This window comes from Shewanella rhizosphaerae, assembly GCF_019457655.1.
Lineage (GTDB): Bacteria > Pseudomonadota > Gammaproteobacteria > Enterobacterales > Shewanellaceae > Shewanella > Shewanella loihica.
Genome location: NZ_CP080420.1, coordinates 57,672 through 113,409 on the forward strand (window position 1 = coordinate 57,672; position 55,738 = coordinate 113,409).

Annotated in this window: 58 protein-coding genes, 1 pseudogene and 1 riboswitch (2 of these 60 only partly in view); of the genes and pseudogenes, 43 read left to right on the forward strand and 16 right to left on the reverse strand. The window is 55.4% G+C overall.

From position 1 onward, the window contains the following. Positions 1-702: the 5' portion of a dihydromonapterin reductase gene (folM, locus tag K0I63_RS00230; RefSeq protein ID WP_220082183.1), read on the reverse strand. The gene continues 6 nt to the left of window position 1, outside the view; 702 of the gene's 708 nt are visible here — the first part of the coding sequence; the start codon lies at positions 700-702; its stop codon lies off the left edge, out of view. 380 nt (positions 703-1,082) lie between these two features. Here folM and K0I63_RS00235 point away from each other — a divergent pair, with 380 nt between their 5' ends. Then, positions 1,083-2,654, forward strand: coding sequence for a BCCT family transporter (locus K0I63_RS00235; RefSeq protein ID WP_220082184.1), 1,572 nt, complete (start codon positions 1,083-1,085; stop codon positions 2,652-2,654). 102 nt (positions 2,655-2,756) lie between these two features. On the opposite strand, the gene K0I63_RS00240 is transcribed toward K0I63_RS00235, so the two are convergent. The 4 genes from K0I63_RS00240 to K0I63_RS00255 all read right to left on the reverse strand — a co-directional run bounded on the left by K0I63_RS00240 (position 2,757) and on the right by K0I63_RS00255 (position 7,242). Further along, positions 2,757-3,476, reverse strand: coding sequence for a 3'-5' exonuclease (locus K0I63_RS00240; protein ID WP_220082185.1), 720 nt, complete (start codon positions 3,474-3,476; stop codon positions 2,757-2,759). 7 nt (positions 3,477-3,483) lie between these two features. After that, positions 3,484-5,373, reverse strand: coding sequence for a putative nucleotidyltransferase substrate binding domain-containing protein (locus tag K0I63_RS00245; RefSeq protein ID WP_220082186.1), 1,890 nt, complete (start codon positions 5,371-5,373; stop codon positions 3,484-3,486). A gap of 94 nt (positions 5,374-5,467) precedes the next feature. Next, a complete protein-coding gene (locus tag K0I63_RS00250; protein WP_220043831.1) occupies positions 5,468-6,373 on the reverse strand; it encodes a substrate-binding domain-containing protein in 906 nt (301 codons plus the stop codon). 23 nt (positions 6,374-6,396) lie between these two features. Continuing rightward, positions 6,397-7,242, reverse strand: coding sequence for a formate dehydrogenase accessory sulfurtransferase FdhD (locus K0I63_RS00255; RefSeq protein WP_220082187.1), 846 nt, complete (start codon positions 7,240-7,242; stop codon positions 6,397-6,399). A 295-nt stretch (positions 7,243-7,537) separates the two neighbouring features. Between K0I63_RS00255 and K0I63_RS00260 the strand changes: the two genes are divergently transcribed. From K0I63_RS00260 to K0I63_RS00320, 13 genes are all read left to right on the forward strand, one after another. Next, complete coding sequence (locus K0I63_RS00260) at positions 7,538-8,008, forward strand: DUF3305 domain-containing protein (protein WP_144202355.1); 471 nt, start codon at positions 7,538-7,540, stop codon at positions 8,006-8,008. Next, the gene (locus K0I63_RS00265) at positions 8,008-8,589 is read left to right on the forward strand and encodes a DUF3306 domain-containing protein (protein WP_220082188.1); all 582 of its coding nucleotides are present in this window, start codon (positions 8,008-8,010) and stop codon (positions 8,587-8,589) included. The genes K0I63_RS00260 and K0I63_RS00265 overlap by 1 nt, the downstream gene beginning before the upstream one ends. 187 nt (positions 8,590-8,776) lie before the next feature. Then, entirely contained in the window at positions 8,777-10,447 is a 1,671-nt protein-coding gene (locus K0I63_RS00270) for a 4Fe-4S binding protein (protein ID WP_220083345.1), read from the forward strand. A gap of 10 nt (positions 10,448-10,457) precedes the next feature. Further along, a complete protein-coding gene (locus tag K0I63_RS00275; RefSeq protein ID WP_011863867.1) occupies positions 10,458-11,123 on the forward strand; it encodes a TorD/DmsD family molecular chaperone in 666 nt (221 codons plus the stop codon). A gap of 166 nt (positions 11,124-11,289) precedes the next feature. After that, positions 11,290-11,490 carry a twin-arginine translocation pathway signal gene (locus K0I63_RS00280; RefSeq protein ID WP_011863868.1) on the forward strand — a complete coding sequence of 67 codons (201 nt, stop codon included), beginning with the start codon at positions 11,290-11,292 and terminating at the stop codon, positions 11,488-11,490. A gap of 51 nt (positions 11,491-11,541) precedes the next feature. Continuing rightward, the gene (locus tag K0I63_RS00285; RefSeq protein ID WP_220083346.1) at positions 11,542-14,391 is read left to right on the forward strand and encodes a formate dehydrogenase subunit alpha; all 2,850 of its coding nucleotides are present in this window, start codon (positions 11,542-11,544) and stop codon (positions 14,389-14,391) included. 27 nt (positions 14,392-14,418) lie between these two features. Further along, entirely contained in the window at positions 14,419-15,009 is a 591-nt protein-coding gene (gene fdh3B, locus K0I63_RS00290) for a formate dehydrogenase FDH3 subunit beta (RefSeq protein ID WP_011863870.1), read from the forward strand. Between the two features lie 50 nt (positions 15,010-15,059). Then, on the forward strand, positions 15,060-16,067 hold the full coding sequence (locus K0I63_RS00295) for a formate dehydrogenase subunit gamma (RefSeq protein WP_144202361.1): 1,008 nt from the start codon (positions 15,060-15,062) through the stop codon (positions 16,065-16,067). A 491-nt stretch (positions 16,068-16,558) separates the two neighbouring features. Beyond that, positions 16,559-16,756 (forward strand): twin-arginine translocation signal domain-containing protein, encoded by a 198-nt coding sequence (locus K0I63_RS00300; protein WP_011863872.1) that lies wholly within the window; start codon positions 16,559-16,561, stop codon positions 16,754-16,756. A gap of 17 nt (positions 16,757-16,773) precedes the next feature. Beyond that, positions 16,774-19,629, forward strand: a complete 2,856-nt coding sequence (locus K0I63_RS00305; RefSeq protein WP_220082189.1) for a molybdopterin-dependent oxidoreductase — start codon at positions 16,774-16,776, stop codon at positions 19,627-19,629. Positions 19,630-19,649: 20 nt separating this feature from the next. Next, positions 19,650-20,219, forward strand: a complete 570-nt coding sequence (fdh3B, locus tag K0I63_RS00310) for a formate dehydrogenase FDH3 subunit beta (RefSeq protein ID WP_011863874.1) — start codon at positions 19,650-19,652, stop codon at positions 20,217-20,219. A 68-nt stretch (positions 20,220-20,287) separates the two neighbouring features. Then, entirely contained in the window at positions 20,288-21,280 is a 993-nt protein-coding gene (locus K0I63_RS00315; protein WP_220082190.1) for a formate dehydrogenase subunit gamma, read from the forward strand. A gap of 275 nt (positions 21,281-21,555) precedes the next feature. Continuing rightward, on the forward strand, positions 21,556-21,921 hold the full coding sequence (locus K0I63_RS00320; RefSeq protein ID WP_220082191.1) for a hypothetical protein: 366 nt from the start codon (positions 21,556-21,558) through the stop codon (positions 21,919-21,921). 1 nt (position 21,922) lies between these two features. On the opposite strand, the gene K0I63_RS00325 is transcribed toward K0I63_RS00320, so the two are convergent. Then, complete coding sequence (locus K0I63_RS00325) at positions 21,923-22,420, reverse strand: type II secretion system protein (protein WP_220082192.1); 498 nt, start codon at positions 22,418-22,420, stop codon at positions 21,923-21,925. A 226-nt stretch (positions 22,421-22,646) separates the two neighbouring features. Between K0I63_RS00325 and K0I63_RS00330 the strand changes: the two genes are divergently transcribed. Continuing rightward, positions 22,647-24,026 (forward strand): class II fumarate hydratase, encoded by a 1,380-nt coding sequence (locus K0I63_RS00330; RefSeq protein WP_220082193.1) that lies wholly within the window; start codon positions 22,647-22,649, stop codon positions 24,024-24,026. 130 nt (positions 24,027-24,156) lie between these two features. Next, complete coding sequence (locus K0I63_RS00335) at positions 24,157-25,260, forward strand: hypothetical protein (RefSeq protein ID WP_220082194.1); 1,104 nt, start codon at positions 24,157-24,159, stop codon at positions 25,258-25,260. A 173-nt stretch (positions 25,261-25,433) separates the two neighbouring features. Here the strand turns inward: K0I63_RS00335 and K0I63_RS00340 are convergent, their stop codons facing one another. Then, complete coding sequence (locus K0I63_RS00340; protein ID WP_220082195.1) at positions 25,434-25,601, reverse strand: hypothetical protein; 168 nt, start codon at positions 25,599-25,601, stop codon at positions 25,434-25,436. 164 nt (positions 25,602-25,765) lie between these two features. On the opposite strand from K0I63_RS00340, the gene K0I63_RS00345 reads away from it, so the two are divergent. Beyond that, positions 25,766-26,146: a glutaredoxin domain-containing protein gene (locus tag K0I63_RS00345; RefSeq protein ID WP_220082196.1), complete on the forward strand. Its 381-nt coding sequence runs from the start codon at positions 25,766-25,768 to the stop codon at positions 26,144-26,146. 86 nt (positions 26,147-26,232) lie between these two features. Here the strand turns inward: K0I63_RS00345 and K0I63_RS00350 are convergent, their stop codons facing one another. After that, on the reverse strand, positions 26,233-27,396 hold the full coding sequence (locus tag K0I63_RS00350; protein ID WP_144202373.1) for an iron-containing alcohol dehydrogenase: 1,164 nt from the start codon (positions 27,394-27,396) through the stop codon (positions 26,233-26,235). A gap of 204 nt (positions 27,397-27,600) precedes the next feature. Between K0I63_RS00350 and K0I63_RS00355 the strand changes: the two genes are divergently transcribed. Further along, a complete protein-coding gene (locus K0I63_RS00355) occupies positions 27,601-28,467 on the forward strand; it encodes an AraC family transcriptional regulator (RefSeq protein WP_220082197.1) in 867 nt (288 codons plus the stop codon). A 6-nt stretch (positions 28,468-28,473) separates the two neighbouring features. Here K0I63_RS00355 and K0I63_RS00360 read toward each other — a convergent pair whose 3' ends face one another. Then, the gene (locus K0I63_RS00360; RefSeq protein WP_220059542.1) at positions 28,474-28,995 is read right to left on the reverse strand and encodes a hypothetical protein; all 522 of its coding nucleotides are present in this window, start codon (positions 28,993-28,995) and stop codon (positions 28,474-28,476) included. Between the two features lie 373 nt (positions 28,996-29,368). Between K0I63_RS00360 and K0I63_RS00365 the strand changes: the two genes are divergently transcribed. Both K0I63_RS00365 and K0I63_RS00370 read left to right on the forward strand, forming a co-directional pair. Then, entirely contained in the window at positions 29,369-30,712 is a 1,344-nt protein-coding gene (locus K0I63_RS00365) for a coproporphyrinogen III oxidase family protein (protein WP_011863883.1), read from the forward strand. A gap of 84 nt (positions 30,713-30,796) precedes the next feature. Further along, a complete protein-coding gene (locus tag K0I63_RS00370; RefSeq protein ID WP_220082198.1) occupies positions 30,797-31,420 on the forward strand; it encodes an HD domain-containing protein in 624 nt (207 codons plus the stop codon). Here K0I63_RS00370 and K0I63_RS00375 read toward each other — a convergent pair. Continuing rightward, positions 31,417-31,632 carry a hypothetical protein gene (locus K0I63_RS00375; RefSeq protein WP_011863884.1) on the reverse strand — a complete coding sequence of 72 codons (216 nt, stop codon included), beginning with the start codon at positions 31,630-31,632 and terminating at the stop codon, positions 31,417-31,419. The two genes, K0I63_RS00370 and K0I63_RS00375, sit on opposite strands and share 4 nt — an antisense overlap. A 292-nt stretch (positions 31,633-31,924) precedes the next feature. Between K0I63_RS00375 and K0I63_RS00380 the strand changes: the two genes are divergently transcribed. The 4 genes and pseudogenes from K0I63_RS00380 (at position 31,925) to K0I63_RS00395 (ending at position 34,184) form a co-directional block, all read left to right on the forward strand. Then, positions 31,925-32,212, forward strand: a complete 288-nt coding sequence (locus K0I63_RS00380) for a putative quinol monooxygenase (protein ID WP_144202384.1) — start codon at positions 31,925-31,927, stop codon at positions 32,210-32,212. A 21-nt stretch (positions 32,213-32,233) separates the two neighbouring features. After that, positions 32,234-32,758: pseudogene (locus tag K0I63_RS00385) on the forward strand (GNAT family N-acetyltransferase); the annotation flags it as partial. Between the two features lie 153 nt (positions 32,759-32,911). Beyond that, a complete protein-coding gene (locus K0I63_RS00390; RefSeq protein WP_258406226.1) occupies positions 32,912-33,187 on the forward strand; it encodes a GNAT family N-acetyltransferase in 276 nt (91 codons plus the stop codon). A gap of 136 nt (positions 33,188-33,323) precedes the next feature. Further along, positions 33,324-34,184, forward strand: a complete 861-nt coding sequence (locus K0I63_RS00395; protein ID WP_220043846.1) for a PfkB family carbohydrate kinase — start codon at positions 33,324-33,326, stop codon at positions 34,182-34,184. Positions 34,185-34,388: 204 nt separating this feature from the next. Here the strand turns inward: K0I63_RS00395 and K0I63_RS00400 are convergent, their stop codons facing one another. From K0I63_RS00400 to K0I63_RS00415, 4 genes are all read right to left on the reverse strand, one after another. Beyond that, the gene (locus K0I63_RS00400) at positions 34,389-35,846 is read right to left on the reverse strand and encodes an alpha/beta fold hydrolase (RefSeq protein WP_220082199.1); all 1,458 of its coding nucleotides are present in this window, start codon (positions 35,844-35,846) and stop codon (positions 34,389-34,391) included. Positions 35,847-36,110: 264 nt separating this feature from the next. Then, a complete protein-coding gene (locus K0I63_RS00405; protein WP_220082200.1) occupies positions 36,111-37,403 on the reverse strand; it encodes an ATP-binding protein in 1,293 nt (430 codons plus the stop codon). Between the two features lie 6 nt (positions 37,404-37,409). Further along, positions 37,410-38,144 (reverse strand): response regulator, encoded by a 735-nt coding sequence (locus tag K0I63_RS00410; protein WP_258406915.1) that lies wholly within the window; start codon positions 38,142-38,144, stop codon positions 37,410-37,412. 52 nt (positions 38,145-38,196) lie between these two features. Further along, positions 38,197-38,646, reverse strand: coding sequence for a CC0125/CC1285 family lipoprotein (locus K0I63_RS00415; protein WP_220082201.1), 450 nt, complete (start codon positions 38,644-38,646; stop codon positions 38,197-38,199). A 134-nt stretch (positions 38,647-38,780) separates the two neighbouring features. Between K0I63_RS00415 and K0I63_RS00420 the strand changes: the two genes are divergently transcribed. Further along, positions 38,781-39,473, forward strand: a complete 693-nt coding sequence (locus K0I63_RS00420; protein ID WP_220082202.1) for an MOSC domain-containing protein — start codon at positions 38,781-38,783, stop codon at positions 39,471-39,473. An 81-nt stretch (positions 39,474-39,554) separates the two neighbouring features. Continuing rightward, positions 39,555-39,875: a DUF4870 domain-containing protein gene (locus K0I63_RS00425; RefSeq protein ID WP_144202491.1), complete on the forward strand. Its 321-nt coding sequence runs from the start codon at positions 39,555-39,557 to the stop codon at positions 39,873-39,875. Positions 39,876-39,949: 74 nt separating this feature from the next. Here K0I63_RS00425 and K0I63_RS00430 read toward each other — a convergent pair whose 3' ends face one another. Both K0I63_RS00430 and K0I63_RS00435 read right to left on the reverse strand, forming a co-directional pair. Beyond that, positions 39,950-41,866: a methyl-accepting chemotaxis protein gene (locus K0I63_RS00430; RefSeq protein ID WP_220082203.1), complete on the reverse strand. Its 1,917-nt coding sequence runs from the start codon at positions 41,864-41,866 to the stop codon at positions 39,950-39,952. 260 nt (positions 41,867-42,126) lie between these two features. Continuing rightward, a complete protein-coding gene (locus K0I63_RS00435) occupies positions 42,127-43,776 on the reverse strand; it encodes an electron transfer flavoprotein-ubiquinone oxidoreductase (protein WP_220082204.1) in 1,650 nt (549 codons plus the stop codon). Between the two features lie 226 nt (positions 43,777-44,002). Further along, positions 44,003-44,137, forward strand: a riboswitch (molybdenum cofactor riboswitch). Between K0I63_RS00435 and moaA the strand changes: the two genes are divergently transcribed. From moaA to gltS, 17 genes are all read left to right on the forward strand, one after another. Continuing rightward, a complete protein-coding gene (gene moaA, locus K0I63_RS00440; RefSeq protein WP_220082205.1) occupies positions 44,125-45,105 on the forward strand; it encodes a GTP 3',8-cyclase MoaA in 981 nt (326 codons plus the stop codon). It overlaps the preceding riboswitch by 13 nt. A 111-nt stretch (positions 45,106-45,216) precedes the next feature. After that, positions 45,217-45,747 carry a molybdenum cofactor biosynthesis protein B gene (moaB, locus tag K0I63_RS00445; RefSeq protein WP_220043854.1) on the forward strand — a complete coding sequence of 177 codons (531 nt, stop codon included), beginning with the start codon at positions 45,217-45,219 and terminating at the stop codon, positions 45,745-45,747. After that, on the forward strand, positions 45,740-46,216 hold the full coding sequence (gene moaC, locus K0I63_RS00450; RefSeq protein WP_041509675.1) for a cyclic pyranopterin monophosphate synthase MoaC: 477 nt from the start codon (positions 45,740-45,742) through the stop codon (positions 46,214-46,216). Before moaB ends, moaC begins: the two co-directional genes overlap by 8 nt. 37 nt (positions 46,217-46,253) lie before the next feature. Beyond that, the gene (gene moaD / locus K0I63_RS00455; protein WP_011863899.1) at positions 46,254-46,505 is read left to right on the forward strand and encodes a molybdopterin synthase sulfur carrier subunit; all 252 of its coding nucleotides are present in this window, start codon (positions 46,254-46,256) and stop codon (positions 46,503-46,505) included. Between the two features lies 1 nt (position 46,506). Continuing rightward, entirely contained in the window at positions 46,507-46,974 is a 468-nt protein-coding gene (moaE, locus tag K0I63_RS00460) for a molybdopterin synthase catalytic subunit MoaE (RefSeq protein WP_220082206.1), read from the forward strand. 33 nt (positions 46,975-47,007) lie between these two features. Then, positions 47,008-47,832: a molybdate ABC transporter substrate-binding protein gene (gene modA / locus K0I63_RS00465; protein WP_220082207.1), complete on the forward strand. Its 825-nt coding sequence runs from the start codon at positions 47,008-47,010 to the stop codon at positions 47,830-47,832. Next, positions 47,832-48,512, forward strand: a complete 681-nt coding sequence (modB, locus tag K0I63_RS00470; protein ID WP_011863902.1) for a molybdate ABC transporter permease subunit — start codon at positions 47,832-47,834, stop codon at positions 48,510-48,512. The genes modA and modB overlap by 1 nt, the downstream gene beginning before the upstream one ends. Then, complete coding sequence (locus tag K0I63_RS00475) at positions 48,493-49,602, forward strand: ABC transporter ATP-binding protein (protein ID WP_011863903.1); 1,110 nt, start codon at positions 48,493-48,495, stop codon at positions 49,600-49,602. The genes modB and K0I63_RS00475 overlap by 20 nt, the downstream gene beginning before the upstream one ends. A gap of 103 nt (positions 49,603-49,705) precedes the next feature. Next, a complete protein-coding gene (locus tag K0I63_RS00480) occupies positions 49,706-50,065 on the forward strand; it encodes a NirD/YgiW/YdeI family stress tolerance protein (protein WP_011863904.1) in 360 nt (119 codons plus the stop codon). Positions 50,066-50,215: 150 nt separating this feature from the next. Continuing rightward, a complete protein-coding gene (locus K0I63_RS00485) occupies positions 50,216-50,752 on the forward strand; it encodes a PepSY domain-containing protein (protein ID WP_220082208.1) in 537 nt (178 codons plus the stop codon). A 3-nt stretch (positions 50,753-50,755) separates the two neighbouring features. Beyond that, on the forward strand, positions 50,756-51,433 hold the full coding sequence (locus K0I63_RS00490; protein ID WP_220082209.1) for a response regulator transcription factor: 678 nt from the start codon (positions 50,756-50,758) through the stop codon (positions 51,431-51,433). Positions 51,434-51,482: 49 nt separating this feature from the next. Further along, positions 51,483-52,742 (forward strand): sensor histidine kinase, encoded by a 1,260-nt coding sequence (locus K0I63_RS00495; RefSeq protein WP_011863907.1) that lies wholly within the window; start codon positions 51,483-51,485, stop codon positions 52,740-52,742. A 12-nt stretch (positions 52,743-52,754) separates the two neighbouring features. After that, positions 52,755-53,429 (forward strand): TIGR01621 family pseudouridine synthase, encoded by a 675-nt coding sequence (locus K0I63_RS00500; RefSeq protein ID WP_220082210.1) that lies wholly within the window; start codon positions 52,755-52,757, stop codon positions 53,427-53,429. Positions 53,430-53,450: 21 nt separating this feature from the next. Continuing rightward, positions 53,451-53,618, forward strand: a complete 168-nt coding sequence (locus tag K0I63_RS00505; RefSeq protein ID WP_011863909.1) for a YqaE/Pmp3 family membrane protein — start codon at positions 53,451-53,453, stop codon at positions 53,616-53,618. A 182-nt stretch (positions 53,619-53,800) separates the two neighbouring features. Next, positions 53,801-54,202, forward strand: coding sequence for a RidA family protein (locus K0I63_RS00510; protein WP_220082211.1), 402 nt, complete (start codon positions 53,801-53,803; stop codon positions 54,200-54,202). Between the two features lie 101 nt (positions 54,203-54,303). Then, complete coding sequence (locus K0I63_RS00515) at positions 54,304-54,459, forward strand: DUF2986 domain-containing protein (RefSeq protein ID WP_011863911.1); 156 nt, start codon at positions 54,304-54,306, stop codon at positions 54,457-54,459. A 206-nt stretch (positions 54,460-54,665) separates the two neighbouring features. Continuing rightward, a protein-coding gene (gene gltS / locus K0I63_RS00520; protein WP_011863912.1) for a sodium/glutamate symporter crosses the window boundary here: on the forward strand, positions 54,666-55,738 show its 5' portion. It continues 151 nt past the right edge of the window; the window shows 1,073 of its 1,224 coding nt (coding positions 1-1,073); its start codon is at positions 54,666-54,668; its stop codon lies off the right edge, out of view.

A 55,738-nucleotide genomic window follows, 5' to 3' on the forward strand; every position in this document is an offset into this window, starting at 1 on the left:
CAGCTGCCGGCCACCATCCAATGCCAGGGAACGCCCCGTCACATACTGGCTCTGCATCAGGTAGTCTATCGCCTGCAGCACTTCGACTTCGCCGCCCTCTCTGGCTAATACCGACTTGGCCCTGGCCTTCTCGCGATAGGCGGCATCGTCATGCTCGTTGAAACAGATCAGCGCCGGAGCGATGGCGTTGACCTTCACCTTTGGGGCCAACTTGGCGGCGAAGGAGAGGGTTATGTTTTCCTGCGCGGCCTTGCTGGCGGCGTAGGCGATATGCTTCTTGCTGCCCTTTTGCGCCACATAGTCGGTGAGGTGGATGATGTCTGTCATGGCCTGCTGGTTTTGCAGTAGCGGCGCTAGGGCAAGGTTGAGCTGGTAGGGCGCATAGACGTGTACCTGCATCATCTGGGCGATCACCTGATCGGCGCCCGCTGGATCATTGTCATCTAGCCAGAGCGAGGCGTTGTGGATCACCGCATCCAGCTGACGATAGTTCTGCTTCAGCGTCTGGATAAGCTCTTCGAGCTGGCTTTGAACGGTGAAGTCACAGGGGTAGAGGTCGGCGCCCAGTTCAGTGAGGGCATCTATGCTGGGATAGTGGCTACGATAGGTGCCTATCACCTTGTGTCCGCGGGCGAGAAAGGCCTCGGCCAGATAGAGGCCGATACGCTTACCTACGCCTGTGATGAGTATGGTTTTTTGCATCCTGATGCACTCTTTGATTCCCGATATTGCAGCCGATAGTAGCTTTCGCGGCTCGCCGGATTCAAGTGTTTTTAGGGAACATGAGTCCTATCCTCGGCCTGATATATGTAAACAGTCGTAAGTTTAATCTCGATCCATAATTGCTTTTATTGTTTGTATTCAAATTATGTTGTCGTTCATCCATATAAAGTATAAATGGGGTTTTTAGCGCATGAATTGGATCTAAATGGTCGAAAATTGGCTGTAATTTGGAATAAAAGCGCTAAGGCGTTACAATAGTGCCGAATATTCCTATTACATTGCTATGAGTTCAAATCATTTTAATCAAATCTAAATGATGGCCTGGTGGCGATTCTTTGAGGTCTTAACGGAGAGAATCGATGACGAAAGGTATTGATAAATACAGCATTGAAAGCACCGACTATACGATCGGCCAGGACAATGTGCAGAAGTGGGGGTTCGATGTGCATAACCCCGTGTTTGGGGTGAGTGCCGGGCTAATTGCCGCCTTCTTGCTGGCGACCCTGTTGACCGATGCCGAGACGGCCAAGTCTGTGCTCGATGGCATCAAGTGGAAGATTATCGGCGCCTTCGACTGGCTGTTTATCTGGTCGGGGAATATTTTCGTGATCTTCTGCCTGGGCCTGATCCTCTCGCCCTACGGCAAGATACGTCTCGGCGGTAACGAAGCCACCGCGGACTACTCCTTCCTCTCCTGGTTATCCATGTTATTTGCCGCCGGTATGGGGATAGGTCTGATGTTCTGGAGTGTGGCCGAGCCCGTGGCCTACTTTACCGGTTGGTATGAGACGCCACTGGGGGTCGAGCCCAACACGCCGGAGGCGGCCAAGTTGGCGCTGGGGGCCACCATGTTCCACTGGGGCCTGCATCCCTGGGCCATCTATGGTGTGGTCGCCCTGTCGTTGGCCTTCTTCACCTATAACAAGGGGATGCCCCTCTCTATCCGCTCCATCTTCTACCCACTGCTGGGTGACAGAGCCTGGGGCTGGGCGGGACATATTGTCGATATCCTGGCCGTGCTGGCCACCCTATTTGGTCTGGCGACCTCGCTAGGCTTAGGTGCCCAACAGGCCGCCAGCGGTATTCACCATGTGTTTGGCATAGATGCCGGCCTTGGGCTACAGATGATAGTGATCGTCGCCGTAACCCTGTTGGCCGTAGTCTCTGTGGTGCGTGGGATCGACGGCGGCGTTAAGGTGATCAGTAATATCAATATGATAGTTGCCTTTGCGCTGCTGATCCTGGTGGCTATGATCGGCTACGCCGTCAGCCTGGGCAGCATTCCTACCACCCTGATGGCCTATGTGGAGAACATCATTCCCCTGAGTAATCCACACGGGCGTACCGATGAGGCCTGGTTCCAGGGCTGGACAGTATTCTACTGGGCCTGGTGGATCTCCTGGTCACCATTCGTGGGCATGTTTATCGCCAGGGTCTCTAAGGGGCGTACCGTGCGTGAGTTCATCACCGCCGTGCTGCTGGTGCCGACCGGCGTGACTCTTATCTGGATGTCGGTATTTGGTGGCATGGCGATCGATCAGGTGGTCAACAAGGTGGGTGAGCTGGGGGCCAAGGGGCTGACCGACGTGCCTCTGGCCATGTTTGAGATGTTCGATGTGCTGCCGTTCGGCACTCTGCTCTCTATTATCGCCGTGGTGCTGGTATTGGTGTTCTTTATCACCTCGTCGGATTCTGGCTCTCTGGTGATCGACAGCATCACCGCCGGCGGCAAAATAGACGCGCCTGTGCCACAGCGGGTGTTCTGGGCGCTGCTCGAGGGTGCGATAGCCATGGCGCTGCTGTGGATCGGTGGTACAGAGGCGATTCAGGCCCTGCAGGCCGGCGCCATCTCGACCGCGCTGCCCTTTACCGTGATACTGCTGCTGATGTGTGTCAGCCTGCTGAAGGGGATGCGCACCGAGCGCTTCTAACGCGGGAATCGTGGAAAATAGAGGAGGCCGTTGGCCTCCTTTTTTATTGCCAGCGCCTATGTCTGAGTCAATGCGAGCGCTATCATCAGAACTATACAAGCGCTAGCGCCAGAACTCTTTGATGGGACGGCTGGGGTCGAAGTGATGGGCGATCTGCGCTTGCAGCAGCTCGGCGGTGGCGATGGCGTCGGTCAGGGCGTTGTGGGGCGGATAGCTGGGCAGGCCGTATCTGGAGCGGCTTTGACCCAATCGCACCGAGCCCGGCTTGTCGCCCTTGAGGCGCTGTAGCAGGCCGCCATGCTGGCGCTTCTGTATCTCTGATTCCAGCGCCATAGTATCTATCAGGGGAAACTCTATCCCCTGATGGATGCGGCGGATCAGCGCCCGCTCCAGGAATAACCTCTCTATCGCCTGATAGTGCACCACCATGATTTTGCCCGCCATCTGCTCCAGCACCTGTTCGAAGATGGCGGAGAGATCCGGCGCGTCCAGTATGTCGCTGTGGGTGATGCCGTGGATGATCACCGACTCCTCGGCCAGCCGTTCTCTGGGCCTGACGGTCCAGTGCTGGGCTCGATTGAGAAAGATCCGTCGAAGTGTAAAGGGCACTGTGCCTATGCTGACGATATCGTCCTTATCGACGTTCAGGCCCGTGGTCTCGAAGTCCATCGCCAGCAGCTCGACCTGTGATAGCGGCGTGTCGGGATCCGGCAGGCCGCCCAGATAATACTGGCGTAACCCCTGATGTTCCGTGGTCTTGAGCCGCTGCTCAAACTTTCCCGGCCAGTCGATGCTCGGCGGTGACAATAGCTTCTTCAGCATCTTAGGCTCACTTAAACTGGTTGCTGGCGTTGTAGCGGAACTTGAGGAAGTTCTGGGCGTTACTCAAGATCTGAAACGCATCCTTGAGGTTACGCCGCTCGAAATCCGATAGGTGCTCAGGCTCTATGTTGTTGTCGGGATCGATTCCTTGTTCAACGTCTAAGGCCTGATGGCGGATGCGCACCATGGATATGAACTCCATGGCGTCCCGCAGATCCTCGCCGCGCCCCTTGGGCAAGATGTTGGCGTCTATGATGTCGTCCAGGCGCTCGAAGGAGTTGCGGGCGCGGGAGCCCACCGCCAGGGCGTGTACCCGGATGAGATCCGCCAGCGGCGCCGTGCCGCGGCGCTTGAGGTTGATGGAGTTGTTGTGGCGACCATCTTTCTCCATCACGAAGTCTTTGAAGAAGCCCAGCGGCGGGGTGCGATTCAGGGCGTTGCGGGCGAGGCAGGCCAGGAAGCGGTTGTTCTTGCGTGCCCGGCGTACGATGAAGCCGTTGAGCTGCTCGGCCCACTTGAGGCGGCCATAGACGCCGTCGAGATCGAAGAAGATGGAGGCATTCAGTAGCGCCTTAGGGTTTGGATCGTCGATCCAGTCGGCGAAACAGGCCTCCCATTCTTTGCGCGTCATGCGCCACATGAGGTTGGTGGCCATGATATCCCCGGTGCAATAGCTGTAGCCGCAGCTATCCAGTCCATCGCAGACGAAGTTGGCCAGCTGGCTGAAGTAGTCGTCGTGCTTCGCCTTGTCGAAGTCGTCGTCGAGTATGATGGCGTTGTCTTGATCGGTGACGATCAGCTGCTCGTCGCGGCCCATGGAGCCTAGAGCCAGGAAGCAGTAAGGGATGGGGGGAGGCCCCAGCTTCTCTTCGGCCAGCTCGAGTATCCGTTGCTTGAAGCTGCGGCCGATCACCGACATGGCGCTGCCCACCATGTGGGAGTTGGCGTCTTCGTTCACCAGTCGCACGAAGCTGTCTTTGACCTGGGTGGCGAGGGCGGCCAGCTCCTCCAGACTCTGTTGCTGGAAGATGCTGCTGACCAGCAGCAGGGAGTTTTGCGACTCGTATCTGACGATATCCGTGGCTTCGATTATGCCTATGGGTTTGCGTCCCTTGCACACCGGCAGATGATGCACGTTGTAACGCAGCATGGTGAGCATGGCCTCATAGACATAGGCGTTATGGTCTAAGGTGATCACTTCTGTGCTCACCACGCTGGCCAGCTCGGTGGCCGGGTCTATCCCCTCGGCCACGACTCGGGTGCAGAGATCCCTGTCTGTGATGATCCCCAGCAGAGGGCTGGTGTCGCCGTCTTCATCCTCCAGGGCATCTGGGTCGATCACCAGGAGGGCGGAGACATTCTCCTGGGCCATCATGATGGCGGCCTGCTGTATGCTTTCGCCCTTGTGGATCACAGGGGCGTCGCGGGTGAGCAGTGTCTTCACCTTAGAGGTGGTCAGGTCGTTCTGTTCGCTGGTGTTAGATACCGTTTGGCGTAGGCGGGCACTGTCCTCGACCTCGACGAAGTCGGCGAAGGTGTCGTACTGATCGTACAGCTGCTGGAAGATCGCCTCAGGGATGCAATAGACCAGGGTGTCCTCGATCGCCTTGACCGGGAAACGTACCTTGTTGTTGGTCAGCAGGCCCATCTGGCCGAAGAGATCGCCGCTGTCCAGGCGGTTATAGAGTTCGCCCTTGCGGCGATAGACCTCCACCACGCCGCTGCGCACCATGTAGAGGTCATGGATCTGATCGCCGAAGTGGATGATGGGGGTGTCTTGGCGGTAGTAGGCGATCTCCACATGGTGGCTCACCATGGCGACCACCTCGTCGGGCAGGGCGTTAAACGGGGGATATTGGCTTAAGAAGTTTTGGATCTCGTTTAACTCTGCTTCCATAGATCTGCCTGTGGCTGATGTTCTCCTGTCATGACTAACATACTACCCCATAGACCAGGCTATGTGTGGCGCCTGGCCTAAAAAGATCCCTAGCTTAGTGGGCCGTCCACAACATCTGGCCACATTGGCTGAGATCGTAGCCGCCCAGCTGAGCCGCCAGCTGGCGGGTCTGGGTGCTGCCGAGCATCTCGAACAGGGCCTGGAGCTGACGACGGAAGTAGATCCCCTGGGGCATCACGAAGTCGAAGGACTCGGTCACCAGAGGCACGAAGCTCAGGCCGCTCTCCAGCGCCACCGACTGACAGCCGAAGCCGATATCGGCCTCGTTGCGGGCGATGAAGCCCGCCAGCTCACGCTCGCTATAGGCGGTGATCTGCGGATTGAGCTGCTCTATGCTGGCCCCCTGCTTGATCAGCCAGTGTTCCAGATGTTGCTGACTACCTGCGCCAGCCTGGCGGCCGACCCATCGCCAGGGCAGGCCGATCACTTTCTCCTCTTCCTGGCATCTGTGGTGCATCTCGCTGCGCATCATCAGCCCCTGCTGGCGGGTGTAGCCGTGTACCATCACCCACTGCTGGTGGTTGGGGTAACCCTTGAGCAATGCCGGGTGACGTATGTTGCGCTCCTCCACATTGCCCCAGTGCAGGGTACAGACGTCGGCGTAGCCGCGCGACAGGAGATCCAGCCCCATGCGGGAGCCGGTTGAGCTGTAGCTAATCAAGTCGCTCTTGCCTATCTTTGACATGAGACGGGCCACCAACATGGAGAGCAGGGGATCGTCGCTTCCGGTGATATGCATGCGATCAGACAGCATGCCGCTATGGCAGGAGTCCATGACCCAACGGTCGATCAAAATCTTGGGGAACAGCCACTTACCCGTCACTTTAGTGGCCGGCAATATGCGGTCGTTGGCCATGGAGTAGACCTTCTTCTCGTTCAGGTCGAGATATTCGGCGACCTGTTTGGCGCTCATGTAGACCAGTTCGCTGGGTTCAGTCATGGGTAATCCTTTAACCTTCGCCGTTAACCTAGGTTACGTTTCGGCGGTGTGGCATCAAATTCGATATTTTCCGCACCATGATAGACGAGGAAGTGGCGCCCCTTGGCACGGGCGATCATGGTGATCCCCAGCTTCTGGGCCAGTTCCAGCCCCATCTGGGTGGCACCGCTGCGCGACAGCAGGACGGGAATACCCATCTTGGCCACCTTGATCACCATCTCTGAGGTGAGTCGCCCCGTGGTGTAAAACAGCTTGTTGCCACCGCCCTGCTGCTTGAGCCACATCTCGCCAGCTAGGGTGTCGACCGCGTTGTGACGGCCGACATCTTCGACGAAGCCGATGATCTGATCGCCCTCGCACAGGCCACAGCCGTGTACGGCACCGGCATTCTTATAGGTCTCGTTGTAGGCGCTAATGTTGTTAAGCAGGCTGTAGAGCATGCTCTGTTTCAGTTGCGGTGTGGGCAGGCGAATATCTTCGACGCCATCCATGAAGCCGCCATAGACAGTGCCTTGGCCGCAACCTGTGGTGACCGTCTTCTCCGCCAGTTTTTCCTCCAGGTGCGCCGTCGACTCCCTGGTGATCACCGCCGCCGAGTTGACCTCCCAATCCACAATCACAGACTCGAGCTGATGGACGTCGCTGATGAAGCCCTGGTTCTTCAAATAGCCCAGTGCCAGCGCCTCAGGACGGGCACCCAGTGTCATCAGGGTCACTATGGGGCGCCAGTTCAGGTAGAGGGTGAGGGGGCGCTCGCAGGCGATATATTTGTCGACCACTTCGCCCTGCTCGTTGATGGCTTTCACCGCCATGGTGAGTGGGGCATCGGCTTGGGTCTTGACCAGTGTGGGGTGATTGAAACTTGTCATTGCTCTCATCTTGTTGCATTGGGGGCGCACTGAGCATAGCAAGTATCGTTCCCACGCAAGGATTTCGAGTGTAAATGCGTGATCCAGGCGTCGACTTTGTGCGATGTCGCCCTTTTCTGTCCCGGCCAAAATGGCTTTTAGGACAAATTGTCCTACGCTTGTTAGGGATTTGATGATCCAGTTCAAACTATTCCCCTTCTAGCGGTGGCATGTAAATTGCTTTGTTAGGTCTATCGCTAACCCAATGCCCGGCGAATCAGCAATACGCCGGCCTGCTAGGCAAAACGGAGACGCAATGCAACATACCGAAAGTCAATGGCCCATGTATGTCTCACTGAAAAAGGTGGAGAAACAGATGGGGCGCTGGACCGCTGAAAGTTGGGAATTGGATCAGATAGTTCCCGCCACCCAGCCCGCACCAGCCGGGGCCCACATAGTGATGCTTGAACTCTACAAAGATGAGCGCGGCAGCTATCGCATCAACCTGGATATGGACAATGCCATGCTCTACGTGGTGTGCGACGAGCTGGAAGATGGCACCTGGGTGCCCGCCTATATCTCGGCCGACCAAAATGTCGCAGCCGGTTGCCTCGAGGGCGACACCCCAGTGCTGAACTTCCCCATGCCCAAGGCAATCGCCTGCTGGATAGAGGCCTTTATCACCCGCCACGGCGAGGTGGAGATCTGCGCCCATAGGCGCAAGCATGTCAATCGCCGTAAGAACGAGGGGCCGAGTACCAATCCGGATAGGGGGCTAGTGTCCTGATGAGTGATAAGCCAAGCGGACTCTTCGCACGCTGGACCCAGCGTCGCCAACAGGTGCAGGCCGAGGAAGAGGCGGCGCGTCTGGGCGAACAGGCCCTGGAAACGCCGGTCGAGCCATCGGTTGAGGCCGAAGGCACGGACGGTGTCGAAGCTAGCGACCAAGTCGCTCCCGAAGAGAAGAAGATACTGACCGCCGAGGACCTGCCGGATCCCGAGAAGATAGAGGTGGGCGGCAGCTTCGCCAGTTTCATGGCCGACAACGTCGATCCTGATGCCAAGACGGCGGCCCTGAGGGCCCTGTGGAAGCAGCCACACTATCACGAGATCGATGGCCTGCTGGAATATGCCCTGGACTACACAGATCAGCCCAAGCTGACCGCCGAGGTATCGGCCGAGTTAGCTAAGAAGGTCTTCAGGCATCTGACCAAGGATGACGAGGCGGCTACCGAGATGGCGGAAACCCAGCTGGCACAGCAGGAAAACGCTGGGACGCAGGTCGAGGACAATTTGGACAGGGCATCCGACGGGGTGTCCCAAAATGAACCAGAAATACAGGCCTCAACCAAGCCTCCTGTTGTTTAAGGTAAGTTTAGAGTGCTTTTAAATCCATAAATTTGGTACGTGAATTGCTGTATTAACGACAATTAACAACGAGTTAGATAATCGTTGAACTCAGGGTGAAGCTGGCGCAACAAGCGCATGCCGTCAGAGCACAACAGCCACCCGGCTGATACAGCAGCCAAATACTGCTTAGGAACGCAATGTGAGCATGCATTTAGAGACGAGCGACAATTTGGCCCACCTGAAACAGGTGCGTCAGCAAGTGTTGGGACAGACACAAATTCTGCAAAACCTGATCCCACCTACAGTGAGTTACACCACAGAGGGCAATGTGTTGATCATTGGCCCGGAAGACTTGGCACGCCTGGCGGCCGATAAACTGGCCAACATGGGTCAGCGCGCCATTCTGGCCAACGAGTCGATCACCAGTCAGGATGAAGACCACCTGGAGAAGGTGATGAACGCCGCCGAAGATGTCGAGAGCTATTACAACAAGCTCGTCGAGATCAAAGGCTTCCTGGGTCAGTTCCAGGTCAAGGTTGAGCATGACAATGGCACCGCCGATCTCAGCCTGGTGGCCATTCGTAAGGCCCATTTCGATCTTATCCTCGACCTTAGCCAAGCACCCTGCATCAACCTCGAGATGCTGCCGCCGGGTTACTTCTACGTGGGGCAGGATGAGGCCAAGTTGACGGATGCCATCGCCCAGCTGCCCGAGCTGATCGGTGAGTTCGACAAGCCGCGCTACGTCAAGGTGAACAGCGATATCTGTGCCCACCACAGAAACGGTATCGATGGCTGTAATCGCTGCCTCAACTTCTGTCCCGCCGATGCCATCGCCAGCGTGGACCATAAGATAGAGATCGACCCTTACCTCTGCCACGGTGCGGGCAGCTGTACCAATGCCTGCCCGACCGGCGCCATCAGCTATGACCTGCCGACGCCACAGGCGCTGCACTCCTACCTGAACAAGTTGGTGACACGTTTTCGCAGTGCGGCGCAGACCGCTCCTGTTATTTTATTCCACGATGCCAGCCTGGGTGCCACGCTGATCGGCGATGAGCTGCCCGGTGCCATCTTGCCGGTGGAGCTGGAGGAGATCACGGTCGCCAGCATGGATCACTGGATGGCGGCCCTGGCCTGGGGCGCACGTCAGATCTTGGTGCTCAACACAGAGGCCACGGCGCCAACCCTGACCCAGATGCTCAACGGTGAGCTCAAGCTGGCCAACGAGATCCTCGACGAGATGGGGCAACCGCAGCGTGTCAGCGTGATCGAGGCAAAGCAGATTGCCGACCTGGCCACTCTGATCGAGCCGAGCGCCAGCTGGCCCATGATAGTGCCGGGCGAATTTGCCGCCACCACTAAGCGCGAGACCCTCTACGCGGCGATCGATCATCTCAACAGCCAGGCGGCCTCTACCGATGCCTGCCTGAGCAAGAGCAATATTCCTTACGGCAAGGTGAGCGTTAATACCGATAACTGCACCCTGTGTCTCTCCTGTGTGTCGACCTGTCCGACTCAGGCGCTGACCGACGGCGGCGAGAAGCCGGCGCTCTATTTTGTCGAGCAAGCCTGTGTGCAGTGCGGCCTGTGTGAGTCGGCCTGTCCGGAGAAGGTGATCAGCCTGACACCACAAATTAATTTCGATGCGACTGCTCGTCAGAGCCGTCAAACCCTGAATGAGGAGGCCCCGTTCGAATGTATTCGTTGTGGTACCCCATTCGCCACCCAATCCATGGTGCAACGGATGCTGGATGTAGTCGGCGGACACAGTGCCTTCAGTGCCAATACCGAGCGTCTGAAGATGTGTAGCGACTGCCGGGTAAAAGACATGTTTGAAGACATACTTCAAGATCCTGAAAAGCAACTGCGATAAGAGTTTAGCCATGACCGAATTAGTAAGAGAAGTTTCAGAAAACGATCAGTTAAGAGCCGATATCTACCAGCTTTTGGCGGCGCTTTTACGCAAGCAGCCAAGTGCTGAACTTTTGCAGTTCCTTTCCACCCTGGAGATAGATGCCGACGATGACAGCGACATGACCAAGGCCTGGTTGGCGCTGAAATTAGCGGCGGAGCAGTTTACCCCTGAGCAGCTGGAAGATGAGTACTTCAACATCTTCCTCGGCGTGGGTAGCGGTGAGATCTTGCCCTATGGCAGCTGGTTCATGACGGGCTCGCTGATGGACAAGCCGCTGGCCCTGCTCAGACAGGATCTGGCTCAGTTGGGGTTTGAGCGCAGCGAAGAGGTGAAGGAGCCGGAAGATCATGTGGCCGCCCTGTGTGAGGTGATGGGCACCCTGATCCTCGAGGCGCCTGGCTTCCGCCAGTTGGCGTTTTACCAACGCCACATCGGCAGCTGGATCGAGCGCTTCTGTGACCACCTGGGACGGGCGCCGAGCGCGGCCTTCTATGCCACCGTGGCCCAGCTGGCGAAGGCGTTTTTCGTTATCGAAGCCAACGAATTTGAACAACTTAAGTTAGATATTCCGGTGAACTGTCCTGGCAGCGAAGCGGAGAAGATTGAACCGACAGCCAGCGAACTCGCGTCCTAGGTTGTGGTTTAGCTTAGTGGTCGGCGCCAGCGCGCCGACATATTGAAACCGAGGGGCAACCCTCACCAAGCGTCGGGTTCTGGTCTTAGTGTCGATAGGCTGCAAAGCCAAATCGACCGAGATGATGAGACTAGAGCCTAAATTGAGTCAACATCAAGGAGACACTATGAAGAAGCAAGCTTCTGATATGGGTCGTCGTCAATTGCTAAAAGCATTAGCCCTGGGCAGTGCAGCGGGTGCCGTGGCAACCGTGAGCGGCCAGGCCGCGGCGGCAACGCCTGCACCTCAAAAAGATGCAGCGCACGGCGATGGTTACCACGAGACAGATCATATTCGTAGTTATTACGCGTCGTTACGTACCAAGTAAGCCTTGGACGAATAATTACGCAGTAATTCAATAACATTAGGAGAGTGTGTGATGCGATTAACCCGCAAAACAGACCAGGCAGAAGTCGCTAAAAAGCCTGCCCTGGGTCTAAGTCGTCGTCAGTTCCTTCAGTCTGCAGGTCTTGCTACTGGTGGTATTGCCGCGGCCTCTATGCTTGGCGCTGGAATGATGCGCAAAGCCGAAGCGAAAGAAGTGCCACATGATGCGCCAACCGAAGTGAAGCGTACCATCTGTTCTCACTGTTCAGTGGGCTGTGGTATCTATGCCGAAGTACAAAATGGTGTGTGGACAGGCCAAGAGCCAGCTTTCGACCATCCATTTAATGCCGGCGGCCACTGTGCCAAGGGTGCGTCTCTGCGTGAGCACGGCCATGGTGAGAAGCGTCTCAAGTACCCCATGAAGCTAGAAGGCGGTAAGTGGAAGCGTATCTCTTGGGAGCAGGCTATCGAGGAAGTAGGCCAGAAGGCGCTGGATATTCGTAAGGAATCGGGCCCGGATTCAATCTTCTTCATGGGTAGTGCTAAGTTCTCTAACGAGCAGGCTTACCTCTACCGTAAATTTGCTGCCATGTGGGGCACCAACAACGTCGACCACTCGGCACGTATTTGTCACTCTACCACTGTAGCCGGTGTTGCCAACACCTGGGGCTATGGTGCGCAAACCAACTCGTTCAACGATATCCGCAACGCCAAGGCGATGATGTTTATCGGTTCTAACCCTTCAGAAGCTCACCCGGTTGCCATGCAGCACATTCTGGAAGGTAAAGAGCGCGGCGCGAAGATTATCGTTGTCGATCCTCGTTTCACCCGTACTGCGGCTAAGGCCGACGAGTACGTGCATATTCGCCCAGGTACCGATATTCCTTATATCTACGGTCTGCTGTGGCATATCTTCGAAAACAAGTGGGAAGACCAGACCTTCATCGATCAGCGTGTCTACGGCATGGAGCGTATCCGCGAAGCTGCCGCTAAATGGAACCCTGAAGAAGTTGAAAACGTGGTCGGTGTACCGAAAGAGCAGATGTACCGTGTGGCCAAGACACTGGCCGAGACTAAGCCTGGCACCATAGTCTGGTGTATGGGTGGTACTCAGCACCACATAGGTAATGCCAACACCCGTGCTTACTGTATCCTGCAGTTGGCCTTGGGTAACATGGGCGTCTCTGGTGGCGGTACTAACATCTTCCGTGGTCACGATAACGTACAGGGCGCAACCGACTTCGGTCTGCTGTTCGACACCCTGCCTGGTTACTATGGCCTTAAGACAGGTTCTTGGAAGCACTGGTGTAACGTATGGGATCTGGACTATGAATGGGTGAAGGCTCGCTTCGATCAGGAACAGCGTCTGGGTCAGGATCCTATGACCTCTACCGGTATTCCTTGTTCTCGTTGGCACGACGGCGTGCTGGAAGACAAGTCTAAGATCGCTCAGAAAGACAACATCCGTATGTCATTCTTCTGGGGTCAGTCGGTTAACACAGAAACCCGTGGCCGTGAGGTGCGTGAAGCACTGAACAAGATGGACACAGTAGTGGTTGTGGATCCATTCCCAACCATGGCGGGTGTGATGCATACCCGTAAAGATGGCGTCTATCTGCTGCCGGCGGCGACTCAGTTCGAGACCTATGGTTCGGTATCTGCCTCTAACCGCTCACTGCAGTGGCGTTCACAGGTGATCGAGCCGCTGTTCGAATCTAAGCCTGACCACGTCATCATGTACAAGTTGGCGAAGAAGTGGGGCATAGAGAAAGAATTGTGTAAGCATATCCAGGTGAACGGCGACGAGCCGTTGATCGAAGATATTGTCCGTGAATACAACAAGGGTATGTGGACCATCGGTTACACAGGTCAGAGCCCAGAGCGTCTCAAGATGCACCAGGAAAACTGGGGCACCTTCGACATCAAGAGCCTGGAAGCACCGGGTGGCCCAGCTAAGGGCGAAACCTATGGTCTGCCTTGGCCATGTTGGGGCACACCTGAGATGAAACACCCAGGTACCCAGATCCTCTACCGTACCGACCGTGAAGTCCGCTTCGGTGGTGGTAACTTCCGTGCCCGTTACGGTGTTGAGCACGAGGGTAACAACATCCTGGCCGAAGGCTCTTACTCTAAGGGCAGTGAGATCAAGGACGGTTACCCAGAGTTTACCGACAAGATGCTCAAGCAACTTGGCTGGTGGGACGACCTGACCGCAGAAGAGAAAGCGGCTGCCGAAGGTAAGAACTGGAAGACAGATATCTCTGGTGGTATCCAGCGTGTCGCCATCAAGCACGGTTGTATTCCATTTGGTAACGCTAAGGCCCGTTGTATCGTTTGGAACTTCCCTGATGATATTCCGGTTCACCGTGAGCCTCTGTATACACCTCGTCGTGATCTTGTGTCTAAGTATCCAACTTACGATGACCGTATGGTTGCGCGTCTTCCTACCCTGTACAAGTCAATTCAGGATCAGGACTTCGCCAAAGAGTTCCCACTCGCCTTGACCTCTGGTCGTCTGGTTGAGTACGAGGGCGGTGGTGAAGAGACTCGTTCTAACCCTTGGTTGGCAGAGCTTCAGCAAGAGATGTTTATCGAAATCAACCCTGCTGATGCGGCGGATCGTGGTCTACGTGATGGCGATGTCGTATGGGTTCACAGCCCAGAAGGCGCCAAGATCAAGGTGCAGGCAATGGTGACACCGCGTGTGATTGAAGGCGAGTGTTTCATGCCGTACCACTTCGCGGGTATGTTCGAAGGCGAGAGCCTGGAGAAGAGCTACCCAGAAGGTACAGTGCCTTACATCATTGGTGAGTCGGCCAACACCGTATTGACCTATGGCTATGACGTGGTGACCCAGATGCAAGAGACTAAGTCTAGCTTGTGTCAGATCACTAAAGCCTAACGGAACTTGATGAGGAGATAAGCCATTATGGCAGTCATGAAATTTCTATGTGACACCAAACGCTGCATCGAGTGTAACGGTTGCGTCACAGCATGTAAGAACGAAAACGATTCCGCTCTCGAGTGGGGTATCCAACGCCGTCGCGTCGTGACCATCAACGATGGTCAACCCGGTGAAGCCTCGATCTCTGTGGCTTGTATGCACTGTACCGACGCCCCTTGTCAGGCCGTTTGCCCAGCAAACTGCTTCTACAAAACGGAAGATGGCCTAACACTACACAACAAAGATACCTGTATCGGTTGTGGTTACTGCCTATACGCCTGCCCATTCGGTGCGCCTCAGTTCCCTAAGAAGAGCACCTTTGGCAGCCGCGGCAAGATGGACAAGTGTACTTTCTGTGCCGGTGGCCCAGAAGAGACCTTCTCCGAAGCCGAGCGTAAGAAGTACGGCGCTAACCGTCTGGCCGAGGGTAAGTTACCTATGTGTGCCGAGCTTTGTTCGACCAAGGCACTGCTCGCCGGTGATGCGGAAGTGGTTTCCAACATCTACCGTGAGCGTATTGCGGCCCGTGGTAATCCTAATGCGATCTGGGGCTACACCCCTAAGACTGGCGTTTAAAGTGAATAGTACCGTAAGCCTTCGGGCTTACGGTCTGTAAAGGAGTGACTATGTTATTAAAATCACTGCGCAGCCTATTCACTGTGTTGTTATTGCCATTGGTCTTGGCAATGGGCTTAGGCTTGACGACGTCAGCCTATGCCGTTGACGAACAGACCAGTCAACAGATGGCAAATACCAACGATGCTGAGCTATGGCGAGCCGTGAAGTCAGGAGACAAGGGATACACCACAGCCAAAGGCGCTGAGGGTGGGGTCATGATTAACGTGTCGGCTATCGAAGGCACTAACGTTAAGAACGACTATCTTACCCCTGTGATGGCGCTGGCCGTTTGCGGTGTGTTCGGTGCTTTCTTGATCTTCTATCTGGTGAATGGCCCTTCAAAGCTAAGTCATGGTTTCTCTGGCAAGATGGTATTGCGCTGGAGCAAGGCCGATCTTTGGATTCACTGGGTGATGGCGCTTTCCTGCCTGGCGTTGATCTTTACCGGTCTTAACATCATGTTGGGTAAGCATGTGCTACAACCCTATGTGGGCACAGGCATTTGGGGCTCGCTGATCTACGGCAGCAAGACGATCCACGATTACGCGGGTCCCTTGTTCATCGTGGCCTGGGCTATCTGTGTGGTTAAATGGATGCCGTTGCAGACATTTAAGCTGTATGACCTTAAGTGGTTCCTGGTGGTTGGTGGCTACATCAACTTCGGACCCTTCAAGGGCAAGCACCCAGACAGTGGCTTCGCCAACGCCGGTGAGAAGATGTGGTTCTGGACGCTAACCCTGTTCGGTCTGTTTATCGCGGTATCCGGTATCATGCTGGTGATGCCTGGCCTGGAACTGCCACGTGAAGCCTCTATGGCGGCACTGCTGGTTCACGGCCTCAGCGCCATCATCATCATCGCCTTTACCATAGTCCACATCTGGATGGCGACGGTACTGAGTGAAGGTGGTATGGAGTGCATGAAGTCGGGTTACTGTGATGAGAACTGGGCAGTACAGCACCACAACCTTTGGTACGATGAGATCAAAGATAACGGTACCCTGACTTATAGGGACTAGACCTACAGCGACTAGACTCAAAACGCAGACGCGTTATTGAATAAAAGCGCATAGATGAAGCACCCCACCTAGGTATTAGGCGGGGTGTTTTTTTATGGTTAAAGGTTGAGGATTTTAGCGGATCCAGATCACCTTTGGCTGTTTTTTGAACGCGCTTTTTATTTTCAATAACAACAACTTCATTACATCTACTGGATCCCGGTTTTAGCTATTTTTAGGGATTGTCTGCAAAGTGTATTGGCTAAAGTATGACTGGCTTAACACTTTGGCCATTTATTCATTTTTTCCGCTTATTGACCCCTGTTTAGATCAATATCTCTGCCTCGCTTCTTACCTATATTGCAACGGCAATTAATCGGATGTTTTTAAAAAACATAGCATTTTTACTAAACCGCCACCTGTGAATAACATTGCCTTAACCAAGGTGCCGATGGCGGTTTTGAATAAATCATCCCTACCAATCGAAACTTCCTAATCCACTAGGAGCAAGAATGAAGAAGCAACAGCCCGATCTGAATCGCAGATCTTTGCTGAAAGCACTCACCATAGGTGGTACGGCCGGTGTGGCCATCGCCGCGAGTGGTGTGAGTGTTGCCAATGCAACCGAAAGTAAATCTCAAGAAAAACATGCCGATGGCTACCATGAAACTGCACATATCCGCAGTTATTACAATAGCTTGCGTAGCTAATTAGGAGAATTTGAGCGATGAAGTTAACGCGCAAAACAAATGAGGCAGTCGCAACGGCTAAGCCAAGCTTAGGCATCAGCCGTCGTCAATTCATGAAGCATGCGGGTATCACAACCGGTGGTATCGCAGCAGCCTCTCTTCTCGGTACCGGCATGATGCGCCGCGCCGAAGCGAAAGATATTCCACACGATGCCCCAATCGAGATTAAGCGTACCGTATGTAGCGCCTGTGCCGTGGGCTGTGGTCTGTATGCAGAAGTCCAAAACGGTGTCTGGACGGGTCAGGAACCAGCATTCGATCACCCATTCAATGCCGGTGGTCACTGTGCCAAAGGTGCTGCGCTGCGTGAACATGGTCACGGCGAGAAGCGTCTTAAGTACCCAATGAAGCTGGTCGACGGTAAGTGGAAGAAACTCTCTTGGGAGCAGGCCTTCAACGAAGTCGGCGACAAGATGCAGAGCATCCGTCAAGAGTCGGGTCCAGATTCACTCTACTTCATGGGTAGCGCTAAGTTCTCTAACGAAGGCTGCTACATGTACCGTAAATTTGCGGCCATGTGGGGTACCAACAACGTCGACCACTCGGCACGTATCTGTCACTCTACCACTGTAGCCGGTGTTGCTAACACCTGGGGTTATGGTGCGCAAACCAACTCTTTCAACGACATTCAGAATGCGAACGCGATCTTCTTCATCGGTTCAAACCCTGCCGAGGCACACCCTGTTGCCATGCAGCATATTCTGATCGCCAAAGAGAAGAACAACGCCAAGATCATCGTGGTTGACCCACGTTTCTCTCGCACCGCGGCTCACTCAGATCTGCACTGTGCACTGCGTCCTGGTACCGATATTCCGTTCATCTACGGTATGTTGTGGCACATCTTCGAAAATGGCTGGGAAGACAAGACCTTCATCCAGCAGCGCGTGTTCGAGATGGACACCATCCGCGAAGAGGTGAAGAAGTTCCCACCACAAGAAGTGGCTAACATCACAGGCGTGAGCGAAGAGCAGGTTTACCAAGCGGCTAAGCTGATGGCTGAAAACCGTCCAGGTACTGTGGTTTGGTGTATGGGTGGTACCCAGCACCACGTTGGTAACGCCAACACTCGTGCCTACTGTATCCTGCAGCTGGCTCTGGGCAACATGGGCGTATCTGGCGGCGGTACTAACATCTTCCGTGGTCACGATAACGTACAGGGCGCAACCGACTTAGGCCTGCTATTCGACACCCTGCCTGGCTACTATGGCCTCAAGACAGGTTCTTGGAAGCACTGGTCACACGTTTGGGATCTGGATTTCGACTGGGTTAAGGGTCGCTTCGACCAGAACGAATACCTGGGTCGCATCCCAATGAACACTCCTGGTATTCCATGTTCTCGTTGGCACGATGGCGTATTAGAGACGCCAGAGAAATTAGCGCAGAAAGATCGCGTGCGCATGGCCTTCTTCTGGGGTCAATCTGTTAACACAGAAACCCGTCAGCGCGAGGTGCGTGACGCCCTGGATAAGATGGACACAGTCGTGGTTGTGGATCCATTCCCAACGATGGCGGGTGTCATGCACCGTCGTAAGAATGGTGTCTACCTACTACCTGCGGCGACTCAGTTCGAGACTGAAGGTTCGGTATCAAACTCTGGCCGTAGCCAGCAGTGGCGTGAGAAGGTGATCGAGCCACTATTCGAATCTAAGACAGATATCGAGATCATGTATCGCCTGTCGCAGAAACTCGGTTTCGACAAGGAATACACTAAGCGCATCGCTAAAGATGCCAAAGACATGCTAGTGATCGAAGACATCACCCGCGAGATCAACCGCGGTATGTGGACTATCGGTATGTCTGGCCAGAGCCCTGAGCGTCTGAAGCTGCACACCCAAAACTGGGGTACCTTCAGCAACAAGACGCTTGAAGCAGAAGGCGGCCCAGCCAAGGGCGAAACCTATGGTCTGCCATGGCCATGTTGGGGCACACCAGAGCAGAAGCACCCTGGTACCCAGATCCTCTACAACACAAGCAAACACGTGCTGCAGGGCGGTGGTAACTTCCGTGCCCGTTATGGCGTCGAATACCAAGGCAAGAACCTGCTGGCCGAAGGCAGCTTCTCTAAGGGCAGCGAGATCCAAGACGGTTACCCAGAGTTCAGCGACAAGCTGCTCAAGCAACTGGGCTGGTGGGACGATCTGACCGCCGAAGAGAAGGCAGAAGCCGAAGGCAAGAACTGGAAGACCGACCTGTCTGGCGGTATCCAGCGTGTGGCCATGAAGCACGGCTGTATCCCATTTGGTAACGCCAAGGCCCGCTGTATCGTGTGGACCTTCCCGGATCAAGTGCCTGTGCACCGTGAGCCGCTGTACACACCACGTCGCGATCTCGTGTCTAAGTACCCAACTTATGACGACATGCAGGTACATCGTCTACCGACGCTGTATAAGTCTATCCAAGAGAAAGACACGGCAACCAAGTACCCACTGGGCCTGACCTCTGGTCGTCTGGTTGAGTACGAGGGTGGTGGTGAAGAGTCTCGCTCTAACCCATGGTTGGCCGAGCTACAACAAGAGATGTTTGTTGAGATCCACCCAGGCGATGCCGCCGACCGTGGTATCCGCAACGGCGATACCGTATGGCTGGAAGGCGCCGAAGGTGGCCGCATCAAGATCAAGGCCATGGTTACCCCTCGCGTTAAGCAAGGTGTTACCTGGATGCCATACCACTTCGCCGGTGTGATGCACGGTGAGAGCCTAGAGAATAACTATCCAGAAGGTACTGTGCCTTATGTGATTGGTGAGTCTGCGAACACGGCATTGACCTATGGTTATGACCCTGTCACGCAGATGCAAGAGACCAAAGCGTCGCTTTGTCAGATCACTAAAGCTTAAGTATCGGGAGATTTGCCATTATGGCTACAATGAAATTTTTATGTGATACCAAGCGTTGCATCGAATGTAACGGCTGTGTCACGGCATGTAAGAACGAAAACGACTCTGCGCTGGAGTGGGGTATTCAACGTCGCCGCGTGGTGACCATCAACGACGGTCAGCCAGGCGAAGCCTCTATCTCTGTGGCGTGTATGCACTGTACCGACGCCCCTTGTCAGGCGGTTTGTCCGGCAAACTGCTTCTACAAGACGGAAGATGGTCTGACGCTGCACAACAAAGACACCTGTATCGGTTGTGGCTACTGTCTGTACGCCTGTCCGTTTGGCGCGCCTCAGTTCCCTAAGAAGGGTGCCTTTGGCAGCCGCGGCAAGATGGACAAGTGTACCTTCTGTGCTGGTGGTCCTGAAGAGAATCACTCAGATGCAGAGCGTCAGAAGTACGGTTCTAACCGTATTGCCGAAGGCAAGCTGCCTATGTGTGCCGAGTTGTGTGCGACTAAGTCGCTACTTGCCGGTGATGCTGAGGTTATCTCAAACATCTTCCGCGAGCGTGTTGCATACCGTGGTTCGAAAAATGCGATTTGGGGTTAATCCCCAGCTTGTATAAGGCCACAACAATCCACACCGGGCTCGCCCGGTGTGGACGATAAGGATGTAATATGAACAAATGGTTCAAACAATTTAGCGTGATCTTAGCGCTAGTGATAGGTACCACATTCAGTGCCCTGTCATTCGCCCATGGCGACGCGACCGACCATACCCATGCCGCTACCGAGGGGCAGATTTGGTCTGAGATTCAGGCGGGTGCCACCGGATACACTACCTCTCACGGTCAGTTCCATAACCAGCCAATCAACAGCTATGATCTGCGGGTTCTCGAGCTGCGCAGCGACTGGCTGGCACCTGCCCTGATGGCGGCGCTGTTTGGTATGATCATCATCTTCGTGCTGTTCATCAAAGTGAACGGTATCTCCAAGTTGCATCATGGCTTCTCGGGCAAGATGGTGTATCGCTGGTCGAAATTTGATGTCTCTATCCACTGGCTGGGGGCGATCCCTTGTCTGCTGCTGATCCTCACGGGTCTGACCCTGCTGGCGGGACGTTTCTTCTTCCAGCCATACCTGGGTGAAGGCTTCTGGGCCGGTCTGGTCTATGGCGCCAAGCAGATCCATGACTACATGGCGATCCCCTTCATGATTGGTTGGGCGCTGATGACCACGCTGTGGGCCAAGAATCAGCTGCCTAAGATGTATGATGTTAAATGGTTCCTGGTCGTTGGTGGTTACATCAACTTCGGTCCCTTCAAGGGTAAGCACCCGGATGCAGGCTTTGCCAATGCCGGTGAGAAGATGTGGTTCTGGGCCTTCGCCTTCTTTGGACTGATCATCTCGGCCTCAGGCATGTTGCTGCTGTTCCCGAACCTGTTCGAGCCTAGCCGCACCCTGAGCCTGATCGCCCTGGTACTTCACTCTGTCAGTGCCATCGTTATCTGCGCCTTCTCTATCGTTCACATCTTCATGGCGACCGTGATGTCAGAAGGTGGTATGGAGTGTATGGTGTCGGGTTTCTGTGATGAAAACTGGGCGACCCAGCATCACAACCTCTGGTATGACGAGATCAAGGCTAACGGCACGCTGAAGTACAAAGCGTAAGGCGTTCGCCGCGCGCATCAGCGTTTCTGTTACCATGAAAAAACACCTCACCGGGTTGCCGGCGGGGTGTTTTTTTATGCCTGCTGTTTAATGCCTACTGTTTAATGCCTGTCGTTTAATGTTAGTGGTTTAATGCCTAGAGCAGAGAGTAGCTGCTAGCTAGAGTAGCTTTTAGCAACATTAGCCGGTAGAAATATTAGTCATTGAGAATGTTGACAATAACCGCAAAGCCACTAAGTTGTGTGAAAAGCAATTTCACCATAAAGGAGCTGAATATGAGCAGAAGGATCTTGATGGCGCTCGCCCTGAGTGTGAGTGTTAGTTTGAGTTTAAGTGTGAGCTTTAGCAGCCTTGCCGATACCTTTCGAGTGACCTCGGAGGTCAGCCTGCAGGGCGAGGTGCTTGGCGCGCCGACGCTAGTGATTGATAAGGCCGAGGCCGAGCGGGTGATGCTGGCGGACAAGTACCAGTTCAGCGTTAAGGTTACGTCACACGATGCGGCTCAGGTGTTGGTGGATTTTAGCCTGAGCGGCGAGGGTTATGAGACAGAATCACAGGCGATAGTCGACCTGGACAAGGCCGCCTTGCTCACCTTTGGCGACCAGACATTTAGCTTTCTCATCAACAGGGTAGGCGACTAACTTAGCAGTCGCTGTCCATGATTTTGGTGGTCACGCTATCGGCAGTCGTGTCGACCCTCAGATAGCAGGCGAGGGCGCCGTCTGCCATGAGATCCCCCGGGGTCTTATACAGGCTGCGATCGCCGATGCGCAGCTCGATATCTTCCACCGTCCAGCGCCCGCCGTAGAACCATTCACTCATGGTGACCGTCAGCAGCTGAGTTACCGCATCGCCGCCCCATACCGGGTTGCCATATCTCACCTGGATTTTTTGGCTATCGCCTGGGTTGAGGAAGAAGCTGGCCTTAGGCTGCTTCTCTAGCCCCAGGATGGCCGAGCGGGCATAGACAAGTTGATTCGCGGCCTGCACCGAGGCCTCGAGCTGCTTGAGCTGGGCGATCCTCGCCTCTCGCGTCAGGCTTATCCACCTGCTGGCGGCCGCTACGCTGAGAATGGCCAGTATGATGATCACCACCACCATCTCTATCAGGGTAAAGCCAGAGGCTCCTTTATGTCTCATGGTTACTCGCATCTACAGGTTAACGCTTGGCATTAAATAAAGTGGAGGCAGCCTAACGGCTTGGGAGACATTTGCAAGCGAAATTGAGTCAATTCTTGCAATAACATGCTGAATGATAATGGGTTGTTTGTTAGCTGTTGCGGCCAGGTTTGCGCCGTGTTACCGGGTCGCGACCCGGCAGAAATTGACCTAAGATCAAGCTAGTCTCAATAAGCAGGAGAGAGAGATGGAGAGTAAAGCGGTAAGCGACAGCATGGGCGACCTCAATATTCCCGCCGATGCCCTCTACGGCGCGCAGACGGCACGGGCGATCAAGAACTTTCCCGTGAGCGGTCGCACCATGCCCCGCAGCTTCATCCGTGCCTTGTTGCTGGCTAAGCTCGCCGCCGCCGAGGCCAACGTGGCACTTAGACTGCTGCCGCCCAATATTGCCCCGGCGGTCGCCCAGGCGGTTCAGGAGCTGCTGGCGGACCCTCAGATGATGCGCCACTTCCCCATCGACATGTTTCAGACCGGCTCGGGCACCAGCAGTAACATGAATGCCAACGAGGTGCTTGCGACTCTGGTCTCGAAGAGCCTGGGTCAGGCGGTGCATCCCAACGATGTGATCAACCTGGGGCAGAGCAGTAACGACATCATTCCCAGCGCTATCCATATCAGCGCCTTGCTGGCGGTAGAGCAGTCGCTGCTCCCCTCGTTAATCCTGCTGTCGCAGACCATCACCACTAAGGCGCAGCAGCTGGCCGATGTTACCAAGACGGGGCGCACCCACCTGATGGATGCCATGCCGGTGCGTTTCGATCAGGTGTTGGGGGGCTGGGCGAGCCAGATCGACGATTGTCGCGAGTGGATCGCCAGCCAAGGCGACGCCCTGGCCCAGCTGCCCGTGGGCGGCACGGCGGTGGGGACAGGGGTCAACACCCACGAGGAGTTCTCCCGGCTGTTCTGCGAGAGACTCAGCGCCCTGACCCGCACCCAGTTTCGCCCGGCCGATAACCTGTTTAGCCGCATGGCGAGCCATGATACCGCCGTCGCCCTCTCGGGCCAGCTGAAGACTCTGGCGGTGGCCATCATGAAGATCAGCAACGACCTGCGCTGGATGAACTCCGGCCCACTGGCGGGTCTGGGTGAGATTAACCTGCAACCTTTGCAGCCGGGCTCCTCCATCATGCCGGGCAAGGTCAACCCTGTGATCCCTGAGTCCGCCTGCATGGTGGCGGCCCAGGTGATGGGCAAGGATATGGCGATCACTATCGCCGGTCAGTCCGGCAACTTCGAACTCAACGTGATGCAGCCGCTGATCGCGGTTAACTTGCTAGAGAGCATAGAGAGCCTCAGCAATGTCTCGCGCCTGTTGGCGGACAAGGCGATTGCGAGTTTCGTGGTGAATCGAGGCAAAATAGCCGACTCCCTGCATCGCAATCCCATACTGGTCACCGCTCTGAGCCCCAAGGTGGGTTATGTGCAGGCCGCTAAGATAGTTAAGCAGGCCTATCAGGAGCAGAGACCCATACTCGAGGTTGCCATGGAGCTCACCGACCTTAGCGAGGAGGAGCTCAGGCGCCTGCTGGATCCCGAACGCCTGACCCGCGGCGGCCTGGCGTAATTTTGATGTGGATTCGTAATTCAGATTGTTGATGTGTTTTCAATGGTGACATGACAAAGCGATACAAACTGCTGACAGTAATCACCCGCGGCCCTGATTACACTGATATTTTTCATCGCAGGAGACCGCCATGCCACGCCTTACCCTCCCCCTGCTGCTGGTGTTCAGTAGCCTACTGGGCTGTAACGCCGACCAACCCAGAGTGCAGCCGCCGCTGGCTAACTTCGCCTTTAGCGATGAAAAGCTCGAGGCGCTGATCCAGGAACGCGAACCGATATTCTCATCGATTCAACTCGAGTACCAACATACCCACTACGACAGGCTGGAATACGCCGACATCTTCGTCGACACACAGAAACAGATTCCTTATCTGCTGCTGGCACTCAGCAGCGAGAAGGGTCATAGCCTCACCTTAGGGATCAAGTTTGACGAGTTGCAGCTGCTAGATTGTCAGATCTTTTCCGGCCCCCACCGCATCGACAGCTTCGACTGCTCTGACGCCCAGCGACTGATCCAGGATGACAAGAGCATCTTCGAACTGCGCACCCGCGAGAAGCAGCAATACCTACGCCTTAGCTTTGTCAGCGACTGGCTGGAGTACGCCTCCTCGATAGGCTCGACCCTCTTCTCGCCTCGGGAGGGAGAAGCTGGCATCGAGATCCTCACCAGCAACTATTTCGAGCCGCTGATCAACAACCAGTGGTGCACGGCGGACTGCGACAACCCCGCCACCTCAACCCTGGGGATCACCAGCTATCAGGCGCTTAAACGCCTGGTGGAGCATTACCCCAAGAGGAAGAAGGTGCTGGTTTTCGATAACTTTGTCGGCGGATCCGCCGACGATGAGGTCAACATGTATACCGGCTTGCTGATCCGCGAGCAGGGGCTGGATACCAAGGTCAGCCGCGCGGGACGTGTCTTCTCCGGTGCCACGGACCTGTTTGCCGCCGGGGTAAGGCGCACCCTGGAATTGCAAAATACCAAGTTTAGTGTCGCAGGAAACCAACAGGTTGGCGTGCACAGCTGGAGCGATGGCGAGCTTGGCCGCGACGCCACAGAGATCTCCTATAGCGACGCCGCCCATCGCAGCCAGGCGACCTACTTCAGCCGGATGTTGGGCAAACAGGGGATACCCTTCTACCTGTTTACCCTCACCTCGGCGCCATCTGAAGGCGCCCATTGGATGTCTAGAGAGGAGATGCAATATTATCGACTTGCAACAGACATTTATTAGTTGGCTAAATCAAGTATGGGTACTTAAGTATTATTCTCATTGATAGCGATTTAATACTTTAGTTTCTACTGTTGAAAAATTTTATAAAAAATAGTCACGTCAAAAATATCAAATTTGACGTGACATCATATGTTGGTGTTGTAATTTTAAAAATTATAAAACACCTTAATTTCTTAATAACCTCTGCAGATTACATATTGTGTTTCACAATATGATTCTAGAGTACCGCTTTCGACACACTGCATAAACTCAGCACGGCATTGTGCTGGAGACGTTGCTGTAGCGGCAAAAGATATTCCCATAGATAGGGCTAATCCAACAAAGGCTAATTTAAGTTTCATAGTTAATTCCTTGTAATAAATTTAACTTAATAAAATCAAATCAGGCCTAACCTCAAACATCCATATAGGCCTTATTTGAATTTAGGATGATACACGGATGTTGCGTTAATGCAAATTTTATGTAAATAATCTTGGCTGTCATTTATTCCAACTTGGTGATCATATTGAGAGCTTTATTAATTAATGCTGGGTTGTTTTTCTTCGTGATGATAATCGGATATTCATCAGTCTTAGGTATTAAGTGGGTAATGTCTGAGCCTATGGTTGTGAAGGGGGATTTTTCATTACATCGAGAAGCTTCTAGTAAGAAAGTATTGTTTTATGGCACGGATTGGTGCCCGATTTGTGAAAAAACGCGGACATACTTTAAGGCTCGTAAAGTAGATTATGACGAGCTAAATCCTGAGAAAGATGAACAAGTTATGACTAATTATTTGTTAACTGAGTCTAAAGGATATCCGGTAATAATTATCGGTAATACAATGATTTATGGATTTAATGTTGATGAAGTGGAATCGGCCCTAAAAGAAAATGGATTGATATAAGAGCTGTTTTCTCCTGCGTACAAGTCATATGGGAGCTAAGTCAAACTCAATGACTTAGCTCCTTTTCATAAAGTTTAAACGATTTTTTACCAGGCCAGCTGCAGGATCTCGCGGCTGATATCCAGGCCGAGGTCGCCTGACTCTGACAGGGCGGTCATGCCGTGGGCTTCAAGCGCCGCGACTATGTCGTCAATCTGCTCCTGAGCGATATCATAGTCGCGCAGGCGGGTCTTGAGGCCAAGTTGCTGGAAGAACTGCTCCGTCTTGTCGATCGCCAGGTCGACACGGCTGGCTTCGTCGCCCTCTGTGATGTCCCACACGCGCTCGGCGTATTGCAGCAGCTTGGCGTGCTTCTGGGTCTTGCGTACACGCCAGACAGATGGTAACACGGCGGCCAGAGTCTGGGCGTGGTCGATGCCAAATTGGGCCGTCAGCTCGTGACCAATCATATGGGTCGTCCAGTCAAACGGCACGCCGGCACCTATCATGCCGTTGAGGGCCGAGGTGGCACTCCACATCAGGTTGGCGCGGGCGTTGTAGTTTTCCGGCTCTTCCAGTGTGATGGGGCCAATCTCGATCAGGGTGCGCATAATCCCTTCGGCGGTTCTGTCCTGTACCCGACCATCCACCGGATAGGTGGCATATTGCTCCAGCACGTGGACGAAGGCGTCGACCACACCGTTAGCCACCTGAATCTTGGGCAGGGTGAAGGTCAGGGTCGGATCCAGCAGTGAGAAGGTTGGGTAGATGCTGGGATGGTTAACCGGGAACTTGCCGCCGTTATAGCTGACCACGCCGAAGGCGTTCATCTCTGAGCCCGTGGCAGGCAGCGTGGCTATGGTGCCCAGTGGCAAGACCTGATCTGCCTCGACCGGCACAGGGGCGAAACCGTGGAACAGCAGGCTGGCACTGTCACCCTCGAAGCGTGTCGCCAGGGCGATGAACTTGGTGCCATCCATCACAGAGCCGCCACCGACTGCCAGCAGGAAGTCGATAGACTCTTCTCTTGCCAGCTTGGCCGCCTTGGCCAAGGTCTCATACTGTGGATTGGCTTCGATGCCGCCGAATTCGACGACGGTGCGATCGCCCAGGGCGCTAAGTACCTTGTCCAGGGTGCCGAAGCGTTTCACGCTGCCGCCGCCATAGGTCACCATGACGCGGGCGCCGGCGGGGATCAGCTTGTCTAGCTCGGCCAGGCGGTCTTTACCGAAGACGATCTGTGTGGGATTGCGATAATCGAAGTTAAGCATGGGGATACCTTGTGTCACCTAATAATATGCTGCACATACTAGTCTCTTGGCGCGAGTTTTAAATACCTATTGCTGCACGGATCTTGCCTATTTCTGCTTTATTAAGTTTAAAAGGCATAAATTTGATAAAATTTGATGCCTTTTTCTGCTTGGGTGATATTATCGCCATCAGTTGAATCCTTATCCTGTCCCAAGAGGTGAAGTGTGAAGAGTGTTGCCGAGTTGATGTCTGAGCTGGCCCCAGATGAGGGGATGAACGACAGCGTATTGCCAGGTATCAAGCTGTTTCGCTGCTCCGCCTACGGTGCCCGAGGCCCCTTGTGTTACTCCCAGGGGATCATGATAGTGGGGCAGGGCAAGAAGCGTATCTATCTGGATAACAGGGTGTTTGACTATGATCCCCAGAACACCCTGGTGATGACAGTGCCCATGCCGGTGGAGTGTGAGACCTTCGCCAGTAAGGAGGAGCCAGTGCTGGTGATGATGATAGATATCGATCTGGCGCAGCTTAATCGCCTCATCCCCGTCATGGACAACCATCACAGGGTGCCCCAGGCCCTGAGCGAGTCGCGATTGCCCGGCTATTTCATCGCCCCGACCGGCGAGGCGATAGAATGTAGCATTCATCGTCTGCTGCAGGCATTGCAATCGCCGCTGGAGGCCGAGGCGCTGGGAGAGGCCATGGTGCTGGAGATCCTATATCGCCTGCTGGCCTTGCCCAACGCGGCGCCCCTCTATGCCCTGGCACTGAGTCATACCCGACTTTCTCGCATCGACAAGGCGCTGAGCTATCTGCATAAACATTACGCCGCCAGTATTGAGGTGGATCAGCTTGCCGCCCTGGTGAACATGAGCCCCTCGGCGTTTCATCGCTGCTTCAAGGAGGTGACTGCCTCATCGCCCATCCAGTACCTGAAGAAGGTGCGCCTGAACAAGGCCAAGGAGCTGTTGCAGCACCCCGGAGTGAAGGTGAAGCAGGCTGCCATCGAGGTGGGCTACGAGAGCCCGGCCCAGTTTAGCCGCGAGTTCAAACGTTACTTCAGCCACAGTCCGGGGGAATGTGCCAGATAAGGTTTCTTACTGCTTGATGCACTGCAATAGCACGACGAAAGGCGGCATATTGTTGTGGGCGACGCTGTGGCCTTCGGGTTCGGTGCGGCGCTTCTGATGCTGGCGCATGCCCACATCGTCCCCTTCGCCTGTCGCATACTCGGGTTCGTCTCCCGAATCATAGTAGTACCAGTCGTCATAGACATGGGTGTGCTTGGGTAGTTCGGCGAGTGTCAGTTTATGTTTCTCTTCGCCGCCTTTGTCATTGAGCTTGCGTACCGACAGCGCATTCTCCTGATGATTCACGGCTAAGGTAAAGCGGCCACGCCCTTCGGTGTAGGGCTGCCACCCCTCTGGGCAAGCGGCTAGATCGAAATAGGCCACCGTTTTGGCAGGTATGATGCTGCCGGTTTCGGCGATCTGTTTGCTCAGGGCGGAGAGTCCTTGGGTGTTGGCGAGGTTGTTGGCCGCGAGTTCTGTGTATTTCACATAGCCAAAGAGTGCCAGAGATGCGGTGAGCAGCACCGAAACCAGTAGATTCCATTTCATTTTTAACGTCCTTGTGTCGAATTGCGCTCCACTGAAACAGCCGGAGTCTATATCATTATTTTTATTAACTATTTAACCTACGCTATTTATTTTATCGCCGCAATAGGTCGATGCTTGCTGTCCACTCGTCGCATCATCTCTTTGCCTCTATTGGGTCAAAATGGGCGATCACATTTATTCAACATTTCCTAAAACATGACATGCTTAACAATTCTTCGGCTAATCTAATGCTAGGTGTTGTAACTCCAAGCCAGTTCACGTTTTATATATTCCTTAAGTGATACTTTTGTGTTCCGCAAATGGATGTGTATCGCTTTAAGTCCTTATTTATTAAAAGGCTTTGTTCTCAAAGTCGGTTCAGCTAGGAATATCTATGTCTTCGTCTTCTATTATTCAAACGGCGCCAGGTGCATTGATTAAGCCGTACCAAGCTAACATTACCGTCCCTAACTGGATGCTGAGCTCGATGGAACGAGTGATGCAGTATTATGTCGACAAGAATCTGCGACTCGATACTCAGTCCGCCTCCATGATGCCGGCGCCCGTCGAAGGCAAGAAGTACATGCTCTATGCCCATGTGCCTTTCTGCCATACCCTGTGCTCCTTCTGCACCTTCCACCGTTTCCTGTTTAAGGAGGAGAAGGCGCGCGCCTATTTCGTCTCGCTGCGTAAGGAGATGGAGATGGTTAAGGCGCTGGGATATGACTTCGAGTCCATGTATATCGGCGGTGGCACCACAACCGTATTAGAAGATGAGCTGGCGCGCACGATTGAATTTGCCAAGAAGCTGTTCCCAAGCATCAAAGAGGTCTCCTGCGAGTCGGATCCTCAGCATCTGGACAGCCCAGGCTTTAAGCAGCTGGAAGGCTTGGTGGATCGCATGTCTATTGGGGTGCAGAGCTTCAACGACGACATCCTGGCGATGACAGATCGTCTGGAGAAGTTTGGCTCGGGTCAGCAGACCTTCGATAAGATCATGGCGGCCAAGGAGCTGTTTCCTATCATCAACGTGGATCTTATCTTCGGCTTCCGGGGCCAGACAGATGAGGTGATTCAGCACGACTTGGATATGGCCTCACGCCTGGATCCCCGCCAGATCACCACCTATCCCTTGATGATCACCCATCAGACCCGTAAGAGCGTCAAGGGCAAGCTGGCCGCGCCTCAGGGGGATATGGCGCGTCAATACCGCCAGATCCTCAACAGCCTGAACGGTCAGTATAACCAGCTGTCGGCCTGGGCATTCGGCAAGGCCAACAACGAAGGTTTCGACGAGTATGTGATCGATTATGACGAGTATCTGGGGGTAGGTTCTGGCTCCTTCAGCTTCCTCAACGACACCCTGTATGTGAACACCTTCTCCCTGCGCAAGTATCAGGAGAATATCGCCTCGGGTCGTATGGGCGTCGAGCAGCAGAAAAACTACAGCCAGAAGGATGTGATGCAGTATCGCTTCCTGCTGGGGATGTTCTCGGGTCGCCTGTCGCGCAAATATTTCCGCGACACCTTCGGCGTCAATCTGGATTGGGCCCTGTTTAAAGAGATGACCTCGATGAAGGCGATCGGTGCCATCAAGAATGACCCGAACGATCCCGATAACCTGATCGTCACGGATAACGGCAAGATGATGGGCCTCTTGATGATGAAAGAGTTCTACTCAGGCATGGACAACGTGCGGGCGCAGCTGCGTAAGCCGCTTAAGCCTTGCGATATGTAGCCCTGCGAGATGTAAGGGGCATTTGCTATCCGAGCGAAAGAGGCCGATCATAGATCGGCCTTTTTTATTGCCGGAGTTCGCCCCATGCAGGCCTTTGAGTCGCTATTTTCCCAGTTTGTTGCCGCCGAGTTACCAGCCGATGCCGCCCATGATCTCGCCCATGTTAGGCGGGTGGTGAAGACGGCCAAGCGCCTGTGCGATCTCGAATCTGCCTGCGCCGAGGTAGTGGTGCCGGCCGCCTGGCTGCATGATTGTGTCACTTTGGCAAAAGACGATCCGAGGCGCAGTCAGGGCTCTTTGCTGGCGGCCGATAAGGCAATCACCTTCCTCGCTGGCGTGGATTATCCGCAGCAATACTTGGCCGCCATTCACCATGCCATTCTCGCCCATAGTTTCAGCGCGGGTATCGCCCCCGAGACGCTGGAGGCCAAGATAGTACAGGATGCCGACAGGCTCGATGCCCTGGGTGCCATAGGTGTGGTGCGCTGCCTACAGGTGGGCACCGCCTTGGGGCGGCCCCTGTATGCTGCGGAAGATCCCTTCTGTCGGGAGCGGGAGGCGGATGATAGCCGCTACACCTTAGATCATTTCAAGCAGAAGCTGTTTACCCTAGCGGATACCATGCAGACGACTGCTGCGAGGGAAGAGGCGCGGCATCGCACCCGGGTGATGCAGGACTTTCTCGACCAGCTGGCGCAAGAGATCTAGGGGAGCCGCTTGGGCGCCTGTCTGTGATTAGCCTTGGCGCGGCGTGCTAGCTTCTGCTCAAGCTGACGAGCCTCCTGGCGTATCTGTTCGATAAAGAGATCTTGGTAGCCCAGCAGCTCAAATTCTCTCAGGCACTGTTGGTAGCGGCGCAGTTTTTCTTCCTTGCATAGGGGCTTATCCATCAGCTCTTCTAATGTCAGTATTGAGTCCATTCAATAACCTCACAACCTCTTTTGCTTGTTAGCCTAACGTCAAGTTGGCAGCTTGTAGAGGCTGATTTTTATCCTAGAACCTCATAAGCCGAAAGATTGACGAGTTTTTATCAACTTTTTCAAATGCTTATTTCATTACCAAGGTTGGCTCAGGTATTAGGGCGCATATCACCTAAGCTAATATGGGCGATCGCTTACGCACTCATTGGTCGAAAAGCTCATAAGAGACGTTTGTGGAGCACCCGGTAATAGGGTAGCTTGGTGAATTGTTCATTTTGTACAGGGAAATCAGATGATAGTACGTATTGGCGAATTTCAGGCCGCGCCGGGCCAGGCAGAGGCATTGAAGGCCTTCCTCCTCTCATTGAGCGATTATATTTGCAACTCACCGGGCTGCCTCAGCTATGAGGTATTGTGTCCGGTCGACGAGGCGGACCGCCTTATGGTGATCGAGCGTTGGGAATCTGCCGAGCAGCACAGGGCGTCGGTGCAGGCCTATCCGAGCGATAAGATGCAGGCCGCCATGTCACTGTTCGCCGCACCGCCGAGCGGCGGTTACTATTCGTTGGCTCAGGCTTAGGCTTACGACAGGGCTTTAGTGATGATCTATTTCGAGACAGAGCGGCTTATCTGCCGCGCCTTCGAGCGGGCCGATCTTCAGGCCTTCACCGCCTACCGCGCCGATCCTGAGGTGGCCCGCTACCAGAGCTGGCAAGACTACCAGTATCAGGATGCGCTGGCGCTGTTTGAGAGTTTGCAGCAGACACCTTTCGGAGCAAACGGCACCTGGATGCAGCTGGCCCTCGTGTGTCGTCAGACCCAGGCCTTGGTGGGGGATCTGGCGCTGCATTTCATCGATGCGCAGCAGGTCGAGATAGGCTTTACCCTGGCAAGCGAGCATCAGGGCAAGGGGCTTGCCCGTGAGGCGCTGCAGGGGTTGTTGGTGTATCTGTTTGAGCGCCAGGGTAAGCACAGAGTCTCGGCCATCACAGACGTGCAAAATCACGCCGCTTGGGGGCTGCTTGAGCGCCTGGGCTTTCGCCGCGAGGCCCACTATCGCGACAACATCTTCTTCAAGGGCAGCTGGGGCAGCGAGTATGGCTATGGCCTGCTGGCGCGGGAGTGGCGCGAGGCGCAGGTGGGCGAGCCACTGCAGGAGTTTCGTCTGATCAAACGTGTGGCGCCTCTCAATGATTTCCTGCGCCTTCGGCAGATAACAGGCCTGACCCCAAGGTCTCGCGAGGCGGCAGAACTCGGCCTGCCTCTTAGCCTGTTTGGCGTGCATCTATTGGCGGGTGACAGGGTGATCGCCATGGGCCGGGTGGTGGGCGACGGCGCCCTCAACTTCGAGCTGGTGGATATCGCCGTGGATCCCGAATATCAGGGGCGCGGCCTGGGCAGCGCTATCATGAGCGCCATCATGGCCTATCTCGACGAGACGGCGCCTAAGGGGGCCTACATCACCTTAATGGCTGATGTGCCTGCCCTTTATCTCAAATTTGGCTTCGAGTACTCGCGCCCGGCGAGCGAAGGCATGTATAAGTTACAGGCCTAATTGGTTGAGAAGCCCCGCGGGCCTTGATATAAAGGAGGCTCGGCGGGCCCCAAAGTATTAGGTTTCCGGGGCTAATTTTCTCAACCCGTTTAGGCGAGCTTCTTTTTCTCCTGATCCGCTGTTACTCGGAGCATGCATGGCCAAAATTCTGCTGGTAGCCAACCTCAATTGCGATCGTATTCTCAGACTCGATAAACCCTTGAAGATGGGGGGGCGGTTTCACTATCAAGATGGTGGCCAGCGCCTGGGGGGCGGCGGTGCCAACACAGGCATAGGCCTGGTGTGGGCCGGGCACGAGGTAGCGCTGGTGAGTCAGGTGGGCCGCGACGAGATAGGCGATTGGCTGCTGGCCGAGACCAGCACACTAGGGATAGATTGCCGCCTGATGCAGCGCTATCAGCAACATACCTGTGAGATGCTGCTGGTGATGACGCCGGATGGCGAGCGCACCATCATACGTCCCGAGCGCCCCAGATTCGAGCTGGCGGCGCCGCCTAACTGGCGCCAGTGGGATGCCCTCTATATCAACTCCTCGGCTGAAGGTGCGGTGAGCTGGGCCAAGACAGCCTTGCCCCACAGCCTGGTGGTGGCGCAGCTGGCCAAGGATAACCGTGAGCGTCCCTGCCATGTGCTGATCGCCTCGCGGGCCGACATGCAGGGGCGCAGCGAACTGTCGCCCTGGCAATATGGCCTCTCCATCGCCGGAGACTGCCTGCAGGCCTTCATAGTGACAGATGGCGAGTCGGGCGCCATCCTCTATCAGGCAGATTCGCAGACCCATGTGGCGGCCGAGTCGGCCAGTGTGGTGGATACCACAGGGGCGGGAGATGCCTATGCGGCGGGCCTGATCCATGGGCTGGTGCGTGGCGATGAGTTTTGTCAGGCCATGGCCGAAGGTGCCCGTTGGGCCGCCTTTGCGGTGGCCACAGAGAGTTCGATACCGGGAGCAGAACTCAAAAACTATCTGGAAAATGAGCGTGCGAAAGAAGAGGCCTAGCGGGCACAACTTGTCATCATAATGTCATTAACTCGGCTTAGAGTATCGGCATTGGTCGCAAGCAGTTCCCTGACCTTGTTTTGTGTAGCTTCTTTTCTAACATAGTGTGTTTTTCTGTTCTCTCGCCCCATCTTCTGGGGCTTTTTTTTTTGCCCGAAAAAAAGCCCCGACCTTTTGGTCAGGGCTTAGGCCGAACGCTTGTCGTTAGTTGTATTTAAATACCGGGATCATGCTGGTGCACTGAGTCTTGATCTTCTGATCTGGCGCCGCCAGGAAGGCCATGGTGATGCCGTCGATACAGTTGCGATAAGGGTTCTGTGAAGTTAGCTGTACGTGGCCACCCTGAGGGTTGGTGAACAGCTGGGCATTAGGCATGTTCTTTACCACTAACTCGCCCCATGCCGGTGGCGTCTGATGATCGTTGCCGCCGTTGATCACCAGGATCGGTAGATTACTGGTCACGGCCTGGGTCTCTACGCTGTCGGCCGCGGCCACATCCCACGCCTTACAGCTGTCGATGTCGAATCCCTCATGGAACATCTTGTTCACGGTCAGTGTGGTCGTGGTGGACCAGTTTTTGTCGTTGCGACCCTCTAGAGCCGTCTGGTTGAGGAAGGCATATTCCTCGGCGCAGACCACTGACAGTGCCATAGGGGCAAAGTAGCCTTCGGCCTCTTCGTTGTCTTTCTCATTGATGATGATGTTCAGGTCCTTATCGATCGCCAGTATCAGGGGGACGACCCTGGCATCACCCGCTAGACTGGCGATGTAGTTGACGAAACGGATGGCTGCCTGCTCCTCCCCCTGATTCTGTAGTCGCTCGATGATAGATTCGATCATCGGCTTGAGGATCTCTGATGCACAATTAATCGAGGCATCGCAGTTGGCGACGATGCGATCCAACGTGGCATAGGTGGCCCAAGGTGTATCCGATAGGCCGTTGACCTCAATTGGGAATACACCGTCGAGGATGACGCTGCGAACCCCTTGGCTATCTTCGCGTATGATGGTCTCAGCTAAGCGGGTGCCGTAGGAGGCGCCGTAGAGATTCCAGCTGTCGAGCTTGAGTGCCTTTCTCAGCATGATGAAATCGTGGGCGCTCTGCACGCTCTGATAGGCGCTGAAGTCGACGCCCTTGGCCTTGAGGCGAGCCTTACAGGCCTTGACATGCTCGATTGAGCCCTTGACCGTGTTAAATTCGGTGCACTTGTAGGCGGGTTTGGCGTGGCCTGTGCCGCGCTGATCCACCAGATAGAAGTCGCGGTCGTTCCAGAGGTATTTCGCCTTGCTCTGGGTGAAGTCTTCCAGGCTGTCGATGGCCGAGTAGCCTGGACCGCCCTGCAGGTAGACCACGGGATCGGCCTTGGCCTCAGTCTTAATCGCCGGGATCTTCAGCACGGCGATCTCCATGGTTTTCTTGGAGGCACTCTGGCCCTTGAGGGCGTGTTTTTCCGGGACCGTCAGATAGCCGCAGCTGGCGCCTTTGGGCAGATCCTTACTCTTGGTGAACGTGCTGCAGTCAACGCTGGCGTAGGTGCCCACCTTGCTGGCGACCTCCTTCTTAGTGTCAGACTTGCTCGATTGGTTACAGCCGCCGAGGAGGGCGATTGCCATGACGAGTGTGCCAAAGGCCAATAGATTGGGCTTGTGTGTCAGGCTCATATACAACTTCCTTATGGGTTACAGACGAAGGCAATGAACCTGGCGAGCCGCAGGGACTCGATGCCTTTGGGTTCTGTGCCGTGATTATCTGTAGCGCATTATGGGGAGGCGGGACCCTGGGAAACAGAAGCACTCTGTATGGCTTTGTCTCGGCTTTGTATCGGAAGGCTTTGAATAGAAAAGCTTTGAGTGGAATAGCGCTAAATGGGAAAGTGCTAAATCTGTGAGTTTAGCTATCGCCTGGGCGCCGAGCCCTTAACGGGCTCATTCTGCCTTGGGCAGGCGCAGGGTAAAGCAGGGGCCGCCAAGCTCGCTGTTGCCCAGTGTCAGCTCGCCCTGATGCTGACGCACTATCTGCTTGGCGATGGCCAGTCCCAGACCGTGGCCGCCACTCTGCCTGTCTCTGGCCTTATCCAGACGCACGAAGGGCTCGAAGATAGACTGCCAATAGTCCTGAGGAATGGGCTGTCCGTCGTTGGCTATCTCGATAAGCACGCTGGTCTCGTCGCTGCTAAGGGTCACGTTGACGCAGCTTTGGGCGTACTTGTAGCCGTTGCGTATGATGTTGCTGGTGGCTCGCAGCAGCAGGTGGTTGGCGATGGGAGCCATCAGGCTTTCGTCACCGCTAAGCTGCAGGCGTTTGGGGGTCTCGAACTGCAGGTGTTCCAGCTGACTGGCCAGCAGCGGGTAGAGCCTGGTTGGTGTCAGGCTGAGTTGGGCGTCAGGCCTTTCCAGCTTGGCGAAGTGCAACAGCTCCTCGATCATGCCGCCCAGTTCGTTGAGATCTTCCTGAATTCCTTCAAGATACTGCATCTGCTCCGGGCGTACCCCCGAGTCGTCCAGCATGTCCAGGTTGCACTGGATGCGAAAGATGGGAGTGCGCGACTCGTGGGCGATGGCGTTGGTGAGGTTCTTATGGCTCTGGATCAGCTGAGAGATGCGATCGGCCATGATGTTGAACGACAGGTTAAGCTGACCCACGCTGTGAAGGCTGCTGGTGGAGGCGCGGGCGCTAAAATCGCCATAGGCGAAGGCGATGCAAGTCTTCTCCAGTCGCGCCAGTCGTCGGGAGATCACAAACAGCACCATGATACTGATCAGCGCCAGTGCCGCACACAACTCGACGAAGACAAACCACTCTTTGCGGTTGAGGGTGTTGATAAAGGGGGAGTCCGGGTCGTTGATGATGCCATAGACTACCTCTGGGTTGCTCTTCAGGCTGAAGTAGGCCTGATTCTCGTCCACATCTTCAATGTAGAGGCCGTAGTCTTTAACCCCTTGTTTGATCGCCTCGCTCAGGGTGTCATCCTTGATGTCATAGCGAGTCAGTGCCAGGTGGATATCCTTGGCAAAGCCTTGCAGCGCCAGCTCAGCCGCCTGAGCTCCCTGAGCTTCGCCTATCTTGTCTACCAAGTTGCGGGTGGCGGTGATCTCGTTGGCCAGCGAAGTGGCGTCCAGTGAGTCGGTGGAGAAGAGCTCAAACTGGTCCATGGCGATCACCGCGATGAAGAAGATCGCCAGGGCAGTGCTATAGATGAGGATAAACAGGCGCGTCACAAGGGATCACCAACGGTCGGGGACGAACAGATAGCCCCTGGCCCTGACTGTGATGATGCGCCGGGGCAGGGCGGGGTTGTCGCCCAGCTTCTTGCGCAGCACCACTATCTTGTTGTCTATGGTGCGGTCGATGCCGTCGTACTCTATGCCGCGGATCTGTTTGACCAGATATTCCCGGGTGAGGATCTCGTCGGCATGGGCGGCCAGCAGCCAGAGCAGGTCGAACTCGCTGGTGGTCAGGCTGATCTCTTCTCCCGCCAACAGACACTGCTTACGCTGCTGGTTGAGCTCAAGCTCGCCGAAGCTGAGGTGATGCTGCTCCTGGGGAGCCGATACCTTGGCCCGACGCATCAACATACGGATGCGTGCCAGCAGAACCCTGGGCTGTATCGGCTTGATGATAAAGTCGTCGGCGCCCATCTCCAGTGCCGCCACCTGATCCATGTCGTCTTCGCTGGCGGTGAGGAACAGTATCTTGCCATCGAAGACGGGTTGCAGCTGACGGCAGATGCTGAAGCCGTCCAGATTGGGCAACATGAGATCTAAGATAACCAGATCCGGCTGCTCGGCCAGTATGGTGGCGATGGCATCGGCGCCGTCGTGGACACAGACAGTCTCTATCTGCTGCATGGTCAGATAAGAGGACAGCAGCTGGCTGATCTTTTCGTCATCTTCAACGAGTACAACTTTGATGCTCATGTCGAGTGAGTCGTCGTGGGAGTGTGTTGATAAATCTAACATTATTTATCTAGCTCCAACAGGGACGAGTTCACACTCTTTTTGAGGACCTGGCCTACCATGTGAGGTGATCTATAAGGTAAGCGGCGTCATACACCTTGGTCGTCTGCATCGATGCTTTATCCTGCAGGCCGGTAACTTCGACGATCACCGAGGTCTCATTTTCCACTTTACCCAGGCCATAGCCCCAGTCCTTGTGGCCAAAACCCAGGGTGTCATTGCCGACCGCATCGCGGTGGTTCTGCTCTGTGGTGAGGGCAAAGTAGGGATAGCCATGGGCCTGGACTATCTCGGCGGACTTGCGCAGAACATATTTGCGGGCCAGGGCGCGATCTGTCATGTCGTTACCGACGAAGCTGATCTGCCAGCTATCGTCGGCTATCTGTACCACGTCGAAGCCTTCACCAAAGCTCCAGAAGGATTTTTCTGTGTCGTAAGAGGTGGCGCAGCCGCTCAGCAGGAGTATGAAACTCAGTATGAAGGCGGCCAATGGAGTTGTTTTCATGATATCTTTCCCAAGGAGAACTAAGCCGCTATTGTGCAGGGGCGATCCCCGGGGCGACAGAGGGAGTTTGTATTGAATTGTCTCGCCTTTGTCAGCGGGCGAGACGAGTAGACAGTGGTCAGGGGGAGAAAGTGATGACACGTTTGGTAAACAAGATTTCGGGCCTGTATCGTGGTGACAAGGCCGAGGCGTTCGAGGGAATACCCAGCATGATCGACGCCAAGCGGGCGTGCACTGGTTTGGTGGTGGGTGAGCTGGGCGTCGAGGGTGACGGCCAGGCGGATCCCAAGCATCACGGCGGCGCCGACCGTGTGCTACACCATTTTCCTCGCGAGCATTATGGTCAGTATCGTCGCTGGGACATGATGCAGGGATTCAAGGATGTGCCCGCCATGGGCGAGAACATCAGTACCGTTGGGCTGGACGAGACCCAAGTAAATATCGGTGACATCATCGCCATCGGCGAGGTGCGCCTGCAGGTGACTCAGCCGCGCTCCCCCTGCTTCAAGCTCAATCATCAGTTTGGTCATCCCGAGTTTGCCCTGGCCATGCAGACCAGCGGCCTGTGTGGCTGGTTCTATCGGGTGATCACGCCGGGTGAGATCAGCCTGGAGGACGATATCAGGCTTATCGAGCGCCGCACCGACATCAGCCTGCGCGAGGCGATGAGTATCTATTTCTCGCCCACCTTTGATGCCGGCGCCTACGATCGTCTGGCCAGTTGTGAGGGGCTGGCGAAGTCTTGGGTAAATAGCTTGCAGCGCCGCCTGGAAAGTCGCAAGATTGAGCCTTGGGAAATGCGTTTATTTGGGCCTAACCGCCTGTAGCAATACGTAAAATTGAGAATGAATCATCAAGGAGTGTAATTCGTGTCTGATATTGAACAACTGTCCCGTGACGATAGAAACATGGGCGTGGCGGTGCATCTGGCCAGCTTTTCCGGCTATCTGATCCCCTTTGGTTCTATACTAGGGCCGCTGATTGTCTGGCTGATGAAGCGAGAGGAGATCGCCTTCGTCGACAGCTGTGGTCGCAACTGCCTGAACTTCAAGATCAGCGTGATGGTATATGCCATCATCAGCATGATCCTCATGTTCGTCGGTATCGGTTTTATCCTGCTGGGAGTGCTGGCGATCTTCGATATCGTGGTCACCATCATCGCCGCCATGAAGGCCAGCGAGGGCATTAGTTACCAGTATCCGCTGACGATCAAGTTTCTTAAGCCTTGATGATTGCTTGGCAAAATAAAAAAGCCCGCGATTGCGGGCTTTTTTGTGGCTGAAGCCTTTAAGCAGTGAACCGCCTAGACCTTGAAGCCGGCGACCAGAGTATCTAGCCTGTGGGCCAGCTGGTTGAGCGACTGGCTGGCCTGGGCCACCGCCTGGGAGGTCTCGCTGGTACGCTGGGTGATCTCGCTGATCTCCGTGACGTTGCGGTTGATATCTTCCACCACGGTAGATTGCTCCTCGGTGGCCGCCGCGACCTGAATATTCATGTCTGTGATGGCGCCGATCTGTTGGCTGATCTCCGTCAGGGTGTGGCTGGCCTCATCGACCGCCTGCACTCCTTGCTGGCTGCGGCTCTTGCTCTGGGTCATCGCCTCGACGGCGCGGGCCGCCTCGCTCTGCAGGTTGTCGATCATCTTCTGCACCTCGTCGGTCGACGCGGCGGTGCGTGACGCGAGGTTACGTACCTCCTCGGCGACCACGGCGAAGCCTCGGCCTGCCTCACCGGCACGGGCGGCCTCGATGGCGGCGTTGAGGGCCAGCAGGTTGGTCTGATCCGACACGGCGCGGATCACATCCAGGATACTGCCGATGGAGGTGGTATGGGTGGCCAGGGACTCGATCACATTACCCACCTGTTCCACATCCTGAGACAGCTGATTGATGGTGTCGCGCGCGCGGGTCACCACTATCTGGCCGTTGCTGGAGGCGTTGTCGGCGTCCTTGGCGTTGTCGGCTGCCTGGGCGGCGTTGCCGGCGATCTCGTGCACGGTCGCGCCCATCTCGTTGATGGCGGTGACCACCATCATGGTCTGATCTTTCTGCAGCTGGCTGTCGTCCTGAGTCTGCTGGGCCTGATTGGCCACATCCTTGGCGGCGTGACTCAGCTGCACGCTGGTGTCTGTCACCTCTATGATGGAGTGTTGGATCTTCTCGATGAAGCTGTTGAAGCCCTTGGCCAGCTGCGCCAGCTCGTCGTTACCCTCGACTGGTAGACGTTGGCGCAGATCCCCTTCACCCTGACCTATGTCCTGTAGCATGTCGGCCACCTTAGCGATGGGCTGACTGACCGAGGCGGAGACGAAGGTGGAGAGGCCGATAAAGGCGGCGGCGATCAGCACTGTCCAGATGAGGATCTGATAGGCCGACTCTTCGAGCAGGGCAAACACCTCGGCCCTGGGCACTTGGGCCACCAGATACCAGTCCATCGAGGGAATATAGCTGCTTGCGACCAGCAATGTCTCGCCGTCGAGCTCCGTCTGTGTCAGGCCAAAGTCGCCTTTGTTGAGCAGCTCTCTGGTCACGTTATCGCCATAGAGCGAGCTCAGGCTGGCCTTGCCTATCTGGCTGGTGTCCGAGTGTAGCTTAACGTCACCCTTGGCATCGACCAGGTAGACGAAGCCGGTATCTTCGATCTTGAAGGATTTCAGCAGACGCACCATGTCGTCCAGCGACTTGGCCAGACCCACCAGGCCGCGGTCGTTGGGCTGTTGGTAGTTGATGAAGAGCTTCACCTCGCCATTGGCCTCGGTGAACACGTTGAGCATGCGCTCTGTGCCGCTGTTTTTATAGTTGAAGAACCAGCCATCCTGATCCGGGGTAAGGATCCGCAGAAAGCCGTCCTGGGTGTAGTAGGCGGCGGTCTGTCTGTCGGCATAGGAGGCCTGCACCAGCTTATATTGCTGCTGTACATCCTTGAGCTGGGCGATCACCAGAGGCTCTGTCTCGGCAGGGCGGCCCTCGACCAGCCACTGCTTGAGCATCTTGCTGCTGGCGAGCTGCTCGGCGGCGTTCATCAGGGTGGCGATATCCATCTCTACCTTGTTGCGGATCGCCTGCAAGGTGTTGGGCAGCTCGGAGGTGAGCATGCGCTGCTCGACGACTTCCTTGGCGCTACGTTGACTCAAGACACCCACGAGCACGGTCGACAACAATACCGCGACGGTAACCGTGAGTAAGATCTTCTGCTTGATGGTGAGCATGTTTAGTTTCATCGTTTATGACTCGCATCTACTCTGTCCGAGCATGCCTCGGATGTGTGAATACTAGATTATTAAGGTTAGTCGCTGTTTTCTAAACACGCTAAACCATTGAACTTTTTTGAGGGCAGGAGGATCCTTTAGGATCACTTAGTGCGTCTTGGTAACGCTTGTAGGTATGGCGCCATTATGGTGGCCTGGGATGTTAAGCGCAAGTAAAAACGCGCCCTAAGGCGCGTTTGAATCTGTCTGTTTGCCGAGCAACAAGGCCTGGCTTACATGTTCGGATAGTTAGGTCCGCCGCCGCCCTCTGGGGTGACCCAGGTGATGTTCTGGCTCGGATCTTTGATGTCACAGGTCTTACAGTGGATGCAGTTCTGACCGTTGATGACAAATTTCTTCTCGCCGGCTTCTTCCACCACCTCATACACACCCGCCGGGCAGTAACGCTGGGCCGGTTCGTCGAACTTGACCAGGTTCACCTCGATAGGGATACGCTCGTCTTTGAGACGCAGGTGACACAGCTGATCTTCCTCGTGGAAGGTGTTCGACAGGTAGACGGAGGAGAGCTTGTCGAAGCTTAGCTTACCGTCAGGCTTTGGATAATCTATCTTGCTGTAGGCACTGACCTCGGCCATCTGGGCATAGTCGGCCTTTTCATCCCGCAAGGTGATAGGGAACTTGCCGCCAAACCAGTTCTGGTCGATATAGTTGAAGGCACCGCCCAGGTAGGCTCCGAACTTGTGCATTGCCGGGCCGAAGTTGCGTGAGCAGTAGAGCTCATCCTGCAACCAGCTCTGTTCGAATTTCTCCTGGTAGCAGTCGAGATCCTTACCGCCTTCTACGCCGGCATGCAGGGCGTGGCAGATGGTTTCGGCCGCAATCATGCCGCTCTTCATCGCCGTGTGGGTGCCTTTGATCTTAGCGAAGTTCAGGGTACCTGCGTCACAACCTATGATCAGGCCGCCAGGGAAGCTCATCTTAGGCAGCGAGTTGAGGCCACCCTTGGTGATGGCGCGGGCGCCATAGCAGAGACGTTCACCGCCCTGTAGGTACTGGCTGATCACTGGATGTGTCTTGTAGCGCTGGAACTCATCGAAGGGGCTCAGATGTGGGTTTTGATAATTGAGATCTATGATGAGACCCACGGCGATCTGGTTGTCTTCCATATGATAGAGGAAGCCGCCGCCCGAGGCGCCGTCTGTCAGTGGCCAGCCACCTGTGTGGACCACTTTACCCTGCTGGTGTTGCTCGGTGGGGACCTTCCAGATCTCCTTGAAGCCCAGGCCGTAGTGTTGCGGCGTCTTGCCGTTGTCCAGGTGGAATTTCTCGATCAGCTGCTTGCCCAGGTGGCCGCGGCAACCTTCGCTAAATACAGTGTACTTGGCGTGCAGTTCCATGCCCGGTTCATAGCTGTCTTTTGGCTGGCCATCGGCGCCGACGCCCATGTCGCCTATGATGATCCCCTTGACGCTGCCATCTTCGTTAAACAGCAGCTCGCTGGCGGGGAAGCCTGGGAAGATCTCGACGCCCAAGGCCTCGGCACGCTCAGCCAGCCAACGGGCCAGGTTGCCGACGCTGATGATATAGTTGCCATCGTTGTGCATCGTCTTAGGGATAAAGGCATTGGGCATGGCACGTGAGGCCGAGTCTGAGCTAAGCATAAACAGCTCGTCATGGGTCACGGCCGTGTGTAGCGGTGCACCTTGCTCTTTCCAGTCGCCAAATAGTTCGTCGAGTACCTTAGGTTCGAACACGGCACCCGAGAGAATGTGCGCGCCCACTTCCGAGCCTTTCTCGACCACACAGACAGTCAGCTCTTGGCCGGCGTCTTGTGAGATTTGCATTAGTCGACATGCGGTAGCCAGGCCAGCTGGGCCTGCGCCAACGATAACGACGTCGAACTCCATCGATTCGCGTTCCATCACTTCACCTCTTTTAGCTTTCCCCCGATTGAAACGGGTGTTTTATTCTTTGTCTCCACCTTACCCTAAAATAGCGAAATGGCACAGAGTTTAAGCAGTCAGGATAGACTAATTGATGGTATTTATCTTCGTGAGCGGTGTCACATTATGTTAACGCCCGATTGATCTTAAACAAAAAACGGGAAGTTTCTGCTATAAAACCCGGTCTATATCGGCCTATAATTGAGAAACGACGGTTCTCCGAGCTTTCTCTCCTACGTCCACAGATAGGGAGATTAAGCCGTGGCAATTGTGCCACCGGGGTGAGGAAAGAAATTGACTCACCTCCCCTTACTTGGAAAGGTGATCATGTCTCAACTACAAGACAATTTTGGTCGAAGATTTCACTATTTACGGATGTCGGTAACCGATGTCTGTAACTTCAAATGCACATACTGCCTCCCTGATGGTTATCGCCCAGACGGTAAGCCTAAGTTTTTAGATCTCAACGAGATCGAGAATCTGGTGGGCGCCTTTGCCGAGGTCGGCACCCAGAAGATCCGCATCACGGGCGGTGAGCCCACGTTGCGTAAAGATTTTACCGATATCGTGCGTATCGTCGCCGACAACGACAAGATCAAGACGCTGGCGACTACCACCAACGGCTATCGTCTCGAGAAGCATGCCAAGGAGTGGTTCGATGCCGGTCTGAGACGCATCAACGTCTCGGTAGACAGCCTGGACCCACGCATGTTTTATCAGATCACCGGCGAGAATAAGTTCGACGAGGTGATGCGTGGCGTCGATGCTGCCCTGGAGGCGGGGTTTGAGCGGGTGAAGATCAATGCCGTGTTGCTCAAGGGCTTAAACGACAAAGACTTACCGCGCTTCTTGCACTGGATCAAGCACACCCCAATCGACCTGCGTTTCATCGAGCTGATGGAAACCGGTTTGGGACGCGAGTACTTCAAGGCTCATCATCTGGCGGGCGCCGACATCAAGTCGCAGCTTGTTCAGGATGGCTGGCAACTGGATCAGTCGGCGGTCGACGATGGTCCGGCGCAAAACTTCAGCCATGACGATTTCAAGGGACGCATAGGGCTTATCATGCCCTACGAGAAGAACTTCTGCGCCAGCTGTAATCGCCTGCGTGTCTCCGCCAAGGGGAAACTGCATCTCTGCCTCTTCACCGAGCACGGTGTGGATCTTAGGGATCTGTTGCAGTCCCATGAGCAGCGCAATGAGCTGATCGAACGGCTCCATGGCCAACTGAGGGCGAAGAAGGAAACCCACTTCCTCCACGATGGCATCACTGGCGTAACGCAGCATCTGGCGTCTATCGGCGGCTAGAGGGCTTGCGCTAGCGCAAGAAGTTGCGTACGCCGTGTGGGTATACTCTGCCCATATTCCTGTCGGCGCATCTGATAATCGCTAACAACACCAAGAGTGAAGAGAGACGTTATGGGTCATTGCACTAGAACTCAATTTGAACCGCTCAATATCGCGGTATTAACCCTGTCCGACTCCCGGGATCTGAGCCAGGACACCTCGGGACAATTTTTACAAGACGCCTTGTTAGAGGCCGGGCACAAGCTGGCGGATCGCCGCCTGATTAAAGATGACAAGTATCAGATACGTTCGGTATTGTCTCAGTGGATCGCATCGAACGATGTGCAGGTGATCATCACCACGGGCGGCACAGGTTTTACCGAGCGCGACAACACGCCTCAGGCGGTCAGACCGCTATTTGATCGTGAGATTGAAGGCTTTGGTGAGCTGTTCCGTCATATCACCTATACCGAGCTGGGCACCTCGACGGTGCAGTCCCGCGCCCTGGGCGGCTTTGCCAACAAGACAGCCATCTTCTGTCTGCCGGGCTCAACCGGTGCCTGCAAGACGGGCTGGAACAAGATTTTAAGAGAACAACTGGATGCCACTCACAGACCCTGTAACTTTGTGATGCACGTGAAGAAGGTAGCAATTGATGAGTAGTGAATTTACCCATATTAATGCCGATGGCAATGCCCACATGGTTGATGTCACCGAGAAGGCGGTTACCGAGCGCGAGGCCCGCGCCGAAGCCTTCATCGAGATGGCGCCCGAGACGCTTGAGATGATCATGAGCGGCAGCCACCACAAGGGCGATGTGTTCGCTACGGCCCGCATCGCGGGGATCCAGGCGGCGAAGAAGACCTCAGATCTGATCCCGCTGTGCCACCCCCTGATGCTGACCAAGGTCGAGGTGGATCTCGAGGCGCAGCCCGCACACAACCGTGTGCGTATCACCAGCCTGTGTAAGCTGTCGGGTAAGACTGGTGTCGAGATGGAGGCGCTCACCGCGGCCTCTGTGGCGGCGCTGACCATCTACGACATGTGCAAGGCGGTGCAGAAAGATATGGTGATCTCTCAGACTCGCCTGCTGGAGAAGCGTGGCGGCAAGTCGGGGCATTTCAAGGTTTAGTTCAAGGTTTAAGCGACAAGTATTTAGGGTAAAGATTATGATAAATGTGCTGTTTTTCGCCCAGGTGCGCGAACTATTAGGTGAGAGCACCATAGAAGTCGAGGCAAGCGAGCAGACCACTACAGCCGAAGGCCTGCGTGCCTTGCTGGCAGCCAAAGATGACAAGTGGGGCAAAGTATTGGCTTCCGACAAGCTACTGGTGGCGGTCAATCAGACCATCAGCAGCTGGGATACCCAGGTCGAAGATGGTGACGAGGTTGCCTTCTTCCCCCCTGTCACCGGAGGTTAAGATGAGCCAAGCGATCGATCGGGTATTGGTGCAGACCCAAGACTTTAGCGTTCCGGATGAATACGCCCGTATCGCGACGGACGACAGCGATGGCGCCGTGGTCACCTTCGTGGGTAAGGTACGCGACTTCAACGATGGCAGCGCGGTTACCGATCTGACCCTGGAACACTATCCTGGCATGACAGAGGCGGTGCTGAATCAGATAGCCGTCGAGGCCAGAGAGCGCTGGCCGCTGACCCATGTGACCATCATTCACCGGGTCGGCACCATGGCTTTGGGCGAGCAGATCGTCTTTATCGGTGTCACCAGTGCCCATCGCAAGGCGGCGTTCGCGGCCTGTGAGTTTTTGATCGATTTCCTCAAGACTAAGGCGCCATTTTGGAAGCTAGAGGCGGGCGATCAGGGCAAGAACTGGGTCGAGGCTAAAGATGCCGACGAACAGGCAGCCAAGATGTGGGAAAAGCAGTAAGCTGGGACGAGTGCCCGGTTGATGAGGGTTGAAATGGATTTACTCAGAGGTTTTGTTTTAGGCTGCCTGCTGCTGTTGGGAGTTACCCCAAGCTGGGCTGCCGAGGTGCCGGCCATCGCCGCCGCCTCCAACATCAAGTTTGCCCTGGATAAGATCGCCGCCGACTTTACCAAGGATACGGGCAAGCGGGTGCGCATCTCCTATGGCTCCTCGGGCAACTTTGTGGCGCAGCTGCGTCATGGCGCACCGTTCGAACTTTTTCTGTCGGCAGACGATAAATATATTTATCAATTACATAAGCTTGGTGTAACTCAGAGCGACGGTGAGATCTATGCCATAGGGCGTCTGGCGCTGGCCGCACCCAAGCGTTCGCCTTTGAGCCTAGATGTCGAGCTTGTCGGCGTGAAGACCTTGCTTGAGCAGGGTGAATTGAAGCGTTTCGCCATCGCCAACCCAGATCACGCGCCATATGGCGAGCGTGCCCGGGAGGCGCTGCAACATCTGGGACTCTGGCAATCTTTGCAGCCTTATCTCATCTACGGCGAGAACGTGTCTCAGGCGGCGCAGTTTGCCCTGAGCGGTTCGACCGATGGCGGCATCGTCGCCTTGTCGCTGGCGATGGCGCCTCAGTTTCGCGCCGCCAGCCACTATGTGGCGCTGCCGAGCGAGTGGCATTCGCCCATGAATCAGCGCATGGTGCTCACGCCTAAGGCGGGGGAGACCGCCAAGGCCTTCTATGCCTACCTGTCGCAGGCGAAGGCGAGGGAGGTATTCCTCGAGTTTGGCTTCGGCCTGCCAGGCGACAGCCAGGGTGATGACGTCGTTGATGCTGCTAAAAAGCCGGCCGGAGACCACTGATGGATTGGCAGGCGCTGCTGCTTTCGATCAAGTTAAGCTGTGTCACTGTGCTGGTGTTGATCCCCTTTGCCATCTGGGCCGGTCGCTTCCTGGCGTACCGTCAGTTTAGAGGCAAATCCTGGCTGGAGGCGCTGATCATGGTGCCTCTGGTGTTGCCACCGACAGTGATCGGCTACTACCTGCTGGTGGGGCTGGGCAGCCAATCCTGGCTGGGTCAGACGTTAGAAGCCCTGCTGGGGCAGCAGCTGGTATTCCATTTTTCTGGCCTGGTGGTGGCCTCAGTGCTGGTCAATATTCCCTTTGCCATACAGCCGATTCAGCGCGCCTTCGAGTCTGTGCCCGAAGAGGTGCGAGACGCTGGAGCCTGCTGCGGCATGAGCCCGGCCAAGGTGCTGTTTAAGATAGAGCTGCCCCTGGTGTGGCCCGGTGTGCTAACCGCGCTGGTGCTCTGTTTCTCCCATGTGCTGGGCGAGTTTGGTGTGGTGCTGATGATGGGCGGCAATATCGCCGGCGAGACCAAGACGATCGCCATCTCCATCTATGACAGCGTACAGGCGTTCGATTTCGCCGCCGCGGGGCAGATGTCACTGCTGCTCTTGCTGTTTGCCATCACAGCGCTGGCGCTCACCACGAGTCTGTCCCGTCGATTAGGAGGCGTGAGTGTCTCAAGACGTCGCTGATCTCAGTTGTAAGATCTTCCAGCAAGAGGGGATCGCCCTGGATGCCGAGTTTGTCTGCAAGGCAGGCGAAGTGCTGGCGGTTGTCGGCCCCTCGGGCGGCGGTAAGTCGACCCTGATGCGGATGATCGCCGGACTGACCAAACCTGAATCGGGCGAGATTCGCTATGGTGACAGCGTCTGGTTCAGCAGCGAGAGCGGCCGCTATCTGACGCCACAGCAACGCCATCTTGGCTATGTGCCGCAGCATTTTGGCCTGTTTCCCAACATGACGGCGCTGGCCAACGTGGTGGCGGCGCTGGATCATATTCCTAAGGCAGAGCGGGTCGCGCGGGCCAAAGACTGGCTCGAGCGGGTGAACCTTCACGGCCTGCCGGACAGACTGCCGGCCAACCTGTCCGGCGGGCAACGCCAGCGGGTGGCACTGGCCAGGGCCCTGGCCCGTGAGCCCAGGGTCCTGCTGTTGGACGAGCCTTTCTCCGCCGTCGACAGGGAGACCCGCGAGCGTCTCTATCTGGAGCTGGCCCGGCTCAAGGAGCAGCTGGCGATCCCTGTGATCATGGTGACTCACGATCTCAACGAGGCGTTGCTGCTGGCGGATCGCATGATCCTCATCAGTCAAGGCACCTTGCTGCAGCAAGGCAGTCCGCGGGAGGTATTGAGCCGTCCCCGCAACGAGGCGGTTGCCAAACAGATGGGGCTGAGAAACCTGTTCGATGCCCATGTGGTGGCTCAGGAGGCGGAGCGGCAGATCACCTGGCTCAGGTTTGGCGAGCATCTGATTGCCGGTAACTACTGCGAGCAGCTGGCCATAGGTGCCAAGGTGCGCTGGGTGATCCCCAATCAGGGGGTGAGGTTTAACTCCATCACCAAGGGACGCCTGTGCCGCAGCTTCAACAAGCTCAGCATCACCATAGAGTCCTGTCTCAGCATGGGGGAGACCATGCGCATCCTCGCCAGCATCAAGGGGGTGAAGCATCATCTCAATGCCGAGGTGCCGCTGCATTTCGCCCAGAAGATGGGCCTGGCGCCCGGCGTGGAGACAGAGGTGGCCCTCAAGTCTGAGCTGATCCATATCCTGGAAAATGACTAAGCTGTTGCGTTGCTGAATAGAATATGATCAATCCTTAATACGGCTTCCATCTCCCCGATAATTGCCGTCATCTATCCTTGGGTATTAAGACTCGAGGAGACACATGATGCAGAAGAAACTCACCGGCACCCTAATCCTATCTTGCGTACTCACCCTACCTGCCTTCGCCGCCTACAATGGCCCCAAGGCGGGCGGGGTGATCCAGCAGGCTAGCGACGCCCACACGGCTAAAGATGACACACCAGTGGAGCTGACAGGCAAGCTGATCAAGAGCCTGGGCGATGAGAAATACCTGTTTCGCGACAGCAGCGGCGAAGTCGAGGTGGAGATAGACAACGCCCTGTGGCGCGACATAGAGGTCTCCAGTGACACAACTGTCACCCTCAGGGGCGAGGTGGACGACGAATGGCGCGGTATTGAGATAGAGATCGACAGCATAGAGTTGGTGGATCAGGCGCATTAGGCCGAGACCAAAGCGCTGGCAGGGGTGAAATGGGCCAAATGAGTTTAAACTAAATTTAATCTTGAAAGCCCTAAGCCCCTCGTCTATCCCATTGGTACTGGGATTTTTTGCGTGTAAGATACCGATATTGAAGAATTTAATGGAGGAGCTATGGCTCGTTGGTTTATCAGTTTAATGCTGTTGTCTGGACTGGCGGGGGCGAATGCGGCCCAGGCCAATCCGGCAGTGCTTGAGTTGCTATCGGATAGCCAAGGCCTGACTCCACAGAAGATGATCCAGCAGGCGGAGAAGACCTACCCTGGGGTGATATCCGAGTTTCAGATCGATGTGGAAAATGGTCAGTTGATCTATGAGATCAGCATGATCAACACCAAGGACGACACCATAAGCGAATTTGAGTTCTGGGCGAAAGATGGCCGACTCATTCGCCAGAAGGTGGAGGCCCTAGAGGCCGACGATAAGGATGAGCTCAAGGCGGTGCGCCTGCTCAAAGAGATGGAGCAGAGCTTCTCGCAACTGCTTAAGCTCGCCATGGGTGACAGCAACGCCCATATTCTCGAGGCGCAGCTGGATCACGACCTGGGCATCAGCTACTTGGAACTCAAGCTTATCGATGCCAACGGCAAACATAAGATAGCCTTCGATATCGAAAATCAGCGGCCTTTGCCCCTGTTGAAGTGGGATTAACAGATGAAAATATTACTGGTAGAAGATGATGCGACCACCACAGAGTATGTGGTCAAGGGATTTGCCGAACAGGGGCACAATATCGAAACCGCTAGCGAAGGCCATCAGGGCCTGTTGCTGGCCACCAGTATGCAGTATGACCTGGTGATACTGGATCGCATGCTGCCGCAGCTCGATGGCCTCAAGCTATTGGCGGCGCTGCGCGCGACCGGCAACCAGACACCGGTACTCATACTGTCGGCGCTTAGCCATGTGGATGAGCGCGTCAAGGGCCTCAGGGCCGGTGGCGACGACTACATGACCAAGCCCTTTGCCTTCTCAGAACTCCTGGTGCGCGCCGAGAAGCTGATGCAGCGTGGTAACTCCGCGCCGGCGCAGACAGAGCTTAAGGTGGGCGAGTTGGTCATGGAACTGCTGACCCGCAAGGTAACCCTGGCGGGCAGTGAGATCTTGCTGCAACCCAAAGAGTTTCAACTGCTCAAGTACTTGATGGAGCACCCGAATCAGGTGATCAGCCGCACCCTCTTGTTCGAGGCGGTGTGGGATTACCATTTCGATCCTCGCACCAATGTGATCGACGTGCATATCGCTAAGCTGAGACGTAAGTTTGAAGAGCTGGGCTTTGGCGAGCTTATCGAAACGGTTCGAGGGGCTGGCTATCGCCTCCGTCAAGGGCATTAGACCCTATCAGAGTAGTGCCTGGCGCATTACCATCATCTTCTCTGCCCTGGTGACCCTGATTATCGGCACCTTGCTGTTTGGCATGTATCGCCAATTGATCAACGAGCAGGAGCTGCAGACCAATCAGCACCTGGCAGCAGAAAAACTACGTTATCAGCAGATGGCGCTCACCCTGGACAGACGCAGCTTTGCCACCCAGATCCGCACCGCCGATCCCAAGACGGCCCTGGTGGTGTGGCGCAGCTCGCTGGATCTGGTGGGGGCCCTGAGCCTGATGCCCGATGACATGCCGCTGCTGCCTGAGACGCGTGACTTCCCCATCCTTACCAGCGGGCCGGACAAGCTGCATATCTTAACCGGTGGCCTGGTGATCACCCGTTATGGTCCCGTACTGATCGCCACCCGTACCGATCAGCTGGCCACCCTTATCGAGCGCTTCGTCAACGCGGCCATCACGGCGCTGATGTTGACTATCGTGTTGACTCTGGCATTAGGCTACCTGTTTTCCAAGGCGATTCTGCGCCGCCTGGTGCAGTACAACCGGCTGAGTCGCCGCATCGAGCGGGGCGAGTACTCCACCCGTCTGCCGGTGAGCTGGCGCCAGGATGAGTTTGACATGCTGGCGGGCAACTTTAATCAGGTACTGGATACCCTGGAGGCTAACCTGCATGCGGTGCGCGGCGCCACCGACAATATCGCCCACGATCTCAGGACTCCGCTGTCCCATCTGAGGATAGGCCTGGAGCAGTTACCGCAGCGGCCCGCCGAGGAGCTGGACGAGGCCAGCGCGATTCTGATCGAGGAGCTGGATCACTGCCTGGCGACCTTCGATGCCATGTTATCACTCACCCGTATCGAGGAGGGGCAGCAGGATCTCGAGCTACAACCCCTGAGCCTTAACGACTTGTGTCAGGACTTGTTCGAGATGGCCGAGGCGATGGCCGAGTCCAATGGCCAGACCCTAAGCCTGTCGCTTGACCAAGACTATAGCGTGATGGGGGATAAATACCTGCTGTTTCAGGCGCTGTTTAACCTGGTGGACAATGCCATCAAGTATTCCGGCGAGGGCGCCAAGATAGAGATCATCCAGCAAGGCAATGAAATTCTGATCCGCGATAACGGGCCGGGGATCCCTGATGATGCCACCGAGAAGGTGTTCGATCGTCTGGTGCGTCTGGACCCGAGCCGTCACAACAAGGGCACGGGATTGGGGCTTTCGCTGGTCAAGGCTATCCTGCAGCGTCATAATGCGCGCATCGAGCTCTCCGATAATCAGCCTGGGCTGCAGGTGAGCATACGTTTTTCATAGGGCCGACATTCCATGTACAAGATCATTGCCGACGAGACCGACTTTCTGGTGATCGACAAGGCGCCGGGCGTTCATTTTCATAGTCAGGACGGCAGCGCCGGCGTGATGGCGCAGCTGGAGCGTGATCTCGATATCAAGCTCTATTCTGTGCATCGCCTGGATACCATGACATCTGGCCTGCTGCTGTTTGCCAAGTCGAGCGAGGCGGCGGCAGCCTTTACCCAGCGTTTTAGCGAACACAAGGTGCAGAAGTACTATCTGGCGCTGGCCAGGGGCAAGCCGAAGAAGAAGCAGGGCAGCATAGTGGGCGACATGGCCAAGTCCCGCCGCAGCATGTACAAACTGCTGCGCAGCAAGGAGAATCCGGCGATCACCCAGTTTTTCTCTCAGTCGGTGGCCGAGGGGCTGCGTCTCTATCTGCTTAAGCCGCTGAGTGGCAAGACACATCAACTCAGGGTGGCGCTGGCTAGCCTTGGGGTGCCGATTCTCGGTGATCAACTCTATGGCGGCGAGGATGCCGACCGTGGCTACCTACATGCCTATGCCTTAGGCTTTGAGTGGCAGGGGCAGGCGTATGCCTATCATCAGCCCCCGGAGCAGGGCGAGGCATTTAGCCTGGATGGGGTAAAAAACCAGTTGCAAACATGGAGTAAGCCTGAGAAGTTAGATTGGCCAAAACGAAATTGATTTAATTAAGGAAGCCCGTCTATGGATACTAATAAACTTCTGCTGGTCATCATCGCCATCCTGTTGCCACCGGTTGCCGTCTTCTTAAAGAGCGGTGTCGGCAAGGATCTGCTGATCAACATCATTCTCTGCCTGCTGTTCTTTATCCCAGGCCTGTTGCACGCCCTGTGGGTGGTGACTAAGTCTTAGTGAGGCTCAATCTTAGGATAAGTCTTAGCTTATTTGAGATTAAATGATAGCGCGGCCTAGGCTGCGCTTTTTTATGGCTGATTGTTACCCTTATCCTGAACTATGAGTTCAGGTGTCCGGCCTTTTTCTCTGCATCTCTAGCGGCCAGACTAACTTCTCTTAATGTAAATGAGGGAGAGAAGATGAATAAGATCTGGAGTCCGGATACCCTGGCGGCCCCTGTGGCCAACTACCATCAATGTGCGCTGGTTTCACAGCCCTCACGCTGGCTGAATATTGCCGGGCAGCTGGGCATAGACCCGCAAGGCAGACTTGCGCCCGATGCCGAGGGGCAGATAGTACAGGCTTGGGAAAATCTACGCGCCGTGCTACAGGCCAACGACATGGATCTGCAAGACTTGGTATCGGTGCGCCTCTATCTGGTCGACCGTGGCGATCTGCCTGCTTACCAAGCCGCAAAGGCGCGTTTAGGCTTCGATGTGGGCGGACTGCCGACCACCTTGCTCTTCGTTCAGGGGCTGTTCGACCCGCTGTGGCGGGTAGAGATAGAGGCGCAGGCGGCTAAGGTATTCGAGGGGGACTAGGCGGCTTTCGCTGTACACAAGCTGAACTGACTTGCGTTAAAATTGTACTGTTAACTTTCTGATAACCCAATGGGGCGGCGTTTTAGGCTATAATCGCCGCCATGAACAGAAAGAAGAAAATCAATCAAACACTTAAGGCCAAGGCGAAGAAGGCGAACGCTAAACTTCATCGCTCAGGTAAGCCTAAGTATATCGCCAAAGCCGAACGCGAACGACTCGCCGAGGCGGCAGAAGCACCCGCTGAATTCGTCTCTTAGGTTAGAGACCTTCCTCAATCCATTTTCATTCGTCCCCTTGGGGCTTTTCGCCGACCACTTTGCCTCGTTAGCCTTTGGACGGGCTACACTTTGGAGATATGTCTGGCGTGAGCGACCCAAGACCGGGTAATGATTGGGCGGCTGAACAGCCCACCCAATGACAAGGCAAGATAGGCCGGCATGGCTATCGCCTAATAAGGAGAACCATGAATACTGTTTATACCGTTGGAGAGCTGGAGTCATTTCTAGTGGCGATCTTAGTGCTCTTTATTGGCCATTCGGTTAATCGTCACGTGGCATCGTTTCGTAAATATAATATTCCCGAACCCATAGTGGGTGGTCTGCTGGTGGCGGCGGTGATCACCATACTGCACTCCTACAATATCTCGCTTGAGTTTTCTCTGTCGATGCAAAACACCCTGATGCTGATGTTCTTCAGCAGCGTGGGACTGGCGGCCAGCTACAAGCTATTGATGAAGGGGGGCAGCAAGGTATTCCTCTTCCTGGCGATCGCCTCGCTCTACATCATCATTCAGAATGCCGTCGGCGTCAGCATGGCGACCGCACTGGGGCTGGAGCCTTTGATGGGACTGATCGCCGGTTCGATCACCCTGTCAGGCGGGCACGGCACGGGAGCCGCCTGGGCACAGACCTTCTCGGATCAATACGGCATCAACACCCTGGAGCTGGCAATGGCGGCGGCGACCTTCGGCCTGGTGATGGGCGGCATCATAGGCGGCCCGGTAGCTCAGCGTCTGATCAACAAGAATGGCCTGCTCTCCTCTTACGGTGTCGGGGGGAATCACCACAAGGACCATCCTGACTTGGTGACCTATGACCAGCTGGAAGAAGACAGGGTCACGGCCAAGAGTATCCTGGAGGTGCTCTTCATTCTTCTACTGTGTGTCGCCGGTGCCAAGTGGTTTGGCTCTCTGATCGCCTACCTGGATATCGGCTGGTTGAAGATGCCTGACTTTGTCTATGCACTCTTCTTCGGTGTGGTGATCACTAACATCACAGAGGTGTCCCGCGGCTTTAAGATCAACCGTGAGTGTGTCGACGTCCTGGGGACCGTCTCGCTGGCGCTCTTCCTTGCCATGGCACTGATGAACCTTAAGCTGTGGGAGATCTTCGACCTGGCGGTGCCGCTGCTTATAATACTCCTGGTGCAGACGGCCGTGTTGGCGGTATTTGCCTACTGGGTTACCTTCAAGCTGATGGGCGCCAACTATGACGCCGCCGTCATGGCCGGTGGTCACTGTGGTTTCGGCCTGGGTGC

What these genes read in the sequence shown, in the direction of transcription:
- K0I63_RS00235 (WP_220082184.1), top strand. Translation starts at nt 1,083, where the DNA reads ATGACGAAAGGTATTGATAAATACAGCATTGAAAGCACCGACTATACG.
- K0I63_RS00240 (WP_220082185.1), bottom strand. Translation starts at nt 3,476, where the DNA reads ATGCTGAAGAAGCTATTGTCACCGCCGAGCATCGACTGGCCGGGAAAG.
- K0I63_RS00245 (WP_220082186.1), bottom strand. Translation starts at nt 5,373, where the DNA reads ATGGAAGCAGAGTTAAACGAGATCCAAAACTTCTTAAGCCAATATCCC.
- K0I63_RS00250 (WP_220043831.1), bottom strand. Translation starts at nt 6,373, where the DNA reads ATGACTGAACCCAGCGAACTGGTCTACATGAGCGCCAAACAGGTCGCC.
- K0I63_RS00255 (WP_220082187.1), bottom strand. Translation starts at nt 7,242, where the DNA reads ATGACAAGTTTCAATCACCCCACACTGGTCAAGACCCAAGCCGATGCC.
- K0I63_RS00260 (WP_144202355.1), top strand. Translation starts at nt 7,538, where the DNA reads ATGCAACATACCGAAAGTCAATGGCCCATGTATGTCTCACTGAAAAAG.
- K0I63_RS00265 (WP_220082188.1), top strand. Translation starts at nt 8,008, where the DNA reads ATGAGTGATAAGCCAAGCGGACTCTTCGCACGCTGGACCCAGCGTCGC.
- K0I63_RS00270 (WP_220083345.1), top strand. Translation starts at nt 8,777, where the DNA reads ATGCATTTAGAGACGAGCGACAATTTGGCCCACCTGAAACAGGTGCGT.
- K0I63_RS00275 (WP_011863867.1), top strand. Translation starts at nt 10,458, where the DNA reads ATGACCGAATTAGTAAGAGAAGTTTCAGAAAACGATCAGTTAAGAGCC.
- K0I63_RS00280 (WP_011863868.1), top strand. Translation starts at nt 11,290, where the DNA reads ATGAAGAAGCAAGCTTCTGATATGGGTCGTCGTCAATTGCTAAAAGCA.
- K0I63_RS00285 (WP_220083346.1), top strand. Translation starts at nt 11,542, where the DNA reads ATGCGATTAACCCGCAAAACAGACCAGGCAGAAGTCGCTAAAAAGCCT.
- fdh3B (WP_011863870.1), top strand. Translation starts at nt 14,419, where the DNA reads ATGGCAGTCATGAAATTTCTATGTGACACCAAACGCTGCATCGAGTGT.
- K0I63_RS00295 (WP_144202361.1), top strand. Translation starts at nt 15,060, where the DNA reads ATGTTATTAAAATCACTGCGCAGCCTATTCACTGTGTTGTTATTGCCA.
- K0I63_RS00300 (WP_011863872.1), top strand. Translation starts at nt 16,559, where the DNA reads ATGAAGAAGCAACAGCCCGATCTGAATCGCAGATCTTTGCTGAAAGCA.
- K0I63_RS00305 (WP_220082189.1), top strand. Translation starts at nt 16,774, where the DNA reads ATGAAGTTAACGCGCAAAACAAATGAGGCAGTCGCAACGGCTAAGCCA.
- fdh3B (WP_011863874.1), top strand. Translation starts at nt 19,650, where the DNA reads ATGGCTACAATGAAATTTTTATGTGATACCAAGCGTTGCATCGAATGT.
- K0I63_RS00315 (WP_220082190.1), top strand. Translation starts at nt 20,288, where the DNA reads ATGAACAAATGGTTCAAACAATTTAGCGTGATCTTAGCGCTAGTGATA.
- K0I63_RS00320 (WP_220082191.1), top strand. Translation starts at nt 21,556, where the DNA reads ATGAGCAGAAGGATCTTGATGGCGCTCGCCCTGAGTGTGAGTGTTAGT.
- K0I63_RS00325 (WP_220082192.1), bottom strand. Translation starts at nt 22,420, where the DNA reads ATGAGACATAAAGGAGCCTCTGGCTTTACCCTGATAGAGATGGTGGTG.
- K0I63_RS00330 (WP_220082193.1), top strand. Translation starts at nt 22,647, where the DNA reads ATGGAGAGTAAAGCGGTAAGCGACAGCATGGGCGACCTCAATATTCCC.
- K0I63_RS00335 (WP_220082194.1), top strand. Translation starts at nt 24,157, where the DNA reads ATGCCACGCCTTACCCTCCCCCTGCTGCTGGTGTTCAGTAGCCTACTG.
- K0I63_RS00340 (WP_220082195.1), bottom strand. Translation starts at nt 25,601, where the DNA reads ATGAAACTTAAATTAGCCTTTGTTGGATTAGCCCTATCTATGGGAATA.
- K0I63_RS00350 (WP_144202373.1), bottom strand. Translation starts at nt 27,396, where the DNA reads ATGCTTAACTTCGATTATCGCAATCCCACACAGATCGTCTTCGGTAAA.
- K0I63_RS00360 (WP_220059542.1), bottom strand. Translation starts at nt 28,995, where the DNA reads ATGAAATGGAATCTACTGGTTTCGGTGCTGCTCACCGCATCTCTGGCA.
- K0I63_RS00365 (WP_011863883.1), top strand. Translation starts at nt 29,369, where the DNA reads ATGTCTTCGTCTTCTATTATTCAAACGGCGCCAGGTGCATTGATTAAG.
- K0I63_RS00370 (WP_220082198.1), top strand. Translation starts at nt 30,797, where the DNA reads ATGCAGGCCTTTGAGTCGCTATTTTCCCAGTTTGTTGCCGCCGAGTTA.
- K0I63_RS00375 (WP_011863884.1), bottom strand. Translation starts at nt 31,632, where the DNA reads ATGGACTCAATACTGACATTAGAAGAGCTGATGGATAAGCCCCTATGC.
- K0I63_RS00380 (WP_144202384.1), top strand. Translation starts at nt 31,925, where the DNA reads ATGATAGTACGTATTGGCGAATTTCAGGCCGCGCCGGGCCAGGCAGAG.
- K0I63_RS00395 (WP_220043846.1), top strand. Translation starts at nt 33,324, where the DNA reads ATGGCCAAAATTCTGCTGGTAGCCAACCTCAATTGCGATCGTATTCTC.
- K0I63_RS00400 (WP_220082199.1), bottom strand. Translation starts at nt 35,846, where the DNA reads ATGAGCCTGACACACAAGCCCAATCTATTGGCCTTTGGCACACTCGTC.
- K0I63_RS00410 (WP_258406915.1), bottom strand. Translation starts at nt 38,144, where the DNA reads ATGTTAGATTTATCAACACACTCCCACGACGACTCACTCGACATGAGC.
- K0I63_RS00415 (WP_220082201.1), bottom strand. Translation starts at nt 38,646, where the DNA reads ATGAAAACAACTCCATTGGCCGCCTTCATACTGAGTTTCATACTCCTG.
- K0I63_RS00420 (WP_220082202.1), top strand. Translation starts at nt 38,781, where the DNA reads ATGACACGTTTGGTAAACAAGATTTCGGGCCTGTATCGTGGTGACAAG.
- K0I63_RS00425 (WP_144202491.1), top strand. Translation starts at nt 39,555, where the DNA reads ATGGGCGTGGCGGTGCATCTGGCCAGCTTTTCCGGCTATCTGATCCCC.
- K0I63_RS00430 (WP_220082203.1), bottom strand. Translation starts at nt 41,866, where the DNA reads ATGAAACTAAACATGCTCACCATCAAGCAGAAGATCTTACTCACGGTT.
- K0I63_RS00435 (WP_220082204.1), bottom strand. Translation starts at nt 43,776, where the DNA reads ATGGAACGCGAATCGATGGAGTTCGACGTCGTTATCGTTGGCGCAGGC.
- moaA (WP_220082205.1), top strand. Translation starts at nt 44,125, where the DNA reads ATGTCTCAACTACAAGACAATTTTGGTCGAAGATTTCACTATTTACGG.
- moaB (WP_220043854.1), top strand. Translation starts at nt 45,217, where the DNA reads ATGGGTCATTGCACTAGAACTCAATTTGAACCGCTCAATATCGCGGTA.
- moaC (WP_041509675.1), top strand. Translation starts at nt 45,740, where the DNA reads ATGAGTAGTGAATTTACCCATATTAATGCCGATGGCAATGCCCACATG.
- moaD (WP_011863899.1), top strand. Translation starts at nt 46,254, where the DNA reads ATGATAAATGTGCTGTTTTTCGCCCAGGTGCGCGAACTATTAGGTGAG.
- moaE (WP_220082206.1), top strand. Translation starts at nt 46,507, where the DNA reads ATGAGCCAAGCGATCGATCGGGTATTGGTGCAGACCCAAGACTTTAGC.
- modA (WP_220082207.1), top strand. Translation starts at nt 47,008, where the DNA reads ATGGATTTACTCAGAGGTTTTGTTTTAGGCTGCCTGCTGCTGTTGGGA.
- modB (WP_011863902.1), top strand. Translation starts at nt 47,832, where the DNA reads ATGGATTGGCAGGCGCTGCTGCTTTCGATCAAGTTAAGCTGTGTCACT.
- K0I63_RS00480 (WP_011863904.1), top strand. Translation starts at nt 49,706, where the DNA reads ATGATGCAGAAGAAACTCACCGGCACCCTAATCCTATCTTGCGTACTC.
- K0I63_RS00485 (WP_220082208.1), top strand. Translation starts at nt 50,216, where the DNA reads ATGGCTCGTTGGTTTATCAGTTTAATGCTGTTGTCTGGACTGGCGGGG.
- K0I63_RS00490 (WP_220082209.1), top strand. Translation starts at nt 50,756, where the DNA reads ATGAAAATATTACTGGTAGAAGATGATGCGACCACCACAGAGTATGTG.
- K0I63_RS00500 (WP_220082210.1), top strand. Translation starts at nt 52,755, where the DNA reads ATGTACAAGATCATTGCCGACGAGACCGACTTTCTGGTGATCGACAAG.
- K0I63_RS00505 (WP_011863909.1), top strand. Translation starts at nt 53,451, where the DNA reads ATGGATACTAATAAACTTCTGCTGGTCATCATCGCCATCCTGTTGCCA.
- K0I63_RS00510 (WP_220082211.1), top strand. Translation starts at nt 53,801, where the DNA reads ATGAATAAGATCTGGAGTCCGGATACCCTGGCGGCCCCTGTGGCCAAC.
- K0I63_RS00515 (WP_011863911.1), top strand. Translation starts at nt 54,304, where the DNA reads ATGAACAGAAAGAAGAAAATCAATCAAACACTTAAGGCCAAGGCGAAG.